Source organism: Nakamurella aerolata, from assembly GCF_013002705.1.
Lineage (GTDB): Bacteria > Actinomycetota > Actinomycetes > Mycobacteriales > Nakamurellaceae > Nakamurella > Nakamurella aerolata.
Genome location: NZ_JABEND010000001.1, coordinates 576,715 through 634,385 on the forward strand (window position 1 = coordinate 576,715; position 57,671 = coordinate 634,385).

Sequence of the window (57,671 nt, forward strand, 5' to 3'; positions counted from 1 at the left end):
CCGGACGAGCTGGTGAAGTTCACCCCGGCCTTCGACGCCAGCACGCCGGCCGGGCCGGGCACCGAAGTGGTGGTGAACTCCGACGGCACCGTCGCGCAGGTGCGCGCCATCCGCGGCAGCGCGCTCGGCGCCGGGCAGTGGTCGGTGCAGGCCACCGGCAGCAGGATCGCCGAGCTCGGCACCGTGCGGGTCGGTCAGCAGTTGACCAGCAGGACCGACCTGATCGGACGGTTCGGCAAACCACTCGCCGGGCCCGGGGTCAGCGCCGTCAACGGCGGGCCCGTGCTGATCGACCGCGGCCGGGTGTCCATCACCCAGCGGGCCGACGGTTTCGTCCAGCCGGAGAACCCGTCGTTCGCCTACGGCTGGGTGCTGCAGCGCAACCCGCGAACCTTCGCGGGCGTCGACGCGGCCGGCCGCACGCTGCTGGTCACGGTGGACGGGCGGCAGCTGGGCGACCTCGGGTTGTCGATCCCGGAGACGGCGGCCGTCGCCAAGGCGCTCGGCATGGTGCAGGCGATCAACCTCGACGGTGGTGGTTCCACCGCCATGGCGGTGAACGGGGCGTTGGTCACCAGCCCGTCGGACGCGGCGGGCGAACGCCCGGTGGGTGACGCGATCGTCATCGGCTGAGCCATCCCCCTGCCCCGCCCCGGGCCGTGGGGATCAGCCGAGCAGCGCGTCGACGAAGGCCTCGGCCTCGAAGGGCGCAAGGTCGTCCTGGCCCTCACCGAGGCCGACCAGCTTGACCGGAACTCCCAGAGCACGTTGCACCGCAACAACAATGCCGCCCTTGGCGGTGCCGTCGAGTTTGGTCAGCACGATGCCGGTGATGTCGACGACGTCGGCGAACACCCTGGCCTGCACCAGTCCGTTCTGACCGGTGGTGGCGTCCAGTACCAGCAGCACCTCGTCGACCTTCGCCTGCTTTTCCACCACGCGCTTGACCTTGCCGAGCTCGTCCATCAGCCCGGTCTTGGTGTGCAGCCGGCCGGCGGTGTCGATGAGCACCGCATCGGCACCCTCGTCGATGCCGCGCTTGACGGCGTCGAACGCCACCGACGCCGGGTCGGTGCCCTCGGCCGAGCGCACCACGGTGGCCCCGGCGCGGGCGCCCCAGGTCTGCAGCTGGTCGGCGGCCGCGGCCCTGAAGGTGTCGGCGGCGCCGAGCACGACGCTGCGGTCGCTGCCCACCAGCACCCTCGCCAGCTTTCCGGTGGTGGTGGTCTTGCCGGTGCCGTTCACTCCGACCACCAGCACCACCGAAGGACGACCGTCGTGCGGCAACGCCCGGACGCTGCGGTCCATGGTGGGGTCGACCGCCTCCACCAGCACCCGGCGCAGCAGGGCCTTGGCCTCGGCCGGTGAGTTGATCCCGTGCGCCGCCACCTCGGTGCGCAGTTTCTCGGCGATCTCGGTGGCGGCCTGGCTGCCCAGATCGGCCAGCAGCAGGGTGTCCTCGACGTCGGTCCACGAGTCTTCGTCCATGGTGCCGGCACCGAGCAGGCCGAGCATGGAGCGGCCGAAAGCGTTCTGCGAACGCGACAATCGGCCGCGCAGCCGGTTCAGCCGGCCGTCGGCCGAGGCAATCTCCGCCGCCTCAGCGGTGTCGGCGGAAGTAGCAGGCGCCGCCGGGGGTGCCGCCGGCGCGGCAGTGTCGGCGGTGTCGGCAGCGTCGGCAGTGTCGGCAGTGTCGGGCGCTACCGGCGGAACCGTGCCGGACGGCGCCGGCGCAGTCGTGTCCGGGGTGGCTGCCGGGGGCGCGGTTTCCACTGGCGGCGCACTGTCGACGGCCGGGGCGGTGCTCGGCCGGCCGGCATCGGCGGGTTGAGCGGGCCCGGCCTCGACGGGTTCAGCGGGCCCAGCTGGTTCAGCGGGCCCAGCCGGTTCAGTTGGCCCAGTTGGTTCAGCGGGCGCCGCGGGCTCAGTCGGTCCAGCGGGTTCAGTGGGCCCAGTCGGCCCAGCGGGCTCGGCGGGCACAGTCGGCTCAGCAGGCCCGGTGGGCGCAGTCGGCTTGGGCGTCACCGGCGGCGCGGTGTCCACCGGTTCCGGTTGCCTGGCCGGCGGGCGGTCCAGCAGTGCCGAACCGGCGCCGGAAGCCGCAGAGCCACTGGAACCGCTGTCGGTGCCGCTGGAGAACGAGATCGAGCCGCCGGCCTTGTAGCCACCTCGCACGCCCGGGTCCGGCGGTGCCGCCTTCGTCCCGGCCGCGGGTGAGCTGTCGGTCAGCGAGACGCGGCGGCGCTTCGACAGCACGAGGCCGACCACGAACAGCGCGATCAGCACCAGCACGACAACGATCAGAATCCAGATCCAGTTAGGCACGGCCCCATCCTTACAGACCTTCGGCGGTGGCTACCGGCGCAATCAACACGCGCGGCCGCCCGATGTCGGGGCTCGGCCGTACCGTGCGCGGATGACCGAAATGACGACGCAGCCGCCGACGCGGGACCGCCCCTCGATGCCAGCCGGGTACGGCCTGCCGGAAGACACCGCCGGTCTGCTCGATTGGGCACAGGTGCGCGAACGGCTGGTCGCATCCAAGAGCTACTGGCTGGCGACGGTCCGGCCGGACGGCCGTCCGCACGTGGTGCCGCGCTGGGGCGTCTGGCTCGACGACCGCTTCTATTACGACGGATCGCCGGCAACGGTGCATGTCCGCAACCTGCGCAGCAACCCGGCCTGCCACCTCAACCTGGAGGACGGCACCGAGGCCGTGCTGATCGAGGGCACCAGCATCGCCACCAGGGCCGATGCCGATGGTCTCGGCGCCAGACTGGCCGCGGCATTCGGCAAGTACCACCGCGACGGGTATCGGCCGGAACCGGGCGCGTGGGCCGGTACCGACGGTGGTGGTCTGCGGGTGTTCCAGCCCGCGGGCGCCTTGGCCTGGTTCGATTTTCCCAAGGACGCCACCAGGTTCTCCTTCGCCGGGCACCGGCGCTGACCCGGCTTTGCTGCTGCCGACGTCAGCGTCCTTCGAAGAGCCGGTCGACCACGCGGCGCGCCCGTCTGGCCACCCGCCGGTAGCGGTCGACGAACTCCCCCGGCTCGGTACCGGCCGGATGGCCGAGTATCTGCACAAGGGCGGCCAGCACCCGACCCTGCCGGGGTATCTGGTCGTCCGGCTTGCCCTTCACCAGCATCAGGCCGTTCCGGGTGCGGCTGGCCAGCTCCCAGGCGGTGCGGAGCCGTTCGGCATCCGCCGGGGTCAGCAATTCGGCGTCAACCGCGCCGGCCAGTGCGGCGAGGGTGCCGGTGGTGCGCAGCTGCGGGACCCGGCCGGCATGCTGCAGCTGCAACAACTGCACGGTCCACTCCACGTCGGACAGCCCGCCGCGGCCCAGCTTGGTGTGGGTGGTCGGGTCGGCGCCCTTGGGCAGCCGTTCGGCGTCCACCCTGGCCTTGATGCGGCGGATCTCGACAACGTCCGCCGCCGGCAAACCTGTTGCCGGGTACCGGAATTCATCGGCCGCCGCGATGAACTCGGCACCGAGCTCAGCATCGCCGGCGATCGGCCGCGCGCGCAGCAGCGCCTGCCGCTCCCAGGGGGCGGCGTAGTTCGCCCAGTAGCTGGAGAACGACGCCATGGTGCGGACCAGCGGGCCGTTCCGGCCCTCGGGGCGCAGGTCGGCATCAAGGGCCAGCGCCGGGTCGGGGCTCGGCGCCGCGAGCAGCCGGCCGGCCAGGTCGGCGACCTGACTACAGGCCCGCAGCACCGGATCGGGGTCGTCAACATCGGGGTCGACGGCGGCCACGTACATCACATCGGCGTCGGAGCCGTAGCCGAGTTCACCGCCGCCCAGCCGACCCATGCCGATGACGGCGAGCCGCCCCCGGATCGGACCGCCGCGCTCGGCGCTGACCTGGGCCCACGCGGCATCGACCGCGGCCTGCACGGTGGCCTCCGCGACGGACGTCAGCGCAGCGGCGATCTGGTGCACGTCCAGCATGCCAAGCACATCGGCGCTGGCCAGCCGCAGCAGCTCGTGCCGCCGTGCCGATCGCGCCGCGGCGACGGCAGCCTGGGCCGGCTTGTTGCTGCCGGCCGCCTGCGCTGCCCGGCCGGCCCTGGCCGACAGTGCGGCGGCGACCGTCTCCGGATCGGATTCGACGAGGGCATCGTCGTCGAGCAGCCGCAGCACCTCCGGCGCTCTCGGCAACAACTCGGCAACCAACTTCGACACCGACAGCAGCTCGGCAAGGCGCAGCGCGACGGTGCCCTCGTCCCGCAGCAACCTGAGATACCAAGGAGTCTCGGCCAGCGCGTCGGACACCTGGCGATATGCCAGCAGGCCGGCATCGGGGTCGGGGCCGCGGGAGAACACGTCGAGCAGCACCGGCAGCAACGCCCGCCGAATAGCGGCGCGGCGGCTGACCCCGCTGGTCAGGGCCTGCAGGTGGCGCAGCGCGTTCTGGGCGGAGAAGCCGAGCGCCGACAGCCGCTCGGCGGCGGCCTCCGGGCTGAGCCTGGCCTCGTCCACTGCCGGAGCTGCCGCTGATGCCCCGACCGCGACGACGGCGTTCAGCAAAGGTCGATAGAACAACTTTTCATGCAACCGCCTGACGGTGCTGGCGTGCCGGCGCCGTTCTGCGACGAAAACGTCTGCGGCGCTTTCGGTTCCGGTGGCAAGGTAGCCGTCCGCCCTTGCCAGCCATTCGCTGTCGGCGTCGTTGTCCGGCAACAGATGGGTGCGGCGCAGCCGCTGCAGCTGCAGTCGATGTTCGGCGCGGCGCAGGAACACGTAGGCGTCGGCCAGGTCGGCACCGTCCTGCCGGCCGATGTAGCCACCGCGAATCAAGCGGTCGATGGCCGACAGGGTGCCGCCGACCCGCAGCTCGACGTCGGTGCGGCCGTGCACCAGTTGCAACAGCTGCACCGCGAATTCGACGTCGCGCAGTCCGCCGGCACCGAGCTTGAGTTCGCGGTCCCGATCGGCGGCCGGGATGTTGTCCTCGACCCGCCGCCGCATCGCCTGCACGTCGTCGACGAAGGATTCCCGGCCCGCCGCCGACCACACGCCCGGGCGGACGATCTCAAGGAACTCGCGGCCAAGGCGGGCGTCGCCGGCTGCCGGGCGGGCCTTCAGCAGTGCCTGGAACTCCCAGGTGGCCGCCCACCGTTGGTAGTAGGCGCGCAGGCTGTCCGGGGTGCGCACCAACGCTCCGGCCGCGCCCTCCGGACGCAGGTTGGCGTCGACCTCCCAGGCCACCTGCCCGCAGATCCGCATGGTTCCGGCTGCCAAAGCCGTTGCGCTGCGCAGCATCCGGCTATCGTCCCGCTGGCCCGCGTCGGCCGCTGACGCCGGTGGGCGGTCGGGATGATCGGCCACAAAGATCACGTCAACGTCGGAGAGGTAGTTCAGTTCGCGGGCGCCGGTCTTCCCCATCGCGATCACCGCGAGCCGGCAGTCCGCCTGGCCGGGGCCGAGTTCGGCGGCGGTCACCGCGAGCGCCGCCTGCAGCAGGGCGTCGGCGAGCGCCGTCAGCGCGCGGCTGACCGCCGACAGACCGGGTTCGGGCAGGCTGTCGTCCACCCCCGGCGCCAGGTCGTACCCGGCGATCATCAGCAGCCGGTCCCGATAGGCCACCCGCAGCGCTGCCACCGCGGCCCCGCCGGTCAGCGCCGGACCGTGTTGACCCGGCCGCAGTTGCACTGCACCGCACAGGCTTTCGGAGATCTCGGCGGTGCGCAGCAGACCGGGCCCCGAAGGATCCGCCAGCAGCAGACGCCAGCTTGCCGGGTGCTGCACCAGGTGTTGCGCCAGCACGGTCGAGTCGCCCAGCACCCCGACCAGCCTGGCGCGCAGCACGGGATTGTGCACCAGCTCCCGGCGCAGCTCGTCGGCGCCGCCGCCGGCCGGCCGTTCCTCGGCATCAGCAGAGTCGTTGCGCCGCAGCGTTTCCAGCAGTTCGGCCAGCGATGTCAGCGCCAGCTCGGGTCGGCCCGCCCTGGCGAGCGCGGCCAGCACCGGTCGGGCTTGTTCCAGCGCGTAGCCGTCGGCGTCGACCAGTCCGGCACTGCGCAGCTGTTGGTAGGTTTCTGCGGTGTCGGGCAGCCCGTAGCGCACCGCGGCGCGGCTGACCGGCCTGCTCACCGCTCGTCCCTCCGGCGCCGGCTCATGGCGCCAGCGGCAGATCCAGACGACGGCCGCCGGGGTGGTCGCGGTGCTGCTCGGCCAGAGAAACGAACCGTGCCGCGAAGGCGCGCCACACCTGGTCCATGGCGGACTCGGCCTCGTCGAGTTCGCTGCCGAGCCGGATCGGCAGCGCGGTGGCCTGTTTGCCCTTAGCCCAGTCCCGCACCCGCGCCGCGGACGTCTCGATGTGGAACTGAACGCCCCAGGCGGCGGGCCCGACCCGAAACGCCTGGTGCGGGTATCCACCCGGATAGCCGTTGCTGGCCAACAACACCGCGCCGGGCGGCAGTTCGGCGACGGTGTCGTCGTGGCACTGCATCACGTCCGGTGTCAGCGGCAGCTCGGCGAACAGCGGATCGGCGGCCGCGGCGTCCCGGCGGGCGATCAGGAAGGCGCCGATCTCGGGGCCGCGATCGCCCTTGGTCACCCGGCCGCCGGTGGCGCTGGCCAACAGCTGGCTGCCGAGGCAGACCCCGAGCGTCGGCAGGCCGGACTCGGCAGTGCCGGCCAGCAGTTTCTTGGTGGCGGTGAGCCAGCTGACGCCGGCGTCGTCGTCTGCGCCCATGGCACCGCCGAGGCTGATCACCGCGTCGTGCCCGGACGTGTCGTCGGGCAGCTGGTCGCCGGCGAACAGTCGCCGCACGTCGAGGTCGGCGCCGGCGGCGGTGAGCCAGTCGCCGAGGTGCTCAGGCGGATTTTCGCTGTCGTGTTGCAGCACAAGGATTTTGGCCGGTTTCGGCCGCCGGTCCGGCGGTGTCGCTGTCATCTTGCGTTCCCGGTGGGTGGGGCGGTGTCCAGCAGGTCGAGCAGCACCGGCGCATGGTCGGAGGCGCCCTTGCCCTTGCGCTCGTCACGGTCGATGCTTGCGCCGCTGACCCGGTCGCGGACGGCGTCGCTGCACAGCATGAAGTCGATGCGCATGCCGCGGTTTTTCTGGAATCGAAGCTGTTGATAGTCCCAGTAGGTAAAGGTTTTCGGGGCCCTGGTGAAGGCTCGAACCGGATCGGACAGGCCGGCGTCCAGCAGACCTTGGAAGGCGGCGCGCTCCGGCGGCGAGGTGTGGGTCTTGTCCGCGTAGTACTCCACCGACCACACATCGGCGTCGGTCGGGGCGATGTTGTAGTCGCCGGCCAGCACCAGCGCGGCGTCCAGGTCGGCCGCGAGTTGCCCTGACACCTGCTCGCCCAATGCCTTCAGCCAGGCCAGCTTGTAGTCGAAGTGCGGATGCCCCTGCTCCCGGCCGTTCGGCACGTACAGGCTCCACACTCGGATACCACCGGCCAGCGCCGACACCGCCCTGGCCTCGACCACCGCTGGGTCGCCGTATCCGGGCTGGCCGGGAAAACCACGCTGCACGTCGTCGAGGCCGACCCGCGACAGCACCGCGACACCGTTCCAGTGGTTCAACCCGTGGTGCGCCACCTGGTAGCCGAGCTCTTCGAACGGCTGCACCGGGAACGCGGCGTCGGCCAGTTTGGTCTCTTGGACAGCGAGCACGTCGACCTCGCTGCGGCGCATGAACTCCAGCACCCGATCCATCCGGGCCCTGAGCGAGTTAACGTTCCAGGTGGCCAGTCGCATCAGCCCACCACCGGGCCGGTGGCCGGGGCCGCGACGAAGAACGGCAGCGACCATTCCGGTTTGGAATCACCGTCGATGCGCACCCGCCAGGTCAGCACCTGCCCGGCCGGCAGCGGCAGACCATTGTTGAAGTGCAGCACCACCTGGCTGCGCGCCGGCATGGCCCGCCGCGGAACCCCGGCGCCGGGAAAGCTCGGCTCCTCCACCTGCAGGTTCTGCCCGAACCGCATGGACCCGCCGCCGGGTACCGCACCTGCCGGCCCGGTGACGGTGCTGCTCATCGCCGCCGGCGCGCCGGCGGCGTCCTCCAGCACCAACTCGAAGGCGTACTGCTCGTTGAACACCTGGGCGGGGAACGACATCGAGACCACCACCGCGAACGGTGCGGTGGCACCGGTGTTGTGGTCGCGGGCCAGCACCTGCAGGCCGCCGCCGATCATCTGCAGCTTGCCGAGCTGGTCGGACACCGCGTAGTCGGCCAGCATCATGGTGACCACCGCGGACTGCTGCACCTCGCTCATGCCTCGATCCTGCCAGGTTCACCTGAAGTCGCGGGAGGGTAGGGCGCCGGCGATGTCGATGGCGGCGATGCGTTCGGCGAGCACCGACACGGCCAGTCCCTGGCGTTGCGCGCGACCCCGGATCAGCAGTGCCGGGCTGCTTCTGGCGACGTTGCGGTATCGCTTCCACAGTCCGTGCTGGCAAACGATGTTGAGCAGCCCCGACTCGTCCTCGAGGTTGATGAACACGATGCCGGACGCGGTGGCCGGACGCTGCCGGTGGGTGACCATGCCGGCCACCAGCACCCTGGTGCCGTCGTCGGTGGTCAGCAGTTCGGCCGCGGTGCGGACACCAAGCTCGGTCAGCCTTTGTCTGGTGAACTCTGTCGGGTAGCTGTCCGGGGAGATGCCGGTGGCCCAGATGTCGGCGAGGGTCAACTCGATGTCGCTCATTCCCGGAAGCGTCGGCGCCGCCAGCCCGACGGCCGTCCCCGGCAGGGTGCCGGCCCGCTCCCCCGCCGCCGCGCCGGCCGCCCACAGCGCCTGCCGACGCCGCTGCCCAGGGCTGGGCGCCGCGGCGCCGGCGCGACCGTTGCCGTCGGGCAGCAGCTGGTCAAGGGCACCGGCGGTGGCCAGCGCCTCGGCCTGCGCAGAGGTGAGCGTCACCAGCCTGGTGAGCTGCTCGAGCGAGGTGAATCGCCGCTGCGGCAAGGCTTCTCTCGCGGTGACGATGCGCTGCGCCAGGTCGGCGCCGATGCCGCGCACCTCGTCGAGCCCCAGCCGGAGCGCCTGCGTCCCGGTGGCGGGGACGTTGACCGGCAGCGGCCGGTCCGAGGCGGGTTGCCGCGGCCCGGCCAGCGGCTCGAGATCGGCGTAGAAATTGGACAGGTTGACGTCGGGTCGGCGCACCGTGACGCCGTGCCTGCGGGCGTCGGCGACCAGCGACTGCGGCGAGTAGAAGCCCATCGGCTGGGCGCGGAGCAGCGCGGCGCAGAAGGCCGCGGGGTGGTGCAGTTTGAGCCACGCCGAGAAGAACACCAGCGAGGCGAAGCTCAGCGCGTGCGACTCGGCGAAGCCGAAATTGGCGAAAGCCAGCAACCGCGCGAAGATGCTGTCGGCCACCTCGCCGGTGATGCCGTGCAGCTCCCGCATGCCTTGGTAGAGCCGGTCTTTGAGCTTGTTCATCTTGTCGGTTGACCGTTTGGAGCCCATCGCCCGCCTGAGCTGATCAGCCTCGCTGGCGTTGAAGCCGGCCACATCGATGGCCAGCTCCATCAGTTGTTCCTGAAACAGCGGGATGCCAAGGGTTTTGCCCAGTGACCGCTCCATCGCCGGATGGTCGAAGGTGATCGGTTCCTCTTTGTTGCGGCGCCGGATGTAGGGGTGCACGCTGCCGCCCTGGATCGGCCCCGGCCGGATCAGCGCCACCTCGACCACCAGGTCGTAGAACTTGCGGGGTTTCAGCCGGGGCAGGGTCGCCATCTGGGCCCGCGACTCGACCTGGAACACCCCGACCGAATCGGCGCGCTGCAGCATCTCGTACACCGCTGGTTCTTCCAGATCCAGGCTGTACAGCTCGATCTGGACGTGTTCGCGCTCGCGCGCCAGGTCGATGGCGTAGTGCAGCGCCGACAGCATGCCGAGACCGAGCAGGTCGAACTTGACCAGACCGATGGCGGCGCAGTCGTCCTTGTCCCACTGCAGCACGCTGCGGTTCTCCATCCTGGCCCACTCCACCGGGCACACCTCGGCCACCGGGCGATCGCAGATCACCATGCCGCCGGAGTGGATGGAAAGGTGCCGGGGGAAGTCCTGCAGCTGTTGGGCAAGGTCGAGTACCGGCGCCGGCACCCCCATCTCGGGATCGGTGCGCTGCTGCGACAGCGTCATCCAACCGTCAAGCTGTTTGGAGTAGGCGTCCTGTTGGCCGGTGGAGTGGCCGAGCGCCTTGGCCATGTCGCGCACCGCCATCCGCGGGCGAAAGGTGTTGACGTTGGCCACTTGTGCGGCATAGTCGCGGCCGTAGCGCCGGTAGACGTACTGGATCACCTCCTCGCGTCGGTCGGATTCGATGTCGACGTCGATGTCCGGCGGGCCGTCCCGTTCCGGGGCAAGGAACCGCTCGAACAGCAGGTCGTAGCTGACCGCGTCCACCGCGGTGATACCGAGCGCGTAGCAGACCGCGGAGTTGGCGGCCGATCCCCTGCCCTGGCAGAGAATGCTGTTGGCCCGGCAGAACTCAACGATGTCGTGCACGATCAAGAAGTAGCCGGGAAAGTCCAGCTCGGCGATGATCGCCAGCTCGTGCTCCAGCTGCCGGTAGGCCTTGGGGTGCTCGGCCGGGCTCCCGTAGCGCCGGGCCGCACCCGCCATGGTCAGCGCCCGCAGATGGCTGTTCTCGTCGTGCCCGGCCGGCACGTCGTACGGCGGCAGGGTCGGGGCGATCAGCCGCAGGTCGAAGGCGCACTCGGCGCCGATGCGGGCGGCATTCGGCACCGCCAGCGGATAACGCGCGAACCGCGCCGCCATCTCCGCGCCGGAACGCAGGTGCGCCACCGGCCCGGCGGGCAGGTACGGGTCGGCCTCGTCCAAGCTGCGCCTGGCCCGCACCGCCGCCATCGATGCGGCCAATCTGGCATCCCGCGGGGTCGCGTAGTGGGCCCCGGTGGTGGCGACCAGCTCAAGAGCGAACTCGGCAGCCAGTGCGGCCAGCACGTCGTTGTCCTCGTCGTCGGTGGGCGCCGACCCGCCGGTGAGCTCCACCACCACGTTGTCGCGTCCGAACCGGTCGAGCAAGTCCCGCAACGCTTTCCTGGCGCCCTCCGGTCCACGGGCGGCGAGCGCTCTGCGCACCGTGCCCTTGCGGCAGCCGGTGAGGATCAGCCAGTGGTCGCCGGCGGCCCCGGCCAGCGAATCCAGCTGGTACACCGGCCGGCCCTTGGCGCCGCCCGCCAGCTGGGCCCTGCTGATCTGCCTCGACAGCCTGCGGTAACCCTCCTGACCGCGGGCCAGCACCAGCAGATGATCGCCCACCGGGTCGGGCTGCCCCAGTTGCGGCTCCGGCAGACCGAGCGAAAGTTCCGCCCCGTACAGGGTTTTCAGCTCGGTATCGGCGGCGGCTTCGCAGAACCGGACCACGCCGTAGAAGCCGTCGTGGTCGGTGAGTGCCAGCCCGTCCAGCCGCAGCCGCAGCGCCTCGGCGACCAGCTGCTCCGGGGAGGACGCCCCGTCGAGGAAGCTGAAGGCCGAGTGTGCGTGCAGTTCGGTGTACGGCACCCGCGGTGCCTGCTGCTCGGCCTGCCGCGCCGGCCCGGTGCGCGCCGCACGGGGTGACCCGGTGAGCCGGTCGATGACGCCGGGATCGCTGCGACCGGACAGCGCCTTCTCCAGCTCGGACCACGGCACGTTCGGATTGTTGAACGACATCTCAACCGGCCTCGCGCGCCGTGGACCTGGCCGGGTGTGGTGCGCGGTCAGTCATAGCGACCCTCCACCAGCCAACATCCCTGCGCCGGCGGCCCGGCCCGGTACCGCAACAACAGTGCAGGACCGTCCACAGGGACCAGCTGCATCCTTGCCGAGTACCGCGGCCTTGCGGAGATCAATTGCTGGGCAGGCACTTTCGCGTCCCACCAGCGTTCGTCCACCACCCATGGACCGGCCCAGGCCGCGACCTCGGCACCGTCAAGACCGGACAGCCCGGCAATGCTGGCCGGATCGGCGGACAAGGTGCCGCGCGGCGTCATACTGACCGGAACGCCAGCAGCGTCACGTAGTTCCAGCTTGTCCGGCCGGGCCGGGTCGGCGATCCGGCTGGGCGAGGGCGCCGGCAACGCACCCGGCCACGGCAGGTCGGGGTCGCGCTCTGGGCGGCGCTCGTCTCCCCAGCTGACCATGGTGACCTTGTCGGCCGGTCCGCGGCCGCCCGAGCGCACCGGGGTGAGCACCGCGTCCGGACCGAGCAGGCCCTGCACCCTGGCGAACGCCCACCCGGCGCGGTGATCGTCCGCGCCGTCGCTGCCCCACAGCCCGTACTGCACCCGCCCGGCATCCACCGCCTCGACCGGCTGTAGCCGCAGCACGGTGATGCCGTGCTGGTCGGGTTCGGTGTTGCCGACCGCATCGTCATTGCCGGCGGAGCTACCGGATCGCTGCTGCCGCAAGCGTTCTGAGGTGAGCCAGCCGTCCAGTTGCCAACGCATCCGGTCGGCGGTGGCCTCGGCGGTGAGCGGCCGCGCGGCCCGCCAGACCCGGTGCAGGGTGCGGCCGTCGCTGGTGGCTGCGCTGATCGCCAGCCGGGTGCAGGCCAGCCCGGCATCGGCTAGCCTGGCGTGCAGTTCTTCGGCGAGCGCGCGGCCGAGAAAGGCGGCGGTGTCGACCCGGTTCAGCGGCGGGTCGCAGCGGCGTTGCACCACCAGGTCGTCCGGCACCGACCGGGAGTACAGCCCGCGCTCCCCCAGGCCGGACGCCAACCGGTGGGCGGCGACGCCATCGAGCCCGAAGCGGGTGGCCACGCGCTCGGTGGGCAGCGCGGCGAACGCACCGCAGCTGGTGATGCCCAGTCGGATCAGCAGGTCGACCAGCTCCCGCCGCTCCGGCGGTGCGATCACGCTGTCGCGGGTGAGCTCGGCGATGGGCAGCCCGGCACAGAAGGCGGCGTCCTGCCCCGGCGGGACGATGCGCTGCTGCCGGGCGGCCAGCACCGCAACCTCGAGATGATCGGCAATGCCGATCACGGCCTCGACGTCGAGCGCCTCGACCACGTCGGTGAGCTGCTCGGCGGCGCCTTCTTCCCCGCCGAAGTACCGGCTCGGCCCCCGTGCGGGGCAGGCCAGCATGCCGGGACGGAGCACCTCGAGCCCCGGCGCGATGTCTTCCACCGCGGCGGCCACCGGCTCGAACAGCCGGGCGGCGACATCGTGGTTCTGCGGCAGCACCGCCAGCTCGGGGCAGCGGGACTGCGCCTCCCGGCGGCGCATCCCGATCCGGATGCCCGCGGCCCGCGCGGTGGCCGTGCAGGTTTGCACCCGGTTGGCGTGGAACACCGCCAGCGGCGTGCCCGCCGGAATCCGCGCCTGCCGGCCGGCAGCCACCGCCGGCCAGTCCGGACACCACAGCACCAGCACCCGGCCGGCCACCCGCTTTCCCACCGTCCCAGCGTATCGAACATGCGTTCGACCGTCTAGCCGGCTGGATCGGGCGTGAGCCACACGCGGCATCGCGCACCTTTCGGCACCGCGCACAGCCAGAGACGTTCTCCAGGTGTGCGACGTGCCAGAACCTGCGCGAGCCGGCGTGACCCCGATTCAGCAGCACCGGGAAATCAGCGGCGCCGGGGATCAGCGCGCGGGCCGCCCTGCCCGGCCCGCAGTTCGGCGTCCGAGGTAGAGCCCGACCGCCAGCGTGATCCCCCACACCAGGAACAGCGGGTCCCAGAGCCAGGCGTGGCCGATCATGCCGTCCCTGTCGTAGCCGCCGGCCGGCTTGACCAGGCCGCTCAGCACCAGGTTGCCGGTGACGGTGTTGATGCCACCCCAGATGATCAGCCCGGCCGCACCGACCCAGCACAGCCAGTACCAGAACCGTTGCGCCGGCCAGCCGCGCAGCGTCCAGTACAGCGGCAGCAGCGCACCGGCGATCTTGGCGGCGGCCACCGGGTACAGCAGCCAGCGTTTGCCGTCGAAGGTTTCGGTGAGCTGGGTGCCGAGGGTCGACACCAACCAGTTGCCGCCCGTCGCCCAGTACAGGCTGAAAAGACCGTGCAGCACACCGGCTATCGCCGCAATGGTGAACCACAGTCGCGCTCGACCCACGCGCATCTCCTCGACAGTTCTTCGCGACGCCGACACAGCGGAGCCCCCGGCGCATCTCGTGATGCCGGCGCATGCTGCGCCCCCACCGCTGTAGCACGTGAACATGAACGTCGGCCGGCGCTGCCCGGCAGATAGCCCCGGGCAGCACCGGCCGACCACCGACCGGGATTACCAGCTCAAGCCGGATCCGTAGGGATACAGCACCTCGCTCGAGCCGGCTTTCGGAATGTCGACGGGCAGCTTGCCCTTCGGCGAGATCTCGCCGGTGAGCACCCGCACCAGTGACTCCAGCGCCACCGGCTTGGTCGAGTAGGTGGCCGCATAGGCCGGCACCGTCGGGAACTGGTTGATGTCGTACGGGTTGCCCACCGACACCACCAGCAGCGGTTTGCCGGTCTGTTGCAGCGCAGCGACCAGCGACTTCTGGCCGGTGTTGGTTGCGCTGTTGTAGCTGAGCAGCACCACCGCGTCGGCCTGGCCGGCGGCCGAGACCGCTGCCGCCTGCTCTGCGGCGGTGGGGTTGGTGGAGACCGCTGCGATGCTGGTGCCGGCCCCGCGGGCGGTCAGCTTGCCGGCGAGCGTCGTCCTTGCGGTGGCGTTGTAGCCGGTGACCAGGATCTTCTTGCCGGCGACCGCCATCGGCAGGGTCTTGTTCTCGTTGCGCAGCACCGTCGTCGACTCGTTGGTGACCTGCTGCACCCGGTCCAGATGACGCTGCGTCCCGACCTTGACCTTGACGGTGCGCGGGTTGACGTACGGATTGGCGACGGTGCCGTTGATCCACTTCAGGTTGAGCACCCGGCGCAGCGACTCGTCCAACCGGGACTCGGTCAGTTCGCCACTCTTCACCGCATTCAGCACGCCGGTGTAGGCGACGTCGAGATTTGGCGGGTTGAGCAGAATGTCGGCGCCGGCCTTGAGCGCAAGCACCGGCACCCTGTCGTCGCCGTACTTGTCGCGAACACCTTGCATGCCGAGCGAGTCGGTGACGATCACGCCCTGGTAGCCCATCTCGCCGCGCAGGATGCCGGTGAGGATCGGCTTGGACAGCGTGGCCGGATCACCGGAGTTGTCCAGCGCCGGCACCTGCAGGTGCGCCGTCATGATCACCTGGATCCCGGCGTCGATAGCGGCCTGGAACGGCGGCCGGTCGATCTGCTCCCACTGCTCACGGGTGTGGGTGATGATCGGGAAGCCGTAGTGCGAGTCGACGTCGGTGTCGCCATGGCCGGGGAAATGCTTTGCCGCTGAAGAGATCCCGGCATCGTCCTGGTAGCCGCGCACCTGCGCCGCCGTCATCTCGGCGACCAGCTGCGGGTTGGAGCCGAACGAGCGGACCCCGATCACCGGATTGGCCGGGTTGATGTTGACGTCGGCCACCGGGGCGAAGTTCTGGCGGATGCCAACCGCGGCAAGCTCTTTGCCCTGAATCGCGGCGAGATCGCGGGCGCCGGCGGTGTCCCGAGTGGCGCCGAGCGCCATGCCGCCCGGTGTTTGCGTCGCCGGCTCAAGCATCCGGGTGACCAGACCGCCTTCTTGGTCGATCGACATCAGCATCGGCACCTTGGCACCGGTGTTCATGGCGACGTTCTGGATGCCGTTGGACAGACCGGCCGCTTGCTCGGGGGAATCAACGCTGTACGTCCAGGCGAAGTAGAGCACCCCGCCGAGGTGGTACTTGCTGATGATCTCCCGCGGGGTGGCCAGCCCGAATTCCTTGATGTTCTCCGGTTGCACCGAGTCGACGGTGCGGCCGTAGACGTGCGTGGAGAACAGCTGCCCGACCTTCTCCTCCAGCGTCATCCTGGCGATGGTGCCGTCGATCCAGCGCTGCTTGGCCGCGGTGTCGGCCGCATCGCCGGCGCCGGCCCCGCCGGTTGGGCCGGAAGCCGGCTGGCTCTGCGCGCGCGGCACCGAACTCGCCGCCGCGGGGGTGGTCGCCAGCAGCAGGGACGAGGTCAGCGTCGCGGCGGCCAGCGCGGCGGTGGCGGCGCGGTAGCTGCGGCGGTGACGCCGCGGCTCGCCGCTTCGGTGAGGTCGATGGAGGGTCAGCATGTTCGAACGTTACGACGTGGTAACGGCAACGAGCAACGGTCTGTGCAGCGTTTGTCGGAACTTTTTCCCGACGGGCGCGTGTCGCGCAGCGCGGGCGGGTAACAGCGGGCTACCGCGCCAACCGATCCCGAGTCGTCGCCGGTCAACTGGTGAGCAGCTGGCGATCGGAAGCCGCCGCGACGCTCGGCGCCGGTTGCACCTGCAGGTCGGTCCGGTCGTCTCGCCGGGCGGACAGCGTCAACAGGTGATGGCGAGTGGCAGCCGACCGGCGCTCGGTGACCTGCACCCGCAGCCGGCGCCCGCGGAGCCGTCCGTGCCCCGCGTCGATGCCGTCCCAGCGTTCGGTGACCGCGGAAACCGTCAGATCGGCGGCCGGCCAGCGCCCGACGACGATCAGCGCCGCGCCGTGCTGCCGGAGCCGGGCGGACAGGATGCGACGACGCGCCGCGGTGCCCACCTCGGCTCGCTCCGGCAGCTTCGCCACAATCACCTCGACACCGTCGGCCAACACCGAAAGGGTTTGCAGCACATCGCCTCCCGGGTCGGTGATCACCGCGACCCGGTCCAGCTGCACCCCGAGTTCCGCGGCCGCGGCCCAGCCGATGTCTGGCATGCCGACCACCGCCGACCACCGCCGCCCCAGCCCGCCCATGGTGGCCAACAGCACCCCGAGCCCGGCGTCCGGTCCGCCGTGCCCGCTGGACCCGCCGTGCCCGCTGGACCCGCCGGGCCCGGGCCGCCGGCCGCCGTGCTCGCCCCACCCGCCGGCCACCGCCGGGGGCAGCAACCGAACAACGCCACCGCGCGGGAGCCCACGCCGGGGAAACACCTCGGCGATCGGGCCGGCAAGGTCAAGCGTTCCGCTCCCCACGACGGTGCCGCCAGTGCCGGTGCCACCAGGGGCAGCACCGGCCGGCACCAGCGGCTCGCGCAGCTGGGGACGCAGCTCGCCGCCGGCCTCGGCCAGCCGGCCGCCGACACCGGCCGACGGACCACGATCAGCGGCTCCACCGGCAGTGGACGGGCGTGGAGCACCGAGCCGCCGCCGCAGCTCGGCGACCACCTGCTGGCGGGTGGCCTCGTCCGGCACCCGGCCAGGCATCCTCTGCCCGAACATGCGTTCGAGCGTAGAACTGAGGTCCGACAACCGCCAATCCGGCTACTCGGGCTTGGGCCGGAACGGCGCTCGCAGGGTCGCGGGCAGGTAGCGGCGATGCCAGACGAACAACGCCGCGGCCACCACCAGGTACACCCCGGCCAGGATCAGCCGACCGTGGGTCGAGGTGATCGGGAACTGCACGGCGAACAACAACAGCAGGATCCAGGCCGAGTAGCGGTGGAACCGCAGCGTCAGCAGCACGCCGATGCCCATCATGGTTTGCGCCGCGGTCAGCAGCATCTCCTCGATCTGCCGACCGTCCAGCGACAGCGCGGCGTTGCCGCCGCCCAGCAGATACGCGATCGGCAGCGAGCCGACCAGCAGCGTCCACTGGTTGATCTTCGACGAGATCAGCGTGGCGATGGCGGCGGTGCCCTTGCCGCGTCAGGCGAACAGCGCGGCGATGATGAACTCCGGCGCCTCGGATGCCAACGGCGCCAACCATTGCACCAGCAGGAACTGATCGATCCCGAGTTCGGTGCCGGACTCCACCAGTGACTCGGCGAAGGGCTCCGCACTGATCAGGATGACAACAGCCGACAGCACGAACAGCGCCGGCACCACCATTCGCCGACGCCGCCGCGGCAGCGCGCCGATGGCCGCCGCGGTGCCGATCAGGTCGGGCTCCTCCGGCTGGCCCCTGGTCAGCCGGTACAGGTAGAACCCGAACCAGGCGATCAGCGCGAGTCCCAGCACCAGATGGATGTGCCCGGAGATGGGGATGACGAACGCGACAATGCCTGCCACCAAAAGGAATCCGAGCTCCATCCGGTGCTCGGAGCCCAGCGCCAACGCCCGGACCGGAGCCTTGCTGGCCCGGTTGGCCACGTACAGCGCCAGCAGCACCACCAGCGGCCAGCCGAGACCGAGCAGCAATCGGTTGGATCCCGTCATGTTGGCCGCCGCGTACTGCACGTACTCAGGGTTGGAGCCCGCGGTGTAGGCGTAGTACAGATCGACCGCGTATTCCGGCAGCACGGCGATCAACGCAAGGATGGCGATGGCGAAGCCGCCCGAGATGTCGACCTGGGCGGCTTCGGCGGCCCAGGCCAGCACGAACGACGCGGCCACCACGGCAGCGCCGTAGATCGCCAACTGCGCCACCGGCGGCAGCGAAACACCGCTGAACCGCAGCACAACGGCCGGTGCCGCGATCACCGCGGCGATGGCCAGCGAGCGGATGAGTACCCGCAGCGGCGGCGACGCCGATGCGGAAAGCTCTTGTGCCGGAGCGTCTTTGACCAACTCGAACCCCTGGGAACAGGGTCGAGGTGCGCCGAGGAAATTCAGCGAGACCTCGACCAATGACGAATCTTTGGTCGAAGGTCTCGCCCACCATCTCGGCGAAGTGGCCGGGCGCGCAGGCGCCAGTATGTCGACCACTTCCGCCACCGCGGGCCAACCGGCAATGGGCTGGATGTGCGGCGGACGGGCTACTCCCCTTCAGCTGCCAGGGTACACAACCGTTACAGGGTGCCGAGCCAGTGCCGCAGCAACTCAGCGCCGGCATCGCCGGACTTCTCCGGGTGGAACTGGGTGGCGCTGAGCGGGCCGTTCTCCACCGCGGCCACGAATCGGTCGCCCTCGTGCTCGCTCCAGGTGACCACCGGAGCCGGGAACGGACCGGTGTCGGTCAGCTCCCAGCGACGGGCGGCGTAGGAGTTGACGAAGTATAAACGGGTGTCGGGAGCCATTCCGGCGAACAGCACCGAGCCGGCACCGGGATCGACGGTGTTCCAACCGATCTGCGGCACCACCGTCGCCTGCAGTCGTTCCACCGTGCCCGGCCACTCGCCGAGGCCCTCGGTCTCGACGCCGTGCTCGATACCGCGCTCGAACATGATCTGCATGCCGACACAGATGCCAAGCACCGGCCGGCCGCCGGCGAGTCGTCGGCCGATCACCCGCTCGCCGCGCATCGCCCGCAGCCCGGCCATGCACGCGGCAAACGCGCCGACCCCGGGAACCACCAGCCCGTCGGCGTTCTGCGCGGTTTCGAGATCGGAGGTGATGGTGACGTCCGCGCCGACCCTGGCCACCGCGCGACTCACCGAGGCCAGGTTGCCAGAGCCGTAGTCGAGCACCGCGACGGAGGGTGCCATCACAGCACACCCTTGGTCGACGGCACCCCTGACACCCGCGGGTCGGGTTCGACAGCGGCCCGCAACGCCCGTGCCACCGCCTTGTACTGGGCCTCGCTGATGTGGTGCGGATCGCGGCCGTACAACACCCGCACGTGCAGCGCGATCCTGGCGTTGAAGGCCAGTGAGTCGAACACGTGGCGGTTGAGCACGACGGGGTAATTGCCGCCGACGGTGAAGCCGAGGACGGAATCCGGCTCACCGGTGTGCACCGAGAACGGCCGCCCGGAGACATCGACGACGGCCTGCGCCAGGGTCTCGTCCATCGGGACGAACGCGTCGCCGAACCGCCGGACCCCGGCCTTGTCCCCCAACGCTTCTCCGATGGCCTGGCCGAGCACGATCGCGGTGTCTTCGACGGTGTGATGGGCGTCGATGTCGACGTCGCCGGTGGCCTTGACGGCCAGGTCGAAGCGGCCGTGCACCCCGAACGCGGTCAACATGTGGTCGAAAAACCGCACACCGGTGTCGATCTCGACCTGCCCGGTGCCGTCGAGGTTGATGGTCAGCTCGATGTCCGACTCGCTGGTGGCGCGTCGAATGCTTGCGGTGCGATCGCCGCTCACAGACTCTCCCTTGCCCTCTGCCCTGTGCTGGATTGCTGTGCCGTGGATCGGATCGCGCCGGTGCCAGGGCGATCCGGGGTGCCGGCCAGCTCTGCCGCCACCCGAAGCACCTCGTCGTTCTCCGGTGCCAACCCGATGCTGATGCGCAGGTGGCCTGCGATGCCGACGTCGCGTACCAGGATGCCGGCGTCGAGGAAGTGCTGCCAGGCCGCCCCTTGGTCGGCGAATCCGCCGACCAGCAGGAAGTTCGCCTGCGAGTCGACCACCGACAAACCCATGGCGCGCAACGCTTCCGCCATTCGTTCCCGCTCGGCAACCAGCCGGCGCACGGTGGCGAGGGTGTCGTCGGCGTGCCGCAGTGCCGCCAGCGCCGCCGCCTGGGTGAGGCTGGAAAGGTGGTACGGCAGCCGGACGAGTTGCAGCGCGTCGACCACCGCAGGCGCGGCGGCCAGGTAGCCGAGCCGGCCACCGGCGAATGCGAACGCCTTGGACATGGTGCGGGAGACGATCAATCGGTCGCCGAACTCGCCCAACAGCTCGACGGCGCTCGGCACCGTGGAGAACTCGGCGTAGGCCTCGTCGACCACCACCATGCCGGGCGCTGCCGACAACAGGGCGCGCAGGTCGTCCGGCGTCAGCGCCCCGCCGGTGGGGTTGTTGGGCGTCGTCAGGAACAGCACATCCGGCCGCTGCTGGTCGATGGCGGCGACGGCACCGGCAACATCGACGCCGAAGTCACCGCGGCGCGGGCAGGCCAGCCATTCGGTCCGGGTGCCGCTGGCGATGATCGGGTGCATCGAGTACGACGGCTCGAACCCGAGCGCACGCCGGGCCGGGCCGCCGAACGCCTGCAGGATCTGCAGCAGGATCTCGTTGGAACCGTTGGCGGCCCAGACGTTTCGGGCGTCCAGCGGTACGCCGGTGCTGCGCTGCAGGTAGTTCGCTAATTCGGTGCGCAGCACCACCGCGTCCCGGTCCGGATAGCGGTTCAGCTCGGCGGCGGCAGCCGCCACCGACCTGGCGAGATCGGCCTGCAGCGCCGGCGACGGCGGATGCGGATTCTCGTTGGTGTTGACCCGCACCGAGACGTCGATCTGCGGTGCGCCGTAAGGGTTTTTGCCGCGCAGATCCTCGCGCAGCGGCAGGTCGGCGAGCCGGACGTCATCGCCGATCATCGCCCCGCACCGCCCGTTGCCTCACCGTCGGCGGCCTCACCGTCGACGGCCTGGTCGAACCGCGCCGTCACCGCCGCGCCGTGTGCCGGCAGGTCTTCGGCGTCGGCGAGCACCACGACGCTGGGCGCCACCGCGGCCAGCGCAGCAGCCGAATAGTCAATCACCTGAACCGATTTCAAGAACGTTGTGGTGTTCAGCCCCGAGCTGTACCGAGCACCGCCGGCGGTCGGCAGCACGTGGTTGGAGCCGGCGCAGTAGTCGCCCAGCGACACGGGGGAGTAAGGCCCGAGGAAGATCGCTCCGGCATTGCGGATGCGCTGGGCGATGCGTCCCGCGTGCCTTGTCTGAATCTCCAGGTGTTCGGCGGCGTACTCGTTGGTCAGCGCAACGGCGGCGTCGAGGTCGGCGGTGAGCACCACGGCTGATTGCTGACCGGACAGCGCCTGCCGCACCCGCTCGGCGTGTGTGGTCGCCGCGACCAGATCGGGCAGCGCATCAAGCACCGCGTCGGCCAGCTGCGCCGAGTCGGTGATCAGAACGGATGCGGCATCCGGGCTGTGTTCGGCCTGAGAGATCAGATCCGCGGCGATCAGCCTCGGATCGGCGGAATCGTCTGCCAGCACGGCGATCTCGGTCGGCCCGGCTTCCGAGTCGATCGCCACGGTGCCGCGCAGCGCGCGTTTGGCTGCGGTCACGTAGGCGTTGCCCGGCCCGGTGATCACGTCGACGGCGGCAATGCTGTCAGCGTCCGCAGCGTTGTCTGTGCTGCCAGTGCTGTCAGCGCTGCTGCCGTAGCCGAGCAGCGCGATGGCCTGCGCGCCGCCGGCGGCGTACACCTCGCTGACCCCGAGCAGCGCGCAGGCGGCCAGCACCGCAGGGTCCGGCCAGCCGCCGTTGCCGGCCTGTGGGGGTGAGCAGACCACGATCTCGTCAACGCCGGCCACCTGCGCCGGCACCACGTTCATCACCACGCTGGACGGATAGACGGCGAGCCCGCCGGGCACGTACAGGCCGACGCGCCGCACCGGTATCCAGCGCTGGGTGACGGTGCCGCCCGGCGTCAGATGGGTCTCGGCAGGTTGCGGCAACTGCGCCTGATGGGTCTTGCGGACGCGTTCGATCATCTCGGTGAGGGCACCACGCAGTGCAGGGTCAAGTCCCTGCAGCGAAACGCTCAGCACGTCGGCGGGAACCCGCAGGGCGGCAGGGCGCACTCCGTCGAACCGCTCCCCCGCGTCCAGCACTGCGGCGGCACCGTGCTCGCGCACCGCGGTCAGAATCGGGGCAACGGCGTCGTCGGCGCCAGTGATGCTGGCCGCCCTTTCCAGCAGCGTCGCCAGCTCGGGCGGCCTGGCCCGGCCGCCGGTGAGATCGATGCGTTGCAGCACCCCATCAGCCTAGGCTGCACACGCGGCAGCGGTGATCGCGGTCGGTACTGGTCAGGCCAGCTGCCGCGCGCTGCTCACCACGGGTGCTCAGCCGTCGCCCGGCTGATGTCCCTGCGGGAAGGACGTGTGCCGGCCCAGCTCCTCCCAGCCGTCCAGATCGGCCAGCCGCTGGGTCAGCACGGCCCTGATGCGGTCGAAAGCCTCCGGCCCCAACGGAAGTCGCAGCGGCGGTTCCGGTAGCTGCGCCAGCCGCACGATCACCTCGGCGGCCTTCTTCGGATCACCCGGCTGGCGGTCGTGCTGCCGGGTGAATCGCTGCCGGGCGTCGGCCAGAATCGGCTCGTACTCCGGCATCGGCTCGGCCCAGCCCTGGGAACTGCCGGCGAACTCGGTGCGGAACGGCCCCGGCTCGATGATCGTCACCGAGATCCCGAACGGCGCCACCTCGAGCGCCAAACCCTCCGACAGTCCTTCGAGGGCGAACTTGGTAGCGGCATAGCTCGAACCGCCGAGGGTGGCGCTGACCCCGCCGACCGAGCCGATCTGAATGATGTGGCCACCGCCCTGCGCCCGCAGCAGCGGCAGTACCGCCCGGCACATCCTGGCGACGCCGAACACGTTGGTGTCGAAGATTTTCTGCAGTTGTTCGGCGCCGGTCTCCTCGACGGCGCCGCGGATGCCGAAGCCGGCGTTGTTGACGAGCACGTCGATCCGCCCGAACCGCTCGACGGTGGCGGCCACCGCGGCGTCCACCTGACGCTGATCGGTGACGTCCAGGGCGGCGGTGGCGAACCGCTCGGCGGGCACGGAGCCCGCCAGGTCGGCGAGTTGTTCCGGGCGGCGGGCGGTGGCCATCACCCGGTGGCCGGCCGCGGCCGCCGCCGTGGCGATCTCCCGGCCGAAGCCGCTGCTGCATCCGGTGATCAGCCACACCTGACCTGGTGCTGGTGCCGGCGTTGTGGTTGCTGACGGTTTGGTTGCTGGTGGATTGGTTGCTGATGGTTTGGTTGCTGGGGTTTCGGTAGTCACGCTTCGACGCTAGGTACCGTTCCAGGCATCGACCACAGCGCAACAATGCTGGTACCGCCAGTACCAGGCTCTACCACTGGTGCACAGCCACCAGCGCGCGGGCGCCAGCGCGCGGGCGCCAGCGCACGCCAACACGGAAGGAGCGAAAGATGGCCGAACCCAGCGGCTCGTCCGGCCCGGCAGCAGCGGCCCGCTCCGACCTCGGCGCCTTCCTGCGGGCCCGGCGAGAATCCTTGGATCCCAAGGACTTCGCGTTCCCGTCCACCGGGCGGCGGCGCACCTCGGGGTTGCGTCGCGAAGAAGTAGCGACCCTGGCCGCCGTTTCCGTCACCTACTACACCTATCTGGAGCAGGGCCGCGAGCGACACCCGTCCGCGCAGGTGCTCGCCGCTCTCGGTGCGGCGCTGCGGCTGTCGCCGGCCGAACGCAACCACCTGGCGACGCTGGCCGGTCGCGGCGTACCGGCGGCAGCCGCGCCGAACGAGCCGTCACCGGGCGCCCTGCATCCGCTGCTCACCGCACTCGTCGACCGCTGGGACCCGTCCCCGGCCTACATCACCGGGCCAACGTTCGACGTGCTGGCCAGCAACGCCTCCTGTCGGTACTGGTGGACCGATTGGGACGTGCTGCCGTCGGCGCAACGCAACATGCTGTGGTGGATGTTCACCGATCCGGTTGCCAGGCAACGCTTCCCGGAATGGGAGTCGGAGGCGGCGAAACTGCTTGCCCGGTTCCGGGCCACCGCTGTGCGACATCCGACCGACGCCCGCTTCGACGAGCTCACCGATCGGCTGCTCGCGGCCAGTCCGCAGGCGCGGCGGTGGTGGGCCGGTCAGCAGGTGCGCGGGTACGGCTCAGGACGCAAGCTGCTGACGCAGCCGGACCGGCCCGGCACCGTCGTCACCTTCGAGCACACGGTGTTGTTGGCAGCCGACGTGGCCGACACCAAACTGGTGGTGTTCCAACGACTTCCCGAGGACGGCGACAATGCAGCTGCAGGACGTTCGTGACTATGTGCAGGCCCACCGCGCCGCGCACCAGCGGGAACTCGCTGATTGGATCGCCGTCGGCGGCGTGAGCGCCACCGGCGAGGCGATGCCGGCGGCGACGGCGACGGAGCATGCCAGGCAGTTGCTGGAAAGCTGTGGCCTGCGGGCCGATGTGGTGCCGACCGACGGGCACCCGTTGGTCGTAGGGCACCGGCGCGCCGACGTCGCCGCTGGCGGTACCCGGGCCGGGGATCCGGCGGCTGTCCCGACGGTGGTGGTGTACGGGCACTACGACGTGCAACCGGCCGGCCCGGCGCACGCGTGGTCCAGCCCGCCGTTCACCGCGACCGTCAGGGACGGCCGGGTATTCGGTCGCGGCACCGGCGACAACAAGGGCCAACATTTGGCCCAGCTGTTGGCGATCCGGGCGCTGGCCGCTACCGGCGGATTGCCATGCAACGTGGTGATGGTGCTGGACGGCGAAGAAGAGATCGGCAGCCCGCACCTGCAGCAGACCCTGGCAAGGCTGCGTCGGGAGGACGATCTGCTGGCCGGCGCCGATCTGGCGGTGTGGAGCGACGGCCCGGTGCACGAGTCGGGCGCGCCGACGGTGGTGCTGGGTGCCCGTGGCATCGTCAGCTTCGAGATCGTTGTGCCAGGCGCCAACAGCGAACTGCACTCGGGGAACTGGGGCGGGATTGCGCCGAACCCGGCGTGGGAACTGGTGTGGCTGCTGGCCAGCATGCGGGCACCGGACGGCAGCATCACCGTTCCCGGCCTGGTGGAATCGCCGGCACCGATCACGCAGGCCGAATCCGCTGCGGCGCAGGGGCTGCCGTTCGACCTGCCGGAGCTGCTGGCCGGCGCCGGGTTGAACCGAACCGACCGGCCCGATGCCGACCTGCCGTTGGCGGCGCTGCGCCCGACGTTCTCGATCAACTCACTGACCTGTGACGACGGCGGCGACCATCGCACGGTGATCCCGTCCGTCGCCAAGGCCAAGTGCGACATCCGGATGGTGGCCGGTCAGCGCGCCGATGACGTGCTCGCCGCCGTGAGACACCAGGTGGCACAGCAGCTTCCGCATGCCGAGGTGATCACCGACCGCGGGATGATGCAGCCCTACCGGGTGCGGCCGGACGCACCCTATGTCGCGGTGATCGCCGACGCCATGGCGGCAGCCCACCCGGGGCAGCAGGTGCTGGTGACGCCGACCCTCGGCGGCAGCCTGCCGGTGGCCGAGTTGGCCGCCGGGCTCGGCCTTGACTGCTACGGCATCCCGCTCGCCAACGCGGACGAACGCAACCACGCCCCCGACGAGAACCTGGAGCTGCACCGCTTCCATGACGGCATCGTTGCGTGCGCCGCGGTGCTGCGTGGCATCGCTGCCGCAGGTTCGGCTCCGGCACCCGTACCGGAACCCGCAAAGTAAGTGGGAGCGAGGGGATCGGCCTTTGTAAGCCGCAGTAAGCCTTAGTGAGCCTCAGTAGTCGGCTGCGTCGGCCTGGCTGCGACCCTCCTGGATCTCCTGGTAGAGCACCGCGGTGAAGTCGCCGGCTGCGCCGATGGCCGCGTCCGGCGGGCGTAGCAGCGCCACCGCCCTGGCCAGCGCGTCGGTGGAACGCAGCAGCCGCAGTTGCGCGCGGGCCTGCTGCAGCTCCTGCCGGCGCACCGCGATGACGGCATCGCCGGCCCGGTTGTCGGCCTTGAGGTCGGCGAACCGCGCGAGCTGGGCCTGGAACTCGGCGAGCCGGCGAGCCAGGGTGAAGTAGCCCGGAGCGTTGTCCTTCGCGGCCCGGCAGACGTGGCCGGTGACCGCGTCGGAGAAGCGCGTCAGCAGCTCAAGCTCATCGGATTCGGCAGCGCCCGGCGTTCTGCCGGGGCGCCGGCCGCGACGGCGGCGCAGCGCCGGCGCGCCCGGGCGCTTCGGACTCCGGCGCAATCGCACCGCGTGGCCGCGGCTGATCAGCTTTCCGTTGTGTCCCCAGCGGTTTGCGAGTCTGGCGTACAGCCAGCCGGCCGGCCCGCCCAGCACGATCAGCAGCGCCGACCAGCCACCGAGCGAGAACCCGGTCGCCATCGCCAGCAGCGTCCCGAACAGCCAACCGGCCGGCACCGACAGCAGCGACGAGACCGCCGGCACCACCCGATAACCGGGCGCCGCGATCACGTACTCCTGCCAGTCGCCCCGCCTCGGCGTGCTGATCTTTTCCTGCAACACCGTTGGCGCCAACAGTTTCGAGGATTCAGGCACGCCCCGACTCCAGCCATCGATCGACCAGGCGCTCGGCATCGTCTGCTGCTGCCCGCAGCTGTTGTTGCAACTGCTCGAGGCGCTGGACCGTTGTCGTCCCGGTGCCGGGTTCGACCTCGAGCAGCCGTTCCGGCGCGCCGGCGATCTCGGCGCGGCCGGCCAAGGACTCCAACTGCGCCGCCTGCGCCCGCATCGCCTCGGCAGCGGCGAGGTGACGCGCTTGATCTACATACCCCGGCCGGCGTGGCGCCGCAGCGGCCAGCCGTTCGGCGCGCCTGGTCACCGCGGTCTCCACCATGGTGCCGTCGCGCAGGCCGCGGGCCAACCGCTCTTCGTGCCGGGTGCGGCAGGCGAGCATCGGCATGGTCAACAGCAGCAGGCAGCCGGCGATGGCCGGCGCCCGCAACCCGATCCACTCGCCGGCAACGGGTTGGCCGTTCCCGGCCAGCACGGCCCCGACAATGCCGAGCGGGAACCACAGCACCACCAACGCGAGGGCCAGGATGGCGCCCAGCAGGAAATCCGACCTCGACCCGATCGGCACGTTCGGTTCGGCGAAGTACACCCGGCGGTCGATGGTGTCGACATGCGCATACCGGTAGGTGCGCCCGATCAGCTCGCGCCAGCCGTTGCTACCCGGGTCGGCACCCCTTCGCCCCGCCATGATCGATCGACTAATCGTCCCGCTCGGGCCGGTCCGCGGTCCCGACGGCAGCAGCAGGGCCGGTGCTGCCCAGGTCCAGGCCGAGGTCAACGGCGGGGGCGGAGTGGGTGAGCGCGCCGACCGCCAGGTAGTCGACGCCGGTGGCCGCCACTTCCCCGGCGCGGTCAAGGGTCAGACCGCCGGATGCCTCCAGTTGCACCAGCGGATGCCCGGATCTGGTGCGGCGCACCGCTTCCGCGGTGTCCGCCGTGGTGAAGTTGTCCAGCAGGATCAGCGTCGCCCCCGCGGCCAGCGCCTCGTCCAGCTGGTCGAGGGTGTCGACCTCAACTTCCAGCGGCAGGTCGGGTGCAGATCGCCGCACCGCCTCGACCGCGGCCGTCACCGAACCGGCCGCCTCGACGTGATTGTCCTTGATGAGCGCGGCATCTCCCAGGCTCATCCGGTGGTTCAGCCCGCCGCCGGCCCTCACCGCGGCCTTCTCCAGCGCCCGCAGACCCGGGAGGGTTTTGCGGGTGTCGCGAATTTCGGCACCGGTGCCGGCGACCGCGTCGACCCAGGCCCTGGTCGCGGTGGCCACCCCGGACAGGTGGGTGAGCAGGTTGAGCGCGGTGCGCTCTGCGGTCAACACCGCCCGGGTGGCGCCGGTGACCCGCAGCACCGGCTCGCCGGGACGCAGCGGATCTCCGTCGTCGGCCAGGGCGGTGAACTCGACGGCATCGCCGCCCACCTGCCGGAAAGCCGCGCGGGCGGCAGCCATCCCGGCCAGCACGCCGGTGCCGCGCGGCACCACCTCGGCGACGGCGGTAGCGGTCTCCGGCACCGTCGCCATGGTGGTCACGTCGGGGCCGTCCGCCAGGTCTTCGGCGAGCGCCATCGCCACCACCAGGTCGATGTCGGCCGCCGCCTGTGCCTGCTGTTCGGCCCGCCGGTCGGCTTGGTCATCGGGGTGTTGGTCGGCTGTCATGGTTTCCTCATCGGGGGTCGGTGCGCCGGTCATGACGCCACCGGGGTGCGCAGGTCGCCGACCACCAACTCGTCGTCGACAAGCGTCAGCTCGATCGGCTGGGCCCAGGCCAGCCGCCGCTCGGGGAAGTCCAGACGCACGTGGCAGCCCCGGCTTTCGGTGCGGACGGCGGCCGCGGTGAGCAGCGCCCGTGCCGCCAACGCGATGTTGGCGGTCTCGACCGCCGCGCGGACCGGGACGTCGTCCTCCGGCGCGGATCGCACCACCGGCGTCCGCACGTTCGCCAGACCTGTTGCGGTGCGGCCGATTCCGGCGTGGGCGCTCAGCGCGCGCTGCAGATCGTCCAGCTCGCCCGGGTCGGCGACCCTGACCTCGGGAAGGTCGGTGGGCGACACCGGGTGCGCGCCGGGTGCGATCTCCTCGGCGATGGTGGCCGCCGCGCGCTCCCCCATCACCAGCCCTTCGAGCAGCGAGTTGGAGGCCAGCCGGTTGGCGCCGTGCAGGCCACTGCGGGCCACCTCGCCGATGGCGTACAGGTGCGGAATGCTGGTGCGGCCGTTGAGGTCTGCGCTGACGCCGCCGCACTGGTAGTGCGCGGCCGGCGCCACCGGGATGGCTGTGCTGACCGGATCGATGCCGGCCGCCCGGCAGGCGGCGGTGATGGTCGGGAACCGGCCGGCGAAGTTCTCGATGCCGGTGGCGTCCAGGAAGACGTGATCGTCGATACCGCCTGGTGACTCGGCGAGCCGGCGGGTGATGGCCAAGGCCACCACGTCGCGCGGGGCCAGGTCTTCCAGCGGATGCACCCCGGTCATCACCCGCCGCCCGGCGCCGTCCACGAGGAACGCGCCGGCCCCGCGCACCGCCTCGGACACCAGCGGCCGCTGCCCGGTGGCCTCGCCGGCGAACAGCGCGGTCGGATGGAACTGGACGAACTCGATGTCGGACACCACGGCGCCGGCCCGCAGCGCCATGGCGAGCCCGTCGCCGGTGGCGACGGCCGGGTTGGTGGTCACCGAATAGAGGTGGCCGCTGCCGCCGGTGGCCAGCACCACCCTGGCCGCGCGGATCAGCCCGATACCGCCGTCCGGATCGAGCACCGTGATGCCGCCGGCCGCTCCGGCTTCGTCCTGCACCACATCCAGTGCCTGGTGCCTGGTGAGCATGCCGGGCAGGCCGGGGGCCGCGAGCAAAGCGCGTTCCACCTCGGCGCCGGTGGCGTCGCCGCCGGCGTGGATGATCCGGTCGAAGTGGTGCCCGCCTTCGCGGGTGCGCAGCAGCCCGGCCGGGCCGGCATCGAACTCGGCGCCGCGGGACCGCAAGCGCCGCACCGCATCCGGCCCTTCGGTGACGACGGCCTGCGCTGCCACCGGGTCGGTCAGCCCTGCGCCGGCCACCACCGTGTCGTACAGGTGCGCGGCGACGGTGTCGCCGGTGGCGTCGTCCACCACCGCGATACCGCCCTGAGCCCATGCGGTGCTGCCGGCGTCGGCGGCGTCCTTGCTCACCACCAGCGTGGCCACCCCGGCCGCGGCACAGTCGTGTGCCGCGGTGAGGCCGGCGACTCCGGATCCGACGACAACGACGTCGACGGACATCTCCCAGCTGATCATTACTGCCTTCCGTTGCTGCCAGAGTGTTGCTCGGCGTGCGGCGCGGGTTACTCGCCTGCGCCGGGAGTGCCGATGGCGATCATCCGCTCGACCGACGCCCTCGCCTTCTCGGCGACGACGGGATCCACCGTCACCTCGTCGGTGCCCTCGCGCAGGCTACGCAACAGCTTCTCCGGGGTGATCATCTTCATGTAGCGGCAGGAGGCGCGGTCGTTGACCGCCCTGAAATCCACCGACGGCGCTGCCTTGCGCAGCTGGTGGATCATGCCGATCTCGGTGGCGACCAGGACGGGCGCTCGAGAACCCTTGCGCTGCGCCGACTCTGCGGCCTTCACCATGTCGCCGGTGGAGAGAATCTTCACCTTCTCCCCCGGTACCGCCCCGGCGCTGGCCAGATAGAGCGCACTGGTCGCGCAGCCACATTCCGGGTGCACGTACAGCTCCGCGTCCGGCTCCGCCTCGGCCTTGGCGGCCAGCTCGGCACCGTTGATACCGGCGTGGACGTGGCATTCACCGCCCCACACCTTGATGGTGTCGCGCCCGAGGATGCGGCGCACGTGGGCCCCGAGGAACTGGTCGGGGCCGAACAGCACGGTCTGCTCGGCGGGGATCGATGCCACCACGTCGACCGCGTTGGACGAGGTGCAGCAGATGTCGGTCTCGGCCTTCACCGCGGCCGTGGTGTTGACGTAACTGACCACAACGGCGCCGGGGTTCTCGGCCTTCCAGGCGCGCAGTTGTTCGGCGGTGAGCGAGTCGGCCAGCGAGCAGCCGGCCGCGGCGTCCGGGATCAGCACGGTCTTGTCCGGCGAGAGGATCTTGGCCGTCTCCGCCATGAAGTGCACGCCGCAGAACACGATGGTGGACTGCGGCACCTCCGCAGCCAGCCTTGACAACTGCAGCGAATCGCCGACGTGGTGCGCGATGTCCTGGATCTCGGGCACCTGATAGTTGTGCGCCAGGATCACGGCGTCGCGCTCCTCGGCGAGCCGGAGCACCTCATCACGGAACGCGGTGCGATCGGTCAGCTGTGGCATCCCAGCCACCTCCTTGAGATCGTCGCGGATGCTGGCGATGACCAGTGGCCGCGACTCTGCGCCCGGCCGGCTCGACTGGCCGCACCGAGGTTTTCGACTTAGGATCGAAAACATGAATGATGCTACCAGCCGCGCCGGGGCGGGTGCGCTGCAAGCCGAGGTTCTTGTCGCGGTTTTCGGTGTGCGTCCCGTCACGTGCACCGCCGACCCCGACCGCCGCAGCGGCCGCGGCGAGTTGCGGCTGGAGACCCTGCTCTGGCAGCGGGCGCTGGAACCGGAAGCGGGCCGCTGGTCCCTGCCCGGCGGGGTGCTGCTGGGTACCGAAGACGTCGACTCCTCGGCCAGCCGGCAGCTGGCCGAGAAGGTGGACCTGCGGCGGGTGACGCACCTCGAGCAGATCGGAGTGTTCTCCGAGCCGGGCCGCTCCTCAGGGTCCCGCACCATCGCGACGGCATTCCTCGCCGTGGTGCCCACCCCGGCGGCAACACCGGGTGCGGCCACCGACGACGCCGACCTGCCGGCCGACACCAGGTGGCACCCGGTCGAGAAGCTGCCGCCGATGGCCTTTGACCATCAGCAGATCATCGAGCGGGCGGCCACTCGGTTACGGGGCAAACTCAGCTACACCAACATCGCGTTCGCGCTGGCCCCGGAAGAATTCACCATCGCCGAACTCCGCCAGATCTATGCGGCGGCACTCGGCCACGACGTCGACCCCACCAATCTGCAGCGCATCCTGACCCGTCGCGGCATGCTCACCGCGACCGGCCGCACCGCACCGCCGGGACCCACCGGTGGGCGGCCGGCGGCGCTGTACCGCTTCACCGTCACCAAGTACCGGGTGACCGACCCGTTCGCGGCGTTCCGCCCGCGGGATTAGCTGCCGCGCAGCCGGTCGGACAACGGTTCCGGGGCGCCGTCAGCACAGCGCCGTCAGCGCTGGTCGGGGCCGGCGGGCGCGTTCGCTTCCGGGCCGTTGACATCGCGGCTGGCCAGTTCGGGATCGGAGTGCCAGGTGGCCATGAAGGTGTACAGCAGCACATAGGACAGCGGCGAGATGATCACGGTGATCCAGCTGATGGTCGGCGGGAAGGTGACCAGCCGATCCACCGCCGGCCTGCCCTGTTCGGCCAGCAGCTCCCACGGGTAGTCGCCGCCCGCCAGCACCGGGCCGAGCCACAGCGCCAGCGCCGATCCGGCGGCCAGTCCCGCGGCGCCGGCGAGCAGCATGGTGGTGCCGCGGGCGGTGCGCAGCTGCCACGCCGCCACCGCCAGCACCACCCCGATGATGATCGACAGCATCGAGAAGATCGCGATCGAGGTGAACCGGTAGACGTCTTCGGTCGGCAGTACCAGCGCGCTGCCGTCTCTGGCGTACTGCACCCACTGCTGCCGCGGGGCGATCAGCAGCCACAGCCCCATCTGCGCGATCCCGGCCAGCAGGCCGACGGCCGTAATGGCGAACCAGCTCCGGCGTTGCGCGGGCGTAGCAACCAGGGGATGCCGCTGTTGCGCTGCGGCGGCCCCGGCCCCGCTGGCGGGTGGTGGGATTGCTGCCGGCGCGGTTGCCGGGGTTGGCGCCGTCCGCGCAGTGGTCTCGGCGCCGGGATCCGGAAACGTCACGACAGACAGTCTGCCCCGAGCAGCGCCTTCAGGTCGCCCATCAGTGCCGAGGTCGGGCTCACCCGAAGTTGGTCGGGCAGTTGCATCGCCTTGTCGCGGGACCCGTTCACCAGCACCTGCACTTCGGTGGTGCCCGGATGCTGGGTCAACACCTCTTTGAAGCGGCCGAGCATCGCGGAGTTGCAGCGCGCGGCGGACAGCTTCAACCGCAGCGGGCCTTGGCCTGGCGCGCTGCTCAGGTCGGGGATGGTGACCTCCTGGGCGTGCAGCGACAACCGCTCGTCGCTGCGCGACACCCTGGCCCGCACCAGCACGATCGCGTCTTCGGCGAGGTTGAGCGCATAGTCGGCGTACACCCGCGGGAAGAAGGCCACCTCTACCCCGCCGGTGAGATCTTCCAGGGTCGCCGACGCCCACGGGTCGCCGTTGCGGGTGACCCTGCGCATCAGTCCGGTGAGGATGCCGCCGACGGTGACGTAGGCGCGGTCGGGCACCGTGCCGTCCAGGATCTCCGGGATGCTGGAATCGCTGTGCGCGCTGAGCACGTGCTCGAAGCCGGCAAGCGGATGCCCGGATACATATAGCCCCAACATTTCCCGCTCGAAGCCGAGCCGGAGTTTGCCGTCCCACTCGGTGTCGGGGATCTCGACCGTCATGCCGCCACCGACGTCTTCGGCGGACAGGTCGCCGAACAGGTCGAACTGCCCGGCCGCCTCGGCTCGCTTGACGCTCAGCACCGCGTCGATGGCGTCGGCGTGCATCATCAGCAAACCCTTGCGCGGGTGCGGGTTTTCCGGCGTCGAGAGCGAGTCGAACCCGCCGGCCTTGATGAGCGACTCCACCACCTTCTTGTTGCACGCCGCGGCGTCGACCTTGTCGAGGAAGTCGGCGAAGTCGGCGTACTCGCCCTTCTCTTTACGCGCGGCCAGGATCGACGCCACTGCGTTGCTGCCGACGTTGCGCACCGCGGACAACCCGAACCGGATGTCGCCCTCGACCGGGGTGAAGTTGGCTTCGGACGAGTTGACGTCGGGTGGCAGCACCTTGATGCCCATGGTCCGGCACTCGGCCAGGTAGATGGCCATCTTGTCTTTATCGTCCTTGACGGAGGTGAGTAGCGCCGCCATGTATTCGGCCGGATAGTGGGCCTTCAGATAGGCGGTCCAGTACGACACCAGGCCGTAGGCGGCCGCGTGTGACTTGTTGAACGCGTAGTCGGAGAACGGCAGCAGGGTGTCCCACAGCGCTTTGATGCCGGCGGCGGAGAAACCGTTGGCGCGCATGCCGGCCTCGAAGTCGACGTACTCGGCGTTCAGCACCTCGATCTTCTTCTTGCCCATGGCCTTGCGCAGCGAATCGGCTCGACCCATGGTGTAGCCGGCCAGCTTCTGCGCGATCTCCATCACCTGCTCCTGGTAGACCAGCAGGCCGTAGGTCTCTTCCAGGATGGTGGACAGTGCATCGGCCAGATCGGGGTGCAGCTGGACGATCTCCTGCTGACCGTTCTTGCGCAGCGCGTAGTTGGTGTGGGTGCCGGTGCCCATTGGGCCCGGCCGGTACAGCGCGCCCAGCGCGGTGACGTCGGCGAATGAGTCGGGGCGCATCTGCCGGCACAACTGCCGGTAACCGGTGCCCTCGAACTGGAAAACCCCGAGCGTGTCACCACGGGTGAGCAGCTCATAAGTCTTGGCATCGTTGGGGTCTCGGGCCAACTCGTCAAGATCGACGTCGACACCGTGCGTCAACTTCACGTTGCTGATCGCGTCGTCGAGGATGGTCAGGTTGCGCAGCCCGAGAAAGTCCATCTTGACCAGACCGAGCGCCTCGCAGGTGGGATAGTCCAGCTGCGTGATGATCGCGCCGTCCTGCGGGCGGCGCATGATCGGGATGATGTCCAGCAGCGGGTCGGAGCTCATGATGACGCCGGCCGCATGCACACCCCACTGGCGCTTCAGCCCTTCCAGGCCCTGTGCCGTGTCCATCACCCGGCGAACTTCCGGGTCGGATTCGGTGAGGTTGCGCAGCTCTTGGGCCTCGGCGTACCGCTTGTGCCCGGAGTCGAAGACGCCGGAGAGCGGGATGTCCTTGCCCATCACCGCCGGCGGCATCGCCTTGGTGATCCGGTCGCCCATCGAGAACGGGTAACCGAGCACCCGGGCCGAGTCTTTGATGGCCGCCTTGGCCTTGATGGTGCCGTAGGTGACGATCTGCGCGACCCTGTCGTCGCCGTACTTCTCGGTGACGTAGCGGATCACATCACCGCGGCGACGCTCGTCGAAATCGATATCGAAGTCGGGCATCGACTTTCGCTCGGGGTTGAGGAAGCGCTCGAAGAACAGCCCGTGCTGCAGCGGGTCGAGGTCGGTGATGCGCATGGCGTAGGCACACATCGACCCGGCACCGGAACCACGGCCCGGCCCCACCCTGATGCCGTTGTCCTTTGCCCAGTTGATGAAGTCGGCAACCACCAGGTAGTAGCCGCCGTAGCCCTTGCCGAGGATCACCTCAGACTCGTAGTTGGCGCGGGCCCTGACCGCGTCCGGGATGCCGTCCGGGTAGCGCTCGCCGAGGCCCTTCTCCACCTCCTTGAGGAACCAGGAGGATTCGCTCTCGCCCGCCGGGGTCGGGAACTTCGGCATGTACCGGCCCTCGCCCTCGACCATCTCGAAGTCGCAGCGCTCGGCAATGGCGAGGGTGTTGTCGCAGGCGCCGGGAAAGTCGCTGTCCGGGAACAGCTTTCGCATCTCGGCGGGCGATTTGAGGTAGTAGGAGTCGCCGTCGAGCTTGAACACCTTCGGATCGTCGAGGGTCTTGCCGGACTGCACGGCGAGCAGCGCGTTGTGCGCGGTGTGGTCGGCGGCGTCGACGTAGTGCAGGTCGTTGGTGGCCAGCATCGGCAGCCCGAGATCTTTGCCGAGCCGCAGCAAATCGGCCCGCACCCGACGCTCGATGTCGATGTCGTGGCTCATCAGCTCGAGGTAGTAGTTGTCCTTGCCGAAGATGTCGCGGTAGTCGGAGGCGGCTTGGATGGCCTGCTGGTACTGGCCGAGCCGGAGCCTGGTCTGCACCTCGCCGCTGGGGCAGCCGGTGGTGGCGATGAGTCCTTCGGCGTATTCCGACAGCAGTTCGCGGTCGGCCCGCGGCTGGTAGAAGTAGCCCTCCAGCGAGCTGCGGGAGCTGAGCCGGAACAGGTTGTGCAGGCCGGTGGTGCTGTGCGACAGCAGCGTCATGTGGGTGTAGGCGCCGCCGCCGGAGACGTCGTCGCCGGAGTCGGCACCGTCGGCCCAGCGCACCCTGGTGCGGTCGTACCTGGCGGTGCCCGGGGTGATGTAGGCCTCCAGACCGATGATCGGCTTGATGCCGGCCTTCTTCGCCCGCGAGTAGAAGTCGTAGGTGCCGAACAGGTTGCCGTGGTCCGTCATCGCCAGGGCCGGCATCTTCATCTCGGCGGCGCGTTGGAACAACGGCTCCAGCCGGGCGGCACCGTCGAGCATCGAGTACTCGGTGTGGACGTGCAGGTGGACGAAGGAGTCGGAATCTCCCACCACCGCTCCTTCCCTACAGGCCTGACAGGCAACGTAACGCTCGATAGGCACCGGCCGCGGACGACGGCCACATCGAGCGCTGAGCCTTCATTGATAGCACCCCCCACCGACAAGTCGGGCCAGGCGCACAGCTCGCGAAATGGCCGGGTGAGATAGCTTCGATCGGGTGACGAGTGTTCCCTCCGGCCCCGGCCCGGCTGTCAACTCTCCCGGCGCTGGTCAGCGACCGTCGCGGCCGCTGCCCGACCCTGTCGACCTGCGGCTGCTGGCCGCGCTCGGCCAGTCCGGCGGCGACATCGGCCTGCCGCAACTGGCTTGGCAGGCCGGAGTGCCGCAACGCGAAGCGGCGGCGCGCTTGGTGGAGTTGGCGGAGGCCGGGATGCCGATGCGGCTGGTCGCCCAGGGCGATCCGGGACTGCTGTGGACGATCGTGCAGCGCGGGCCGGCGGACTCCCCGCGGCTGGCGCCGCCACCGCCCGGAACCCCAGCGCCCGGAACCCCAACAGCAGGATCACCCCAACAGCAAGCCGCGTCCGGCCCACAGCAAACCGCGGCTGCCGTGCAGCACGCCGCTTCCGGACCGCCCACCGGCCCCGCTGCCGTCTGGGGCCTGCCGGGCTCGGCAAGCTGGACCGACCGCGAAAAGCCCGGCGCACCGTCGTCCGGCCCGGTCGGTGCTGGAAGTACCGGAGGTGCCGACCGGCCCGACACCGAAGCTGCCGAGCCACCGCAACGCCGACCGGCGGAACCGGTCGGGTCAACCCAACCCACCGTCGGCCTGGCCGGCGAGCGGCTGACCGTGACCGTCGGCGAGGTGATCGACCCGGCGGACGCGGTGCTCGCCGAGGCCGGCTTCGTCAGCGACCCGGCCGAGCGGGCGGTGCTGGTGCGTACCACCGTCGGCAATGCCGGCCCGGCTCCGCACGACTGCATGCCGGATCTGTACCTGGTGCTGGTGGACGCATCGGGGGCGGTGCTGCAGAAGGCGCCGATGGCCGTGCCCGGCCGGCCGGCGCACCGGGTCGGCGTCGCCACCGGTGCCGGCAGCGACGGCTGGACGCTCTTCCTGATTCCCGCTTCGACGCAGCTCGCGGCCGTGCGCTGGAGCGTCCGGCCGGATCTTCTCGACCGCGACCTCAGTTGGTCGCTCACACCCGCCGGCTGACCTGGCCGTCACCGGGAGCGCAGCAGCGCGAGAGTCATGCGGTGAACAGCACCGAAACGTTCTGGCCGCCGAAGCCGAACGAGTTGCACAGCGCCGCAGCGAGGTTCACCGTGCGCGGCTCGCCGGCAACGACGTCGAGTTCGATCTTCTCGTCTTTGGTGTGCAGGTTCAGGGTGGGCGGAATGACGCCCTCGGCAACGGTTTTCATCGTGATGATGCTTTCCACCGCACCGGCGGCGCCGACCAGGTGGCCGAGCGCCGACTTTGGCGCGGTCAGCACCACCTGATCGCCCAGCGCCCGCTGCACGGCCGCGGCCTCGCCGGGGTCGCCCACCACGGTCGAGGTGGCGTGCGCGTTCACATGGGTGATGTCCTGCGGCTGCAGACCGGCCGAAGCCACCGCGGCCAGCATCGCCCTGGCCTGCCCGGCGCCGCTCGGGTCCGGCCCGGTGATGTGGTAGGCGTCGGAGCTGATGCCGTAGCCGGCCAACCGGCCGAGCACCGTCGCGCCCCTGGCGGCGGCAAAGTCCGCGCGCTCCAGGATCATCACGCCGGCGCCCTCCCCCAGCACGAAGCCGTCCCGGTCGACATCGAACGGCCGGGACGCGGCCTGCGGGTCGTCGTTGCGGGTGGACAGCGTCCTGGCCTGCCCGAAGGCGCTCACCGTCAGCGGGGCGATCGCCGCCTCCGAGCCCCCCGCGATCACCACGTCGGCCTCGCCGGCCCTGATCATCCTGGCGGCCTGCGCCAGCGCCTCGGCTCCGGAGGCGCACGCCGACACCGGGGTGTACACGCCGGCCTGCGCGCCCCGCTCGATGCTCACCATGGCTGCCGGGCCGTTGGCCATCAACATCGGCACTGTCAGCGGTGAAACCCGGCGCGGGCCAACCGATTCCAGCGCATCGTCCTGCCCGAGCAGGGTGGTGAGCCCGCCGATGCCGGTGCCGATCACGGTGGCCAGCCGCACCGGATCCACCTCGGGCGCACCGGCCTGCTCCCAGGCCTGCCGGGCCGCGACGACGGCGGCCTGCTCGCAGCGGTCCATCCGCCTGGCCTGTACCCGCTCCATCAGCGAGGCCGGATCGACAGCCATCGGCGCGGCGATGCGGGTGCCGATCTCGTCGCCGTGCGGGAAATCTGCGAACAGCTCGTCGATGCGGCGGACGCCGCTGCGGCCGGCCAGCAGGCCGTCCCACAGCTCGGTGGCGGTGCCGCCCAGCGGGGTGATAGCTCCGACCCCGGTCACCACGACCTCGGCTGCCGACATGGCTCCTCCAGTTGCTTCGATCACTTGCCGTTGAGTTAGTTGTACCGTATACAACTACATCATGGCTTCGCCGTCTCCGCCAGCTTCCCCCGCCGAGCCCGTCCCGGCCCGGCAGCGTGGCCGCCGTAAGCAGGCCGAGTTGCTGCAAGCGGCGGCGCAGCTGTTCGCCGAACGCGGCCTGCGGGCGGTGTCGGTGGCCGAGATCGCGGCGGCGGCCAGCGCCCACCCGCACCAGGTCACCTACTACTTCGGGTCGAAGGACGGACTGTTCGTCCGGGCCGCGCTGCGGTTGCTGTTGGCCGACGCCCGCCGGCTGGAACCCATCGGCCGGCGGCAACGCACGCCGAGCGCCTTTCGCAACGCACTCGCCCGCACCGCGGTGAACCTGCCGTCGGTTCCGCTTGCGGTGCAGGCGATGTCGATCTCGGAGCAGCGGCCGGAACTGCACGATGTCACCGCGCACCACCTTGCCGTGCTGTTCCATCAGGCTGCCGAATATCTGAGCACTGTTCTTGACCGGCGCGGCTGGGTCGTCGACCGCTCGCTGCTGGTGGAGGCCCGCACCTTCTGGAGCGCCGTGCTCGGCTCCCGACTGATCCACTCCTCCGGTTTCGGCGGCAGCAGCAGCGATATCGACCTGGCCGGGGTGCTCAGCGTTCGCGAAGGCTGAGTCAGCCCTCCCGCAGCACCTCGAGTGCCTGGGCAAGGTCTTCCGGATACGGGCTGGTGTACTCCACCTGACTGCCGGTGCCCGGATGGATAAACGACAGTGCCCTGGCATGCAGCCACTGCCGGTTCAGGCCGAGCTTTTTCGACAGCACCGGGTCGGCGCCGTAGGTGAGATCACCCACCAGCGGCCGGTGCATGGCCGAGAAGTGCACCCGGATCTGATGTGTCCTGCCGGTCTCGAGGTGCACCTCGAGCAGGCTGGCCGACCGGAATGCCTCCAGCAGTTCGTAGTGCGTCACCGACTCCCGGCCGTCGGCCATCACCGCGAACTTGTAGTCCGCCTTGGGATGCCGGCCGATCGGTGCGTCGATGGTGCCCCGCACCGGGTCCGGAAAGCCTTGCACCACAGCGTGATAGGTCTTGTCGACGGTGCGCTTGCGAAAGGCGTCCTTCAGGATCGAGTAGGCGCTCTCGCTGCGCGCCACCACCATGCACCCTGTGGTGCCGACGTCCAGCCGCTGCACGATGCCCTGTCGCTCGGCGGCACCGGAGGTGGCCACCGAAATACCCATGGCGGCGAGCGCGCCGAGCACCGTCGGACCGGTCCATCCCACCGACGGATGTGCCGCCACCCCAACGGGTTTGTCCACCACGACGATGTCGGGGTCGACGTGCAGCACAGTGAGCCCCTCCACCAGTTGCGGCGTCACCTCCAGCGGCCGCTCCGGCTCCGGCAGCGTGACATCCACCCAGCTGTCGGCGTTGAGCCGCTCGGAGGCCTTCGCCAGCGGTTTGCCGTCCAGCAGCACGTCACCGGCGTCGATCAGGGTGGCCACCGCGGTGCGGGACAGGCCGAGCATCCTGGCCAGCGCCGCGTCGGCGCGCATACCGGCGACCCCTTCGGGCACCGGCAGCCGGCGGAACTCACTCATCGGCGGAATCCTTTGCCGCCGGCTGTTTCTCGCCCCTTGTACCGTCGAAGTCGATGCCGAGCAACGCGGTCAGCACCAGCAGCACCGCGCCGACGGTGATGAAGCAGTCGGCGGTGTTGAACACCGGGAAGTGCTCGCCGTTCGGGCCGAACACCGATAAGAAGTCGACAACGTGCCCACGGAACGGGCCGGGGCTGCGGAACAACCGGTCGGCGAGGTTGCCCATCGCGCCGCCGAGAATCAGGCCAAGGCTCACCGCCCACAACGTTGACGTCAGCTTGGCCGCTACCCGCACGATGACGACAGCAACGATCACCGCGACCACGGCGAAGATCCACGTCATGCCGGTGTCGCCGCCGATCGACCAGGCCGCGCCGGGATTGCGCAGCAGCGACAGGTACACCAGCCCGCCGAGCAGCCGCGGCGGGTTGGCCGGGTCGAGGTTGGCCACCGCCAGCGACTTCGCCACCTGGTCGATCAGCAGGCACAGCGCGGCCAGGGTCAGCACCAGCGGCAGCCGGCTGCGGCGCCGGTGCGCGCCCGCGGCGGGCTGGGACGGGTCGGCGGCCGACTCAACGGGAGCGGCCGGCTCAGCCGGCGCAGCGGACTGCACGGGTTCGGCGGGATCCACCGATCCAGCCGGTGGTCGGCTGGGCTGGTCGGACGGTTCGCGGCGCTCGGCGGGGTGACTCACCCAGCCAGTGTGTCAAACCCCGGAGCTGGGGCGGGTGAACCAGCCGGCCAGCGCCCCGTACCTGCTGATCGCCCGCAGCCTGCGCTCGGTCGCCGCTCTGGCTTTGGCCGGCACCACGATCAGCAGCTCGTCGCCCTGCCGCAGCCGGGTCGACGGCAGCACCGGTATGGCTTCGCCGGAGCGCAGCAGCACCGCGATGGTGGCGGACGCCGGCAGGCGCAGTTCGGACAGGTACACCCCGTGCAGCCGGGATTGGGCCGGCACCGCGACGTCGAGGACGTGGGCGCCGATGCGTTCCAGCGGCGACGCCTCGATCTGCACCTCGGTGGACCGTTCCGGTTCCAGCACACCGAGTTTGCGGGCCACCCAGGCCAGCGTCGTGCCCTGCAGCAGGGTGTAGACGATCACCACGATCACCATCAGGTTCAGCAGGTCCCGCGCGGTGGGACGACCCAGCATCAGCGGAATGGTGGCCAACACGATGGGCACGGCTCCGCGCAGCCCCGACCACGACAGGAATGCCTGTTCCCGCCACGGCACCTTGAACGGCGTCGCCGCCGCGGCCACCGAGATGGGCCTTGCCACCAGCAGCAGCACCAGCCCGATCGCCAGCCCTGGCAGCAGCACCTTCGGCAACTGTGTCGGGTCGACGTACAAACCCAGCAGCACGAACAGGCCGATCTGCGCCAGCCAGCCGAGGCCCTCGGCGAAACTGAGCGTCCCGCCGCGATACGGCAGCGCAGAGTTCCCCAGGATCAACGCGCACACGTACACCGCCAGGAACCCGGAGGCGTGCGCCAAGCCGCCGACGGCATAGCTGCCGCCGATCAGTGCGAGGGTGGCCAGCGGGTACAGCCCGCCGGCGGGCAGCGCGATCCGCCGCAGCCACCAGGCCCCGGCGAAGCCGATGACGCCGCCGATCACCGCCCCGGCCAGCAGCTCGTACAGCACCAGCAGCGGCAGCCATGCGGTGATCGCGTCGGTGCTCGCCAGCAACGCCACCGCCAGCACCACCGGGGCGTCGTTCAGCCCTGACTCCAGCTCCAGCGCGGCGGCCAGCCGGCGCCGTACCGGTACCCCGCGCAGCACCGAGAACACCGCGGCGGCATCGGTGGACGACAGCACCGCCCCCCACAGCAGGCTGGTGCGCCAGTCCAGATCGAGGATGAGGTGCACCGCCAGCCCGCTCACCGCGATCGACACCGCCACCGACACCGTTGCCAGGCAAATACCAAGCCCCAGTGCGGGTTTCACGTTCTCCCAGCGGGTGGTGAGGCCGCCCTCGGCCAGGATCACCACCAGCGCCGCCAGCCCCAGTTCTTCGGTCAGCTTGGTGTTGGAGAAGTCGATGCCGATCGCGGCGTTGCCCAGCAGCATGCCGATGGCCAGGTACAGCAGCATCGACGGCATCCCGAGCCGGCGGGACAGCCGGATCGCCACCAGGGCCAGCAGTACCACGACGGCGACCAGCCCGAACGCGCGTTCCAGGGTGCCGGTATCCATGCGGCACCTCGTTTCGGGCGGTGGGGGCTGGTTAGGTCTGGACGGTCGGCACCGGGTTGTTCATCCCCAGCCGGTCGAGTACGTCGATCACGGCGTTGGCCCGATTATGGGTGTAGAAGTGCAGCGTAGGAACATCGTTGTCCAGCAACGTTTCTGCCATCTCCACGGCATGGTCGATGCCGATCGCCCTGGCCGCTGATGCGTCGTCCCCGACGGCGGAGAGCCGCTCGGCCAGCTGAACCGGAATGGCCTGCCCGGAGAGCTCGCAGATACGGATCAACCGAGGAAAGCTCAGCACCGGCATGATGCCGGGGATCAGCGGCACATCGGCGCCGGCGGCCTGCACCCGGTCCCGCAGCCGCAGGTACGACTCGGCCGAGAACAACATCTGGGTAATGCCGTAATCGGCACCGGCCCGCACCTTGTCGACGTAGAACCGGGTGTCGGTCTCCAGGTCGGGTGAGCGCGGGTGCTTTTCCGGGAATGCTGCCACCCCGACCGAGAAGTCGCCCATCGACTTGATCAGCTCGACCAACTCGGCGGCGTAAGAAAAGCCGTGCGGGTGCTTGGTCCACTCGCCCAGCGGGTCGCCCGGCGGGTCGCCGCGCAGCGCCAGGATGTCGCGCACCCCGGCGTCGGCGAAACCGTCGATGGTGGCGCGCAACTCGGCCGCCGAGTGGCCGACGGTCACCAGGTGCGCCACCGCGGTCAGATCGGTGTCGGCGATGATCCGCCCGACCACCTCGGCGGTCTTGCCGCGCCGCGAGCCACCCTGGCCGTAGGTGACCGACACGAAGGCCGGCCGCAGCTGCTTCAGCCGGTCGACGGCGCGCCACAGCGTCGGGTCTTCCTCGGCAGTTCTCGGCGGCATGAACTCGAGGGAGAACTTGCGGCCGGGCGCGGCGAGGCGGTCGCGGACGGTCAGCATGGTGCGAAAGCCTAATTGCTGGGCGGTTCCGAACCGCGCCTGGCATCCCGGCACACTGAACGGGTGAGCGAAACGTCCCAGCTGGTGCAGGCGGTCGATGACGAGCTGGCCGGGCTGCTGGCGCACCGACGCCGCGAGTGGGACCAGCTCACGGCGGACTCCGACGCGGACAGCCCGGTCGACCGGATCGAGGCGTTCCTGGCCGGCGGCAAGCGGATCCGGCCGGTCTTCTGCTGGTGGGGATGGCGGGCCGGGGGCGGCCGCCGGGAGCTGGCGCACTGTCGTCCGGTGCTGCGGGCCGCCGCCGCCCTCGAGCTGATCCAGGTGTGTGCGCTGGTGCACGACGACGTGATCGACCGGTCCGACACCCGCCGCGGCCGGCCCGCCGAGCACCGGGCCGCGGCCAAGATCCACGCGGACGCCGGCTGGGCGGGTGACGCCGAGCACTACGGCCTCTCGTCGGCGCTGCTGCTCGGCGACCTGGCGCTGGCCTGGGCGGACGACACCATGGTGGAGGCGGCGCAGCAGCTGGCCGCGCTGCGCAGGGTGCAGCCGGTCTGGCGGGCCATGCGCACCGAGGTGCTGGCCGGGCAACTGCTGGATCTGCAGGTGGCTGCCGCCCCGGCGGCCGATCCGCTCGCCCAGCAGCGGCAGGCCATGACGGTGATCGAGTTGAAGACCGCGGCCTACACCGTCACCCGGCCGCTGCTGTTGGGCGCGGCGCTGGCCGGCGCCGGCCCGTCCGTGCTGGGCGTGCTGACCAGGTACGGCACCGCGATCGGCACCGCCTTCCAGCTGCGGGACGATCTGCTCGGCGTGTTCGGCGACCCTGCGCAGACCGGCAAACCCGCCGGTGACGACCTGGCCGAGGGCAAGCGCACTGTGCTGCTGGCGTTGGCGCTGCGTGAGCTGGCGGAGAGCGGCCGGGTTGCCGACGCGACCGTCCTGGGCGAAGGTCTTGGCAGGGCGAGCAGCGCTGCCGGGCGCGCCGAGTTGACCGACATCGTCGCCTCCACCGGCGCCGCGGCCGCGGTCGAGTCGATGATCGCCGAGCGCCTCGCGGAAGCGGTGGCTGCGCTGGAAGAGCTGCCGGCCGGGGCCGACGACGCCGCCGCGGCGCTGCGCACGCTGGCCGGACGCGCCACCGCCCGCCGCAGCTGACCACCGACGCCGCACAGCTCAGGAGGCCGGATGCACACCGCGCTGCCCGCGTTGCTCGCCATCGCTGCCGCGTTCTTCGTGGCGTTCGGCAGCGGCATCCGGCAGCAGGCCACCATGCTCTCGCCGCGCATCACTGTGCGCTGGCTGGTCGGCGCGGCGGTGGCGTTCTTCGGTTTTGCGTTGCAGATGCTGGCGTTGGCGCTGGGTTCGGTGCTGCTGGTGCAGCCGCTGATGGTGCTGTCGGTGCTGTTCGCGCTGCCGATCGACCGGTGGCTGACCGATCGGGTGCCGAGCAGGGTGCAGTGGCTGTGGGGGGTGCTGCTGACCATCGGGGTGGTGCTGTTTGTCGCGTTCGCCGATCCGGTCCCGGCCCGCACTGGGCGGCACCGCTGGGTGATCATCTTGGTGACGACGCTGCTGCTGCTGATTCTGGCGGCCATGGTGGTGTGGGCGGAGCGGTCACGCCGGGCGCCGCGGGCGCTGCTGTACGGCACCGTCGCCGGTTCGCTGTTCGGTATCGCAGCGGTGCTGATGTCCGATGTTGGCAAGCGGCTGAGCCACCCCGTCGAACTGCTGCAGCATCCGCCGGTCTACCTGTTTCTGGTGCTGATCGGCGCCGCGATCGCGGCGCAGCAGCGGGCCTTCGGCAGCGGCAACCTGCAACAGTCGTTCCCGGCCATGGTGGTGGCCGAGCCGGTGGTGTCGATGGCGATGGGCCTGGCGCTGCTCGGCGAGAAACTGGACAGGCACGACTGGCGCACCGGCGTCGCGATCGGCGGGTTGGTGCTGCTGGTGGTCGGCGTGCTGCAGCTGAGCCGGCTCTCCGCCGCCCGCTCCGACCAGGCCGCGGTGCACGCCCGCTGACCGGCCGCCGGCGGCTCCAGCCGGTCAGAACCCCGAGGCCTGCGCGCGGCGCTTGACCTCGGTGCCGCGGTTGTCACGCAGTGCCTGCATCGGGGTGCCGGGCAGGGTCTCGTCCGGCCGGAACAGCCAGTCGATGATCTCTTCGTCGGTGTAGCCGGCGTCGGTGAGCAGGGTGATGGTGCCGGTCAGCCCCTTGACCACCTCCCCCGGCCGGTCCGATCCGGCGCCAGGGCCGGTGATGAACTCGGCAGGCATCTTCACCACCCCGTCGGAGCGCACCGCGATCACGGTGCGGTCCCTGATCAGCTGGTGCACCCTGGTGACGATGACGCCGAGCTGCTCGGCGATGTCCGGGAGCGGCACGAGGTGCGGGCCGGCGGCGTTCTCGGGGGTGGTTGCGCTGGTGGTCACGGCGAACAGCCTGCCACGCAGGTGACAGCTCGGAAACGACGGCGCTCAACTACCCGGGTCGATGCCGGTGCATCCCTAGAATCGCTTGTTGTGACCACGACCAGGGGCGGCCTGACCGGCAGCATGCTGGACGGGCGATACCGCATCGGTTCGGTGATCGCCCGCGGCGGCATGTCGACGGTGTACCGGGCTCTCGACACCCGGCTGGACCGGGCGGTCGCCGTCAAAGTGATGGCCACCCAGTACGCCTCCGACCCGGCCTTTCTGACCAGGTTCTCGCGCGAGGCCAAGCTGGCCGCCGGACTGTCGCATCCCGGCATCGTCGCGGTGTACGACCACGGCCGCGACGGCGACCACGTCTTTCTGGTGATGGAGCTGGTGGACGGCGGCACCCTGCGCGAGCTCATCCACCAGCGGGGTCCGCTGCCGGTGCCGGTGGCGACGGCGGTGCTCGGCCAGCTGCTGGACGCGCTCGGCGCCGCCCACGCCTCCGGTCTTGTGCACCGCGACGTGAAGCCGGAGAACGTGCTGATCTCGGCAAGGGGCCGGATCAAGGTGGCCGACTTCGGGCTGGTCAGGGCGGTCACCAGCAATTCGATGGCCACCGGTGACGTGATCTTGGGGACGGTGGCTTACCTGTCGCCGGAGCAGGTGGAGACCGGCGCCAGCGACACCCGCTCGGATGTGTACTCGGCCGGGATCGTGGCCTGGGAAATGCTCGCCGGCCGACCGCCCTTCATCGGCGAGAACGCGATGTCGGTGGCCTACCAGCACGTGCACTCCGAGGTGCCGTACATCGGTGACGAGGTGCCCGGCATCGCGGCCCCGCTGGAAGATCTGCTGGCCGACGCGACCCAGCGTCGGCCCGAGCACCGGCCGCGGGACGCCCCGGCGTTCGCGAATCGTCTCGGCGTGGTGATTAGGCAGCTGCGTATCCCGCCGGTTGCGGTTCCGGTGCCGACCAAGCCCGAGCCACAACCCGCCGGCCGGGTGGCAGGGGCGTCCGCCCCCGTCGATCGACGGCAGGGCGGCGCCGGCGCCACCGCGGTTGCCGCACCGGCCGGCCAACGGGGCGACGAGTCCTGGCGCGGGGACAACGGCACCAGGGTGCAGGTCGCCGACCGCCCGATGACGGCGGTGGCCCCGCGCTACCAGCGCCCGGACAAGTTGGTCAGCGCCCGCCGACGCAACTGGACGCGGCGCATCGTGGTGATCGTCGTGCTGATGCTGCTGGCCGCGGCTGCCGCCCTCGGCGGCTGGTGGCTGGGTGACGGCCGCTGGTCGTACGCGCCGACGCTGGCCGGGATGAGCCAGGCCGACGCCGTTCTCGCCGCCCAGCAGGCCGGGCTCGAGCCGAAGGTGGCCACCGTCAACTCGGCGAACGTGGCCGCCGGTCAGGTCACCGCGATCGAACCGGAGCCGGGCACCAAGCTCCCCCGCGGCGCCGAGGTCACCATCACGGTGTCGCTCGGTGCGCAACGGATCGCGGTGCCCGCGGTGGCCGGCAAGGCGGTCGAGGACAGCCGGAACGCGTTGCTGGCCAACGGTTTCGCCGTCGGCGACCGGGTGTACCGATTCGATCGGGCGCAGCCGGACGGCACGGTGCTGGGCACCGAGCCGACCGCTGGTTCGCAAGCACTGAAGGGATCGACGGTGCGGTTGGTGGTCAACCGCTCGCTGCGGCTGCCGGACGTGCGCGGCAAGTCGGTGCCGGCCGCCCGAGAGGCGTTGCAGCAGGCCGGCTTCCGGGTGCGCATCGGCGAGCCGCGGTTCGCCGATTCGGTGCCGCCGCCGGACGTCGCCGACACCAGCCCGGCAGCCGGTACCCGGCTGGATCCGGCGGCCGCCGACGTGACGCTGCACCCGTCGAACGCGGTGCTGGTTCCGGATGTGTCGCACGGCGACCTCACCGCGGCGAAGAACGCGCTGACCGCCCTTGGCCTCAACTACCGGGTGCGCGGCCTGTTCACCTGGGGGTCGAAGGGGGTCTCGTCCCAGTACCCCGCCGCCGGCAGCCTGGTGGAACCCGGTGGCACCGTTGGACTTTCCACCTGGTGACGCACCGGGCTGACCCACCCGGTCACCGCGGGCGGTGTCCGGATGTCAGCTCAGCGCCGACACCACAGCGGCGACGATGAAGGTGTTGAACACGAACGCGATGATGGCGTTCGTGGTGACGGTGCGGCGCATTTCTTTTGAGGTGACGTTGATGTCGGTGGTCCCGAACGTCGTCATCACCGAGACGCCGAAGTACACGTAATCGCTCCATACCGGCGAGTCGTCACCGGGAAAGTCCAGCGCCTGCTCGTTCTCCACCAGGTTGTCGGCGTGGAATGCCACGGTGAAAGAGATCATCACGCAGGCCCAGGCGACCGCCACCAGCGCGGTGGCCAGCCCGACGCGCAGCGGGGTGCTGAAACTGCTGGTGCCGTAGCCGGGCATCCACACCACCGCCACCGCGAACGCCACCACCGAGATCGACATCGACACCCCTGGCCCCGGCGCGGTCCCGAAAACGTAGCGCTGCAACACGGTTCCCCGGTCCGATCGCTGCGCCCAGGTGCGGATCTGCTTCGGGGTGGCCTTGACGAACGCGACCGTGGTGATCATCAGATAGCTGAACATATACGCCAGCAACACGATCACCGCGAAGTCGAACACCGAGGTCCGCATGGCCTGGTAGATGTTGCCGAGCGCGACCGCCCCGGTGACGACGATCGCGATCGCCATGCTCACACTCGTCCGGCGCCGCTCCGGCAACCAGCCGGGCACCGAGGACCATCGGCTCACCAGCGCCACCCTCTTCGAGAATCGTCATTTCCTGCACGCAGTTCAGCTAACTTGCCCTGTCCTGGGCCGCACGCCGAACCGCGCGCAGACAACGCCAACTCCCCCGGCACCCCGAGCACCGCTGGAACCGCTGAAACCGCTGGAACCGCTGGAACCGCTGGAACCGCTGGATCAGCCCATCAGGCCACCGAGCAGCCCGCCCCGCTGCTGCCCGCTGCCGCGCTGGTCGTCGTCGTGCTGGGCACCGGCCGGCCACTCACTGGGCTGCACGACAACGAAGCCTGGCCCGTTGAACACGTATTGGAACGCCTCACCGGAGCCGCCGCGGAGCATCGACTTGATGTTCATGCTGCTCACCACCCTTGGCGCCAGGTTGGCCGACCACGCCACCGCCGCCTGCACGTCGACGTAGGTCGGCTGCTGCGAGCAGTCCAGCACCACCGGCTGGCCGACCGCCTGCAGCGCGACGGTGCCATGACCCTCGAGCACCACGTTGTACAGCCCGGCGCTGAGCATTCCGGCACCCTCGGTGCGCATGATGTCCCAGTTGATCGCGGCGTCGAAGGCCAGCAGGTTCCGGCCGTTGACCGAAAGGCTGTCGCCGACGAGATCGATCAGGTAGACGAAACCCGCCTCGGACGCGAAGAACACCTCACCGTTGCCGGCCACCCGCATGAACGGCACGTCCTCGTTCGTCACGATCTTCCTGATGAGCTTGCCGACGGAGCCGGCGCCCTCATGGTTGAACGTGATCTCGCCCTGGTAGGCGACCATGGCGCCCTTGATAGACAGCACGTCTGGTCCGAGCGCCACCCGCAGCATCTGCGGGTTCTGCAGCCCGAACCGCTGCTGCCCCTGTGCCTCGAGGTTGCGCTGGTCAAAGAGAGTGCTCTGCACTGTTCGCTCCTGAAAGTCGGCAGGTGGCAGCACCCTCCGGCACGCGCCGGAGGGTGCTCTTGCCAGCAGATTAGGGACGAAAAGCGTTGGCTGTCAGGCGATCCGGGCCAACCTGGACAGGTCTGGACAGGACCCGGCCCCGCGCTCAGCCGCGCAGCATCTCGGAGATCAGGAAGGCCAGCTCCAGCGACTGCTGGGTGTTCAGGCGGGGGTCGCAAGCGGTCTCGTAGCGGCCGGCCAGATCGTCGTCGGAGATCTCCTGGGCACCGCCGAGGCACTCGGTGACGTCCTCGCCGGTGAGCTCAACGTGAATGCCGCCCGGATGGGTGCCGAGCTCGCGGTGCACCTCGAAGAAACCCTGCACCTCGTCGACGATGCGGTCGAAGTGGCGGGTCTTGTAGCCGGACGGCGATTCGTGGGTGTTGCCGTGCATCGGGTCGCACTGCCAGATCACCTTGTGCCCGGTGGCCTCGACCTTGGAAACGATGTCGGGCAACACATCTCGCACCTTGCTGTTGCCCATCCTGGAGATCAGGGTGAGCCGGCCGGGGGTGTTGTCCGGGTCAAGCCGCTCGACGTATTCCACGGCGAGGTCCGGGCTGGTGCCCGGGCCGATCTTGACGCCGATCGGGTTGGCCATGATCTCGGCGAAGGCGATGTGCGCGCCGTCAAGCTGCCTGGTGCGCTCCCCGATCCACAGGAAGTGCCCGGACAGGTCGTACAGCTTGGAGTTCGGGTCGCCGGGGTCGCCGAGCCGCAGCATGGCACGCTCGTAGTCCAGCAGCAGCGCCTCGTGCGATGCGAAGATCTCGACGGTGTGCAGGTTGTGCGAGTCGACCCCGCAGGCGTTCATGAAGCGCATGGCGCGGTCGATCTCGGCGGCCACCCGTTCGTAGCGCTGCCCGGCGCGTGAGGTCTGCACGAACTCCTGGTTCCACTCGTGCACCAGCGCAAGGTCGCCCATGCCGTTGCCGGTGATGGCGCGCACCAGGTTCATCGCGGCGGAGGCGTTGGCGTAGGCGCGGACCATCCGCGACGGGTCGGGGATGCGGGCCTGCTCGGTGGTGGCCAGCGAGTTGATGATGTCCCCGCGGTACGACGGCAGGCCGAGCGCATCGGTGTCGTTGCTGCGCGGCTTGGCGTACTGGCCGGCGATCCGTGCCACCTTCACCACCGGCAGCGAGGCACCGTAGGTCAGCACCACCGCCATCTGCAGCAGGGTGCGCACGTTGGCCCGGATGTGCGGCTCGGTGTTGTCGACGAACGTCTCGGCACAATCGCCGCCCTGCAACAGGAATGCCTGGCCGTTGGCCACATCGGCGAGCTGCTGCTGCAGCCGGTCGACCTCGGTCGCAACGGTCACCGGCGGCACCGATTCCAGCACCGCGCGGACGGCGTCGACCTGCTGCTGATCCGGCCAACGCGGCTGCTGTTGCGCCGGCAGCTCGAGCGCCTGATACAGCCGATCTCCCATGCCACCGGGCAACGGCGGCAAGGTCGGCAAGATATCGGCGGGAATGTCGACGGTCCAGTTCACCCAATAAGGGTATGCAATGCCGCAATGTGCGCGGCACCACAGCACGCACCCAGCCCGGTCACAGCCGGATGTGCCGCACTCCGACGGCCAATTCCCTGAGCCGGTGGCGGGCCGGGGACAGCCGCGGCCGGCCTAGCGTCAACCCGCACTCGGCGGCGATCAGCTCAACAACCTCGTCGACGCTGCGGTGGTCGGTCGGAACGGCGGTGGCGTAGCGCGGCATCGCCAGCGCCGTCACGCAGCGGTCGATCTGCGCCATCGCCCAGGTCTCGTCGCGGCGCAGCAGCCAGGTCGGGATGGCCGAGATGCGGGTCGACAGCCGTCGGCGCAGCGTCGCGGGTGTGGCCGTCAGGGCGAAGTGCCGGACGTCGACGCCGCCGGCCCGCAACCCGCCGACGATCTGCTCGAAGTAGTCGTCGCGCACCATCGTCATCGGGACGATCACCGGCCCGCCCCCGCAGGCGACCGCCGACCGCTCGGCCTGCCGCAAGGTGTCGAGCACCCCGGTCCGCCACTGCGGCAGATCTTGGAAGTCGCCGCGCGCACCCGGCGGGAGCATCTTGTGCAGGGCAAACCCGAGCACTTCCGGATCGGCTACCTGCGCTATCGGCAAGCGCCGCTGCAGCTCGTGCGCGGTTTGCGTCTTGCCGGCCCCCAACGCCCCGTTGATCCAGATCAGCACGGCCGCAACGCTATCGTTCTCAGCCACCGCTACCGCATGGAGGAACGATGCATCCGATCCACCACCGCCGAAGGTCCAACCGCCGCGGCGTTCTCGGCGGTCTCGCGCTCGCTGTCGCGCTGCCGCTGGCCGTCTTCCAGCCGGTGGCGGCCGCCGGCAGTGCCGACGCTGTCGAACCGCTGCCGCCGATCGGCAGCCAGACCCTGGTGCCGATCGGCGGCGGCTACGGCCAACACGTCGAGCAGCAGTTCGCCGGGCTGGCCCGGCAGCGCGCCCTCCAGCTCGGGGCGGACCGCACCGTCGATCTGCTTGTGGTGCCGTCCACCTACGGCGACGACCCGGCCGACCGCGCCGAGAATCTGCGGATGGCCAAGGGCCGCACCGACGACCTGAACACGGCGTGCACCGCGATCGTCGCCTCCGGCGCGCTCACCGGCTGCACGGCCCGGCTGCTCACCCTGCTCGACCGAGCCGACGCCGAGAACCCGGCCAACTCGGCGGCGCTGGGCGGCCGCGGCGTCGACGGGGTTTTCATCCTCGGCGGCGACCAGACCATCGCCATGCGGGTGCTCGCCAACACCCCGGCGGAGGCCGCGCTGGCGCAGGCGTACCGCCGCGGAGTTGTCACCGGCGGCTCCAGCGCCGGCAACGCCGTGCTTTCGCGCAGCATGATCACCGGCTACACCCCGGACGGCTACCCGTGGACCGGCCTGCAGCGGGGCAGCTCCACCATCGGCTGGGGCGACAGCCTCGGCACCGACGACCGCGGTCTCGCCTTCGGGTCGGAGACCTTCATCTTCGATCAGCACTTCTACCAGCGCGGCCGGTTCGGCCGGCTGCTGAACCTGACGGCGCAGTCCGTCGAGCACTACGGCAGCCCCGGGAAGATCGGCCTCGGCGTCGACTACAACACCGCGCCGGTGCTGGCGGACGACCGCACCATCACCGGCATGATCGGCGACTCCTCGGCGGCCGTGATGGACCTGGCCGGGGCGGGCGCCCCGGCGTGGGTCGGGCCGGACCGGACGCTGACCGTGCGCGGTGTCCGCACCGGTCTGCTCGCCCCAGGGGCCGGCCAGAGCTACGACGCCCGGTCCAGGCAACTGCTGGTGAACGGCACCGCACTGCCGGCGGTGTCGGCCCCACCTGCGCCGCGGTTGGCGCTGCCGGGGCGGGCATCGGTGCTGCTCGGCGGCGGCGGCAACGACACGCCCGGATCGGCTGTGCTGCAACGCTTCGCCGGCAGAGCTTCCGGCGCCGGCGACGTGCTGGTGCTGACCGCCGGGTACCCGGACGCCGCCGCGGCCCGCGCGGCGGCGCAGCGCTATACGGCCGCCGTCAAGAAGGCCGGCTACCAGGGCAGGGTGCGAATGCTGATCGCCGGCGCCGACCCGATCGACGCCGCGTCGGTCGCCGGTGCCGCCGGGGTGCTGGTACTCGGTGGCGATCAGCAGCTGATATCAGATGCGGTGCGCGACAACGGGTTTGCCGGCGCCGTCCGCAGCGCCATCAGCACCGCCAAGGTGGTGCTCACCGAGGGCGCCGCCACCGCAGCGCTCGGGCCGAGCTACGACGCCGTCGCGAATCCCACCAGCGACACCGACGAGGACGCGGCCATCGCCGCGTTCCGCGCCCACGGCAACTCGTTCTCCCCGGGGCTCGGGCTGATCCGCGCCGCGACGCTGGAACCGATGCTGGGCTACGACTATCGGTGGGGCCGGCTGTACGCCGCGGTCGCGCACCACCGGGCAACACCTGCGGTCGGGATCAGCGAGCAGACCGCCGTCGAGCTCGACGGGACCACCGCGACGGTGCTCGGCGCCCGCTCGGTGGTCACCGTCGACGGCCGCCGCGGCTGGTTCGGCACCGGGAGCAACGGGGCCATCGCCGCCGGCAACGTCTTCCTGTCCGCCTACGCCGGTGGGCAGCGCCTCGGCTGATCGGTTGCAAAAGCGGGTCAGCGGTGCGCCGGTGCCGCCGCCCGCGCCGGTGACATCCGTCCGGCCAGCGCCCGCTCGGCGACCTGCCAGCGTTGGAAGGCGAGCTTGGCGTCGGCGAGCGCATCGTGCCGGTCCGGTCCGTGGCCGGGGATCTGCGGGCGGCCGGCCAGCTCCCAATGCTGCCGGACGTCTTTGGTGAGCCGCGGCAGTTCCGGCGGCAGCGCCGGCATCGCGCCCCAGAGCTGGGCAAGGGCGACATGGTCGTAGGCGGCGAACCAGGCCCACAACTCGACCTTGCGGCCGGGCGCGGCGAAGAATGCGGTCAGTTCGTCGCGGATCGCCGCCCGCGACCGCCACGCGCTGTCCGACGGCGGCGGCAGCTTGTCCAGCACGTTGCGCCGCACCCAGCTGCCGGCCCGGTCCGGGTCGAACTCGGTAGACACCGCGTAGAACTCGCCCCCGTCCTCGGCGACGACGCCGATCGACACCAACTCGATGGTGACGCCGTCTTCGATGAATTCGCAGTCGTAGAAGAAGCGCGCGGGTGGGGCAGCCATGGGAGACAAAGGGTACGACCGACCAGGTCAGCTCGCCTTGGTGCCTGGCAGCCTGGTCACGGTGCCGGGGCCGCGGCCCTCCGCCTGGTCGACGGCCTTGGCCTGCGCCGCCAGCTGCTCCTTGACGGTCGCCGCGTACTGATCGACATATTCCTGTCCGGACAACTCCATGATGCGGTACATGATCTCGTCGGTCATCGCGCGTTCGACGAACCGGTCACCGGCCAGTCCCTCGTACCGGGAGAAGTCCAGCGGGCGGCCGATCACCAACGTGATGCGGTGCGGCCGCCAGATCTTGGAGCCGATCGGGTTCACCTTGTCGGTGCCGATCATGGCCACCGGGACCACCGGGACGCCGGCTTCCAGGGCCATTCTGGCCACACCGGTCTTGCCCTTGTACAGGCGGGCGTCCGGCGAGCGGGTGCCCTCGGGATAGATGCCCAGGACGTGACCCTCGCGCAGCAGCCGCACCCCGGTGTCCAGCGCGTCCTTGGCGGCGGAGGCGCCGCCGCGGTCGATCGGCACCTGGCCGATACCGGTGAAGAACAGCTTCTTGAGCCGCCCCTTGAGACCCTTCTCGGTGAAGTACTCGCTCTTCGCCAGATAGGTGACCCTGCGCTTGATGTGCAGCGGGGTGAAGAACGAGTCGGCCACCGACACGTGGTTGCCCGCCAGGATGACGCCGCCGCTCTCCGGCAGGTACTCGGCCCCGATCACCTTGCAGGGGAACGACAATCGCAGCAGTGGCCCCATGAAGACGTACTTCATCAGATACCAGATCACCGAGACCACACCCTGGCTCACCCAACCTGTTCGCTGCCGCGGTCCGCGGCTTCGTCCACCCGACCGGCGTCGGTTCGCGGAGCACCGGATCGGCCCCCGACCACTCGACCACACTCTGGTGACATCGGTCTATACCGTACGCCCAGGCCCGCTCAGATCCGACAAGGCTCGACGTCCCAGCCCTGCGGCGCGTGCGACCATGAGGGGGTGACAGCCAGGGCCGCTGCCGACCGGCAATCAGCGCAGCATGCGTTCTCCAGCGACGTGGGCGCGCGGCTGGACACCGGCGTGTTGCTGTCGCACGGCTTCACCGGCTCTCCGGCCACCATGCGCCCGCTGGCCGACGCCTTCGCCGCAGCCGGCTACCGGGTCAGGCTGCCACTGCTGCCTGGCCACGGGACGAGCTGGTCCCAGATGAACCACACCACCTTCGACGATTGGGTGGCGGCGCTCACCGCCGAACTGGCCGAGCTGCGCGCGGTGTGCCGGACGGTGGTGGTGTGCGGGCTCTCGATGGGCGGCACGCTGGCGCTGCGGCTGGCCGAGCTTTACCCCGACCGGGTGGACGGGCTGGTGCTGATCAACCCGTCGGTGATGACCTCGCGATGGGACGCCAGGTTCGCTCCGCTGCTGAACCGGATGCGGCCGGTGGTGCGCCGGGTGCTGCCCTCGCTCGCCGGGATCGTCGATGACGTGGCGAAACCCGGCGTCAGGGAGGGTGGATACTTCCGGATCCCGACGCTCGCCGCGCTCTCGCTGCAGGCCGCGTGGCCGGTGGTGCGGGCCGACCTTTCGGTGATCCGGTGCCCGATGATGCTGCTGCACTCGGTGGTGGATCACGTTGTCGAACCGCGGAATGCGCAGATCGTGCTGGACGAGACCACGGCTCTGCCGACAGCGGACAAACACGAGGTGTTGTTGCGCAACAGCTTCCACGTGGCCACCCTTGACTACGACGCCGCACTGATCGAAGCGCGGGCACTGGAGTTTGTGCGGGAGCTGAGCGAGCGCAGCTCGCCACCGACCCATGCAGTACCGACCGACGCAGTACCAACTGACGCAGAACCGACCGACGCAGGACCGACCGACGCAGTAGCGACCGACGCAGGACCGACCACCTCCACCCGCGACAACACCCCACGGATGCCGGTATGACCACCGCTTTCCCCGACGATCGTGACCGCCCGGACTCAGACCTGCCGGACGACGGGTCCACCGGGTCCGATGAGCCGGGTACCGGAGCGTCGGGCGGGCATCCCACCGAAGGAACCGCGGCATCCGGCGGAACCGACGGCGGCGCCGCCGATGCCGTTCAGCGTTGGTCCGACGACGACATCGAGCGGGAGTTCTCGGCGATCGTCGCCGGCTGGGAGCCACCGGCCGCACCCGCCGCCCCGACCGCGTCGGTGGTGGAGATCAGCGAACCCGAGGTGGACACCGGCCAGATCGGCGGTGGCGAGCAGGCGGAGTGGAATCAACGATTGCGTCCGGAGCCGCCGGCCTGGCCGAGCCAGCGGTCGGCCGCCGAGGCCCGGCGCCTGCGGCGGCGGATGCGCCGCGCCGAACGCGAGGCCGAGGTGGCTGCGTTCGAACAGGAGCGGGCGCGCAAGGAGGCCGAGTACGCCGCGGACACCGAACACTTCGTTCCGCCGCCGGCGCCGCCCGTGGTGTGGCCGACCATCCGCACCACCATGGCGATCCTGTTGGTGGTGGCCGGCATCTTCCTGTTGCTCGGCCCGAACGTGCTGACGCTGTCCGCCACCGGCACCGTGCTGCTGTCGGCGGCCCTGGTGATCGGTGGCGGGGTGCTGTTGTTGCTGGGGTTGCGTCGGCACCACGCCGAGCAGGGTGACGGCTGGGACGACGGCTCAGCCGTGTGATCGCTCAGCCGCGATCGGCCGCGAGCTCGCGTACCGCATCGCGGGCATGCAGCGCCCCGCCGATCACGGCGGCGGAATCGCCGAACCTGGCCAGCGCCACCCTCGGCAGCGGCCGGTACCGGCCACCGGTGATCTGCCGCTGCAGCACCCGTTGCGCCTGCGGCAGGAACAGCGGCGCGGCACCGGACACCCCGCCGCCGATGACGATCACATCGGGGTCGAGCACGTCGGCGGCCATCGCCATGCCGACACCGAGCCAGCGCCCGAGCTCGTCCATCGCGGCCAGCGCCTCAGGGTCGCCGTCACCCGCGGCTTTGGCGACCACGGTGCCGGTGATCTCCCTGTCGTTGAGGTTGTCCGGCAGCCTCCGTCCGGCCTGCCGCCACAGGTGCAGCCCGGTGGCGGCCAGCGCGGTGCCGGAGCAGTACCGTTCCCAGCACCCGCGCTTGCCGCACGGGCAGGCCCGGCCGTCCGGTACCACCATCAGGTGCCCGAGTTCGGGCGCGACGCCGTGCCCGCCCCGGTAGATCTCGCCGTTCACCACCAGCCCGGCCCCGATACCGGTGCCGAGCGCGATCACCAACGCCACCGGCGAGCCCTTGGCCGCGCCCAGCCGGTACTCGGCCAGCGCCGCGGAGTTGACGTCGTGGTCCATCACCACCGGCAGGCTCAGCCGCTCGGACAGCAGCGCCGGCACCTTGGCGTCCCGCCACGCCAGGTGCGGGGCGAACATCACCCGCTCGCGGTCGGTGCTGATGAAACCGGCCACCGCCAG

Annotated in this window: 47 protein-coding genes and 2 pseudogenes (2 of these 49 only partly in view); 13 read left to right on the forward strand and 36 right to left on the reverse strand. The window is 70.5% G+C overall.

What is annotated here, in order from left to right; translation table 11 throughout:
* Positions 1-633: the 3' portion of a phosphodiester glycosidase family protein gene (locus tag HKD39_RS02480; RefSeq protein ID WP_212753792.1), read on the forward strand. The gene continues 1,023 nt to the left of window position 1, outside the view; 633 of the gene's 1,656 nt are visible here — the last part of the coding sequence; the start codon falls outside the window, past its left edge; its stop codon occupies positions 631-633.
* Between the two features lie 33 nt (positions 634-666).
* Here HKD39_RS02480 and ftsY read toward each other — a convergent pair whose 3' ends face one another.
* On the reverse strand, positions 667-2,325 hold the full coding sequence (gene ftsY, locus HKD39_RS20240; RefSeq protein WP_171198215.1) for a signal recognition particle-docking protein FtsY: 1,659 nt from the start codon (positions 2,323-2,325) through the stop codon (positions 667-669).
* A gap of 91 nt (positions 2,326-2,416) precedes the next feature.
* Here ftsY and HKD39_RS02490 point away from each other — a divergent pair, with 91 nt between their 5' ends.
* The gene (locus HKD39_RS02490) at positions 2,417-2,947 is read left to right on the forward strand and encodes a pyridoxamine 5'-phosphate oxidase family protein (protein ID WP_212753793.1); all 531 of its coding nucleotides are present in this window, start codon (positions 2,417-2,419) and stop codon (positions 2,945-2,947) included.
* Between the two features lie 22 nt (positions 2,948-2,969).
* Here the strand turns inward: HKD39_RS02490 and HKD39_RS02495 are convergent, their stop codons facing one another.
* The 15 genes and pseudogenes from HKD39_RS02495 to HKD39_RS02565 form a co-directional block, all read right to left on the reverse strand.
* On the reverse strand, positions 2,970-6,098 hold the full coding sequence (locus HKD39_RS02495) for a bifunctional [glutamine synthetase] adenylyltransferase/[glutamine synthetase]-adenylyl-L-tyrosine phosphorylase (RefSeq protein WP_212753794.1): 3,129 nt from the start codon (positions 6,096-6,098) through the stop codon (positions 2,970-2,972).
* A gap of 22 nt (positions 6,099-6,120) precedes the next feature.
* On the reverse strand, positions 6,121-6,906 hold the full coding sequence (locus HKD39_RS02500; protein WP_171198216.1) for a type 1 glutamine amidotransferase: 786 nt from the start codon (positions 6,904-6,906) through the stop codon (positions 6,121-6,123).
* On the reverse strand, positions 6,903-7,721 hold the full coding sequence (locus HKD39_RS02505) for an exodeoxyribonuclease III (protein WP_171198217.1): 819 nt from the start codon (positions 7,719-7,721) through the stop codon (positions 6,903-6,905). The genes HKD39_RS02500 and HKD39_RS02505 overlap by 4 nt, the downstream gene beginning before the upstream one ends.
* Positions 7,721-8,242: a hypothetical protein gene (locus HKD39_RS02510; RefSeq protein ID WP_171198218.1), complete on the reverse strand. Its 522-nt coding sequence runs from the start codon at positions 8,240-8,242 to the stop codon at positions 7,721-7,723. Before HKD39_RS02510 ends, HKD39_RS02505 begins: the two co-directional genes overlap by 1 nt.
* Before the next feature lie 18 nt (positions 8,243-8,260).
* Positions 8,261-11,647 (reverse strand): error-prone DNA polymerase, encoded by a 3,387-nt coding sequence (locus tag HKD39_RS02515; protein ID WP_171198219.1) that lies wholly within the window; start codon positions 11,645-11,647, stop codon positions 8,261-8,263.
* Positions 11,648-11,694: 47 nt separating this feature from the next.
* Positions 11,695-13,371, reverse strand: a complete 1,677-nt coding sequence (locus HKD39_RS02520; RefSeq protein ID WP_343074526.1) for a DNA polymerase Y family protein — start codon at positions 13,369-13,371, stop codon at positions 11,695-11,697.
* A gap of 189 nt (positions 13,372-13,560) precedes the next feature.
* Complete coding sequence (locus HKD39_RS02525) at positions 13,561-14,040, reverse strand: DUF3995 domain-containing protein (protein WP_171198221.1); 480 nt, start codon at positions 14,038-14,040, stop codon at positions 13,561-13,563.
* A gap of 162 nt (positions 14,041-14,202) precedes the next feature.
* Positions 14,203-16,089 (reverse strand): glycoside hydrolase family 3 protein, encoded by a 1,887-nt coding sequence (locus HKD39_RS02530; RefSeq protein WP_171198222.1) that lies wholly within the window; start codon positions 16,087-16,089, stop codon positions 14,203-14,205.
* Between the two features lie 142 nt (positions 16,090-16,231).
* Positions 16,232-17,206, reverse strand: a complete 975-nt coding sequence (locus HKD39_RS02535) for a hypothetical protein (protein WP_171198223.1) — start codon at positions 17,204-17,206, stop codon at positions 16,232-16,234.
* A gap of 42 nt (positions 17,207-17,248) precedes the next feature.
* A pseudogene (locus tag HKD39_RS02540) lies at positions 17,249-18,442 on the reverse strand (sodium:proton exchanger).
* Between the two features lie 272 nt (positions 18,443-18,714).
* Positions 18,715-19,353: an imidazole glycerol phosphate synthase subunit HisH gene (gene hisH / locus HKD39_RS02545; protein ID WP_343074527.1), complete on the reverse strand. Its 639-nt coding sequence runs from the start codon at positions 19,351-19,353 to the stop codon at positions 18,715-18,717.
* Positions 19,350-19,955: an imidazoleglycerol-phosphate dehydratase HisB gene (hisB, locus tag HKD39_RS02550; RefSeq protein ID WP_171198225.1), complete on the reverse strand. Its 606-nt coding sequence runs from the start codon at positions 19,953-19,955 to the stop codon at positions 19,350-19,352. Before hisB ends, hisH begins: the two co-directional genes overlap by 4 nt.
* Entirely contained in the window at positions 19,952-21,130 is a 1,179-nt protein-coding gene (locus HKD39_RS02555; protein WP_171198226.1) for a histidinol-phosphate transaminase, read from the reverse strand. Before HKD39_RS02555 ends, hisB begins: the two co-directional genes overlap by 4 nt.
* Positions 21,127-22,518 carry a histidinol dehydrogenase gene (hisD, locus tag HKD39_RS02560; RefSeq protein ID WP_171198227.1) on the reverse strand — a complete coding sequence of 464 codons (1,392 nt, stop codon included), beginning with the start codon at positions 22,516-22,518 and terminating at the stop codon, positions 21,127-21,129. Before hisD ends, HKD39_RS02555 begins: the two co-directional genes overlap by 4 nt.
* Before the next feature lie 87 nt (positions 22,519-22,605).
* Positions 22,606-23,547 carry an oxidoreductase gene (locus HKD39_RS02565; RefSeq protein WP_171198228.1) on the reverse strand — a complete coding sequence of 314 codons (942 nt, stop codon included), beginning with the start codon at positions 23,545-23,547 and terminating at the stop codon, positions 22,606-22,608.
* A gap of 149 nt (positions 23,548-23,696) precedes the next feature.
* Here HKD39_RS02565 and HKD39_RS02570 point away from each other — a divergent pair, with 149 nt between their 5' ends.
* Positions 23,697-24,557, forward strand: a complete 861-nt coding sequence (locus HKD39_RS02570) for a helix-turn-helix transcriptional regulator (RefSeq protein WP_171198229.1) — start codon at positions 23,697-23,699, stop codon at positions 24,555-24,557.
* Positions 24,535-25,968, forward strand: coding sequence for a M20/M25/M40 family metallo-hydrolase (locus tag HKD39_RS02575; protein ID WP_171198230.1), 1,434 nt, complete (start codon positions 24,535-24,537; stop codon positions 25,966-25,968). The genes HKD39_RS02570 and HKD39_RS02575 overlap by 23 nt, the downstream gene beginning before the upstream one ends.
* 51 nt (positions 25,969-26,019) lie before the next feature.
* Here HKD39_RS02575 and HKD39_RS02580 read toward each other — a convergent pair whose 3' ends face one another.
* The 5 genes and pseudogenes from HKD39_RS02580 to nadA all read right to left on the reverse strand — a co-directional run bounded on the left by HKD39_RS02580 (position 26,020) and on the right by nadA (position 31,068).
* Positions 26,020-26,790 carry a hypothetical protein gene (locus tag HKD39_RS02580; protein WP_171198231.1) on the reverse strand — a complete coding sequence of 257 codons (771 nt, stop codon included), beginning with the start codon at positions 26,788-26,790 and terminating at the stop codon, positions 26,020-26,022.
* A complete protein-coding gene (locus HKD39_RS02585) occupies positions 26,783-27,454 on the reverse strand; it encodes a hypothetical protein (RefSeq protein WP_171198232.1) in 672 nt (223 codons plus the stop codon). The genes HKD39_RS02580 and HKD39_RS02585 overlap by 8 nt, the downstream gene beginning before the upstream one ends.
* A gap of 10 nt (positions 27,455-27,464) precedes the next feature.
* Positions 27,465-28,328 carry a carboxylating nicotinate-nucleotide diphosphorylase gene (gene nadC / locus HKD39_RS02590; protein WP_343074565.1) on the reverse strand — a complete coding sequence of 288 codons (864 nt, stop codon included), beginning with the start codon at positions 28,326-28,328 and terminating at the stop codon, positions 27,465-27,467.
* Positions 28,329-28,447: 119 nt separating this feature from the next.
* Positions 28,448-30,037: pseudogene (locus HKD39_RS02595) on the reverse strand (L-aspartate oxidase); the annotation flags it as partial.
* Between the two features lie 41 nt (positions 30,038-30,078).
* Positions 30,079-31,068 carry a quinolinate synthase NadA gene (nadA, locus tag HKD39_RS02600; protein WP_246231784.1) on the reverse strand — a complete coding sequence of 330 codons (990 nt, stop codon included), beginning with the start codon at positions 31,066-31,068 and terminating at the stop codon, positions 30,079-30,081.
* Between the two features lie 112 nt (positions 31,069-31,180).
* Between nadA and HKD39_RS02605 the strand changes: the two genes are divergently transcribed.
* Positions 31,181-31,948: an NUDIX hydrolase gene (locus tag HKD39_RS02605; protein WP_171198235.1), complete on the forward strand. Its 768-nt coding sequence runs from the start codon at positions 31,181-31,183 to the stop codon at positions 31,946-31,948.
* Positions 31,949-32,001: 53 nt separating this feature from the next.
* Here HKD39_RS02605 and HKD39_RS02610 read toward each other — a convergent pair whose 3' ends face one another.
* Positions 32,002-32,691 carry a DUF2567 domain-containing protein gene (locus HKD39_RS02610; RefSeq protein WP_171198236.1) on the reverse strand — a complete coding sequence of 230 codons (690 nt, stop codon included), beginning with the start codon at positions 32,689-32,691 and terminating at the stop codon, positions 32,002-32,004.
* The gene (gene dnaE, locus HKD39_RS02615; RefSeq protein WP_171198237.1) at positions 32,688-36,236 is read right to left on the reverse strand and encodes a DNA polymerase III subunit alpha; all 3,549 of its coding nucleotides are present in this window, start codon (positions 36,234-36,236) and stop codon (positions 32,688-32,690) included. Before dnaE ends, HKD39_RS02610 begins: the two co-directional genes overlap by 4 nt.
* Positions 36,237-36,402: 166 nt before the next feature.
* Here dnaE and HKD39_RS02620 point away from each other — a divergent pair, with 166 nt between their 5' ends.
* Entirely contained in the window at positions 36,403-37,401 is a 999-nt protein-coding gene (locus HKD39_RS02620) for a hypothetical protein (protein WP_171198238.1), read from the forward strand.
* Between the two features lie 34 nt (positions 37,402-37,435).
* On the opposite strand, the gene HKD39_RS02625 is transcribed toward HKD39_RS02620, so the two are convergent.
* Complete coding sequence (locus HKD39_RS02625) at positions 37,436-38,668, reverse strand: beta-ketoacyl-[acyl-carrier-protein] synthase family protein (protein WP_171198239.1); 1,233 nt, start codon at positions 38,666-38,668, stop codon at positions 37,436-37,438.
* A gap of 61 nt (positions 38,669-38,729) precedes the next feature.
* Here HKD39_RS02625 and HKD39_RS02630 point away from each other — a divergent pair, with 61 nt between their 5' ends.
* A complete protein-coding gene (locus HKD39_RS02630) occupies positions 38,730-39,338 on the forward strand; it encodes a TetR/AcrR family transcriptional regulator C-terminal domain-containing protein (protein ID WP_171198240.1) in 609 nt (202 codons plus the stop codon).
* Position 39,339: 1 nt separating this feature from the next.
* On the opposite strand, the gene HKD39_RS02635 is transcribed toward HKD39_RS02630, so the two are convergent.
* From HKD39_RS02635 to metF, 4 genes are read right to left on the reverse strand one after another with little or no spacing between them, the layout of a single operon-like run.
* Complete coding sequence (locus HKD39_RS02635) at positions 39,340-40,269, reverse strand: RluA family pseudouridine synthase (protein ID WP_171198241.1); 930 nt, start codon at positions 40,267-40,269, stop codon at positions 39,340-39,342.
* Complete coding sequence (lspA, locus tag HKD39_RS02640) at positions 40,262-40,963, reverse strand: signal peptidase II (protein ID WP_343074531.1); 702 nt, start codon at positions 40,961-40,963, stop codon at positions 40,262-40,264. The genes HKD39_RS02635 and lspA overlap by 8 nt, the downstream gene beginning before the upstream one ends.
* 12 nt (positions 40,964-40,975) lie before the next feature.
* Entirely contained in the window at positions 40,976-42,466 is a 1,491-nt protein-coding gene (locus HKD39_RS02645; RefSeq protein ID WP_171198242.1) for a potassium/proton antiporter, read from the reverse strand.
* Between the two features lie 31 nt (positions 42,467-42,497).
* A complete protein-coding gene (gene metF, locus HKD39_RS02650) occupies positions 42,498-43,394 on the reverse strand; it encodes a methylenetetrahydrofolate reductase [NAD(P)H] (protein ID WP_171198243.1) in 897 nt (298 codons plus the stop codon).
* 63 nt (positions 43,395-43,457) lie between these two features.
* On the opposite strand from metF, the gene HKD39_RS02655 reads away from it, so the two are divergent.
* Positions 43,458-44,555 (forward strand): polyprenyl synthetase family protein, encoded by a 1,098-nt coding sequence (locus tag HKD39_RS02655; protein ID WP_343074532.1) that lies wholly within the window; start codon positions 43,458-43,460, stop codon positions 44,553-44,555.
* Positions 44,556-44,585: 30 nt separating this feature from the next.
* The gene (locus HKD39_RS02660; protein WP_171198244.1) at positions 44,586-45,419 is read left to right on the forward strand and encodes a DMT family transporter; all 834 of its coding nucleotides are present in this window, start codon (positions 44,586-44,588) and stop codon (positions 45,417-45,419) included.
* Between the two features lie 24 nt (positions 45,420-45,443).
* On the opposite strand, the gene HKD39_RS20245 is transcribed toward HKD39_RS02660, so the two are convergent.
* Positions 45,444-45,830 (reverse strand): Rv2175c family DNA-binding protein, encoded by a 387-nt coding sequence (locus HKD39_RS20245; RefSeq protein ID WP_171198245.1) that lies wholly within the window; start codon positions 45,828-45,830, stop codon positions 45,444-45,446.
* 90 nt (positions 45,831-45,920) lie between these two features.
* On the opposite strand from HKD39_RS20245, the gene pknB reads away from it, so the two are divergent.
* Positions 45,921-47,888 (forward strand): Stk1 family PASTA domain-containing Ser/Thr kinase, encoded by a 1,968-nt coding sequence (pknB, locus tag HKD39_RS02670; protein WP_171198246.1) that lies wholly within the window; start codon positions 45,921-45,923, stop codon positions 47,886-47,888.
* Between the two features lie 45 nt (positions 47,889-47,933).
* On the opposite strand, the gene HKD39_RS02675 is transcribed toward pknB, so the two are convergent.
* The 4 genes from HKD39_RS02675 to HKD39_RS02690 all read right to left on the reverse strand — a co-directional run bounded on the left by HKD39_RS02675 (position 47,934) and on the right by HKD39_RS02690 (position 51,736).
* Positions 47,934-48,560 (reverse strand): DUF1345 domain-containing protein, encoded by a 627-nt coding sequence (locus HKD39_RS02675; protein ID WP_171198429.1) that lies wholly within the window; start codon positions 48,558-48,560, stop codon positions 47,934-47,936.
* 231 nt (positions 48,561-48,791) lie between these two features.
* Entirely contained in the window at positions 48,792-49,517 is a 726-nt protein-coding gene (locus HKD39_RS02680) for an AIM24 family protein (protein ID WP_171198247.1), read from the reverse strand.
* Between the two features lie 145 nt (positions 49,518-49,662).
* Positions 49,663-51,054, reverse strand: a complete 1,392-nt coding sequence (locus HKD39_RS02685) for a class II 3-deoxy-7-phosphoheptulonate synthase (RefSeq protein ID WP_171198248.1) — start codon at positions 51,052-51,054, stop codon at positions 49,663-49,665.
* A gap of 58 nt (positions 51,055-51,112) precedes the next feature.
* Positions 51,113-51,736 (reverse strand): AAA family ATPase, encoded by a 624-nt coding sequence (locus tag HKD39_RS02690; protein ID WP_171198249.1) that lies wholly within the window; start codon positions 51,734-51,736, stop codon positions 51,113-51,115.
* 47 nt (positions 51,737-51,783) lie between these two features.
* On the opposite strand from HKD39_RS02690, the gene HKD39_RS02695 reads away from it, so the two are divergent.
* Positions 51,784-53,676 (forward strand): Type 1 glutamine amidotransferase-like domain-containing protein, encoded by a 1,893-nt coding sequence (locus tag HKD39_RS02695; protein ID WP_171198250.1) that lies wholly within the window; start codon positions 51,784-51,786, stop codon positions 53,674-53,676.
* A 17-nt stretch (positions 53,677-53,693) separates the two neighbouring features.
* On the opposite strand, the gene HKD39_RS02700 is transcribed toward HKD39_RS02695, so the two are convergent.
* Both HKD39_RS02700 and HKD39_RS02705 read right to left on the reverse strand, forming a co-directional pair.
* Positions 53,694-54,233, reverse strand: a complete 540-nt coding sequence (locus HKD39_RS02700; RefSeq protein WP_171198251.1) for a polyadenylate-specific 3'-exoribonuclease AS — start codon at positions 54,231-54,233, stop codon at positions 53,694-53,696.
* Between the two features lie 27 nt (positions 54,234-54,260).
* Positions 54,261-55,016, reverse strand: a complete 756-nt coding sequence (locus tag HKD39_RS02705; protein WP_171198430.1) for a 1-acyl-sn-glycerol-3-phosphate acyltransferase — start codon at positions 55,014-55,016, stop codon at positions 54,261-54,263.
* A 264-nt stretch (positions 55,017-55,280) separates the two neighbouring features.
* Between HKD39_RS02705 and HKD39_RS02710 the strand changes: the two genes are divergently transcribed.
* Both HKD39_RS02710 and HKD39_RS02715 read left to right on the forward strand, forming a co-directional pair.
* Entirely contained in the window at positions 55,281-56,171 is an 891-nt protein-coding gene (locus HKD39_RS02710; RefSeq protein WP_343074567.1) for an alpha/beta hydrolase, read from the forward strand.
* Positions 56,168-56,896: a hypothetical protein gene (locus HKD39_RS02715; RefSeq protein WP_171198252.1), complete on the forward strand. Its 729-nt coding sequence runs from the start codon at positions 56,168-56,170 to the stop codon at positions 56,894-56,896. The genes HKD39_RS02710 and HKD39_RS02715 overlap by 4 nt, the downstream gene beginning before the upstream one ends.
* A gap of 4 nt (positions 56,897-56,900) precedes the next feature.
* Here the strand turns inward: HKD39_RS02715 and HKD39_RS02720 are convergent, their stop codons facing one another.
* On the reverse strand, positions 56,901-57,671 hold the 3' portion of the coding sequence (locus tag HKD39_RS02720) for an ROK family protein (protein ID WP_212753799.1). The gene runs 201 nt beyond the window's last position; 771 of the gene's 972 nt are visible here — the last part of the coding sequence; the start codon falls outside the window, past its right edge; its stop codon occupies positions 56,901-56,903.

Bases quoted from the DNA above. Each gene is read 5' to 3' on its own strand.
- HKD39_RS02635 (WP_171198241.1), bottom strand. From the start codon at position 40,269: ATGAGTGAGTTCCGCCGGCTGCCGGTGCCCGAAGGGGTCGCCGGTATG.
- HKD39_RS02525 (WP_171198221.1), bottom strand. From the start codon at position 14,040: ATGCGCGTGGGTCGAGCGCGACTGTGGTTCACCATTGCGGCGATAGCC.
- HKD39_RS02575 (WP_171198230.1), top strand. From the start codon at position 24,535: ATGCAGCTGCAGGACGTTCGTGACTATGTGCAGGCCCACCGCGCCGCG.
- HKD39_RS02505 (WP_171198217.1), bottom strand. From the start codon at position 7,721: ATGCGACTGGCCACCTGGAACGTTAACTCGCTCAGGGCCCGGATGGAT.
- HKD39_RS02625 (WP_171198239.1), bottom strand. From the start codon at position 38,668: ATGTCGGCAGCCGAGGTCGTGGTGACCGGGGTCGGAGCTATCACCCCG.
- HKD39_RS02630 (WP_171198240.1), top strand. From the start codon at position 38,730: ATGGCTTCGCCGTCTCCGCCAGCTTCCCCCGCCGAGCCCGTCCCGGCC.
- HKD39_RS02695 (WP_171198250.1), top strand. From the start codon at position 51,784: ATGCATCCGATCCACCACCGCCGAAGGTCCAACCGCCGCGGCGTTCTC.
- HKD39_RS02530 (WP_171198222.1), bottom strand. From the start codon at position 16,089: ATGCTGACCCTCCATCGACCTCACCGAAGCGGCGAGCCGCGGCGTCAC.
- HKD39_RS02660 (WP_171198244.1), top strand. From the start codon at position 44,586: ATGCACACCGCGCTGCCCGCGTTGCTCGCCATCGCTGCCGCGTTCTTC.
- HKD39_RS02585 (WP_171198232.1), bottom strand. From the start codon at position 27,454: ATGGCGGGGCGAAGGGGTGCCGACCCGGGTAGCAACGGCTGGCGCGAG.
- HKD39_RS02500 (WP_171198216.1), bottom strand. From the start codon at position 6,906: ATGACAGCGACACCGCCGGACCGGCGGCCGAAACCGGCCAAAATCCTT.
- HKD39_RS02645 (WP_171198242.1), bottom strand. From the start codon at position 42,466: ATGGATACCGGCACCCTGGAACGCGCGTTCGGGCTGGTCGCCGTCGTG.
- HKD39_RS02570 (WP_171198229.1), top strand. From the start codon at position 23,697: ATGGCCGAACCCAGCGGCTCGTCCGGCCCGGCAGCAGCGGCCCGCTCC.
- HKD39_RS02700 (WP_171198251.1), bottom strand. From the start codon at position 54,233: ATGGCTGCCCCACCCGCGCGCTTCTTCTACGACTGCGAATTCATCGAA.
- nadC (WP_343074565.1), bottom strand. From the start codon at position 28,328: ATGGCGCTCGCCGAAGACCTGGCGGACGGCCCCGACGTGACCACCATG.
- HKD39_RS02490 (WP_212753793.1), top strand. From the start codon at position 2,417: ATGACCGAAATGACGACGCAGCCGCCGACGCGGGACCGCCCCTCGATG.
- HKD39_RS02515 (WP_171198219.1), bottom strand. From the start codon at position 11,647: ATGTCGTTCAACAATCCGAACGTGCCGTGGTCCGAGCTGGAGAAGGCG.
- HKD39_RS02535 (WP_171198223.1), bottom strand. From the start codon at position 17,206: ATGTTCGGGCAGAGGATGCCTGGCCGGGTGCCGGACGAGGCCACCCGC.
- metF (WP_171198243.1), bottom strand. From the start codon at position 43,394: ATGCTGACCGTCCGCGACCGCCTCGCCGCGCCCGGCCGCAAGTTCTCC.
- HKD39_RS02675 (WP_171198429.1), bottom strand. From the start codon at position 48,560: ATGGCGATCGCGATCGTCGTCACCGGGGCGGTCGCGCTCGGCAACATC.
- HKD39_RS02605 (WP_171198235.1), top strand. From the start codon at position 31,181: ATGAATGATGCTACCAGCCGCGCCGGGGCGGGTGCGCTGCAAGCCGAG.
- HKD39_RS02715 (WP_171198252.1), top strand. From the start codon at position 56,168: ATGACCACCGCTTTCCCCGACGATCGTGACCGCCCGGACTCAGACCTG.
- nadA (WP_246231784.1), bottom strand. From the start codon at position 31,068: ATGCCACAGCTGACCGATCGCACCGCGTTCCGTGATGAGGTGCTCCGG.
- HKD39_RS02510 (WP_171198218.1), bottom strand. From the start codon at position 8,242: ATGAGCGAGGTGCAGCAGTCCGCGGTGGTCACCATGATGCTGGCCGAC.
- HKD39_RS02555 (WP_171198226.1), bottom strand. From the start codon at position 21,130: ATGATCGGCGATGACGTCCGGCTCGCCGACCTGCCGCTGCGCGAGGAT.